The organism is Vineibacter terrae, assembly GCF_008039615.1.
GTDB lineage: Bacteria > Pseudomonadota > Alphaproteobacteria > Reyranellales > Reyranellaceae > Vineibacter > Vineibacter terrae.
In genome coordinates this window covers 113,965-155,845 of record NZ_VDUZ01000015.1, presented here as the reverse complement: position 1 = coordinate 155,845, position 41,881 = coordinate 113,965, and the positions used below count along the sequence as shown (strand labels likewise).

Annotated in this window: 34 protein-coding genes (1 of these 34 cut by a window edge); 22 read left to right on the top strand and 12 right to left on the bottom strand. The window is 68.6% G+C overall.

Going from position 1 to position 41,881, the window contains the following annotated elements:
• Positions 1–284 precede the first annotated feature (284 nt).
• Positions 285–1,388, bottom strand: coding sequence for a TRAP transporter substrate-binding protein (locus tag FHP25_RS15270; RefSeq protein WP_147847798.1), 1,104 nt, complete (start codon positions 1,386–1,388; stop codon positions 285–287).
• 181 nt (positions 1,389–1,569) lie between these two features.
• Here FHP25_RS15270 and FHP25_RS15265 point away from each other — a divergent pair, with 181 nt between their 5' ends.
• The 5 genes from FHP25_RS15265 (at position 1,570) to FHP25_RS15245 (ending at position 6,218) form a co-directional block, all read left to right on the top strand.
• Complete coding sequence (locus FHP25_RS15265; RefSeq protein ID WP_147847797.1) at positions 1,570–2,745, top strand: ABC transporter substrate-binding protein; 1,176 nt, start codon at positions 1,570–1,572, stop codon at positions 2,743–2,745.
• Between the two features lie 190 nt (positions 2,746–2,935).
• Positions 2,936–3,796: a branched-chain amino acid ABC transporter permease gene (locus tag FHP25_RS15260; RefSeq protein ID WP_147847796.1), complete on the top strand. Its 861-nt coding sequence runs from the start codon at positions 2,936–2,938 to the stop codon at positions 3,794–3,796.
• 7 nt (positions 3,797–3,803) lie between these two features.
• Positions 3,804–4,763 (top strand): branched-chain amino acid ABC transporter permease, encoded by a 960-nt coding sequence (locus FHP25_RS15255; protein WP_147847795.1) that lies wholly within the window; start codon positions 3,804–3,806, stop codon positions 4,761–4,763.
• Positions 4,760–5,512 (top strand): ABC transporter ATP-binding protein, encoded by a 753-nt coding sequence (locus FHP25_RS15250; RefSeq protein ID WP_147847794.1) that lies wholly within the window; start codon positions 4,760–4,762, stop codon positions 5,510–5,512. Before FHP25_RS15255 ends, FHP25_RS15250 begins: the two co-directional genes overlap by 4 nt.
• Complete coding sequence (locus tag FHP25_RS15245; protein WP_147847793.1) at positions 5,505–6,218, top strand: ABC transporter ATP-binding protein; 714 nt, start codon at positions 5,505–5,507, stop codon at positions 6,216–6,218. Before FHP25_RS15250 ends, FHP25_RS15245 begins: the two co-directional genes overlap by 8 nt.
• Before the next feature lie 13 nt (positions 6,219–6,231).
• Here FHP25_RS15245 and FHP25_RS15240 read toward each other — a convergent pair whose 3' ends face one another.
• The 4 genes from FHP25_RS15240 to FHP25_RS15225 all read right to left on the bottom strand — a co-directional run bounded on the left by FHP25_RS15240 (position 6,232) and on the right by FHP25_RS15225 (position 12,101).
• Positions 6,232–8,811, bottom strand: coding sequence for a TRAP transporter permease (locus FHP25_RS15240; protein ID WP_147847792.1), 2,580 nt, complete (start codon positions 8,809–8,811; stop codon positions 6,232–6,234).
• A gap of 65 nt (positions 8,812–8,876) precedes the next feature.
• Positions 8,877–9,854 carry a TAXI family TRAP transporter solute-binding subunit gene (locus FHP25_RS15235; RefSeq protein WP_147847791.1) on the bottom strand — a complete coding sequence of 326 codons (978 nt, stop codon included), beginning with the start codon at positions 9,852–9,854 and terminating at the stop codon, positions 8,877–8,879.
• 22 nt (positions 9,855–9,876) lie between these two features.
• Positions 9,877–11,211, bottom strand: a complete 1,335-nt coding sequence (locus FHP25_RS15230; protein WP_147847790.1) for an aspartate aminotransferase family protein — start codon at positions 11,209–11,211, stop codon at positions 9,877–9,879.
• Complete coding sequence (locus FHP25_RS15225; protein WP_147847789.1) at positions 11,208–12,101, bottom strand: MurR/RpiR family transcriptional regulator; 894 nt, start codon at positions 12,099–12,101, stop codon at positions 11,208–11,210. The genes FHP25_RS15230 and FHP25_RS15225 overlap by 4 nt, the downstream gene beginning before the upstream one ends.
• A gap of 262 nt (positions 12,102–12,363) precedes the next feature.
• On the opposite strand from FHP25_RS15225, the gene FHP25_RS15220 reads away from it, so the two are divergent.
• From FHP25_RS15220 to FHP25_RS15180, 9 genes are all read left to right on the top strand, one after another.
• Positions 12,364–13,983, top strand: coding sequence for an ABC transporter substrate-binding protein (locus FHP25_RS15220; protein WP_147847788.1), 1,620 nt, complete (start codon positions 12,364–12,366; stop codon positions 13,981–13,983).
• Between the two features lie 2 nt (positions 13,984–13,985).
• Positions 13,986–15,017 carry an ABC transporter permease gene (locus tag FHP25_RS15215; protein WP_147847787.1) on the top strand — a complete coding sequence of 344 codons (1,032 nt, stop codon included), beginning with the start codon at positions 13,986–13,988 and terminating at the stop codon, positions 15,015–15,017.
• Positions 15,014–15,859, top strand: a complete 846-nt coding sequence (locus FHP25_RS15210) for an ABC transporter permease (RefSeq protein WP_147847786.1) — start codon at positions 15,014–15,016, stop codon at positions 15,857–15,859. Before FHP25_RS15215 ends, FHP25_RS15210 begins: the two co-directional genes overlap by 4 nt.
• Complete coding sequence (locus tag FHP25_RS15205) at positions 15,856–17,601, top strand: dipeptide ABC transporter ATP-binding protein (protein WP_147847785.1); 1,746 nt, start codon at positions 15,856–15,858, stop codon at positions 17,599–17,601. Before FHP25_RS15210 ends, FHP25_RS15205 begins: the two co-directional genes overlap by 4 nt.
• Positions 17,570–19,627 (top strand): hydantoinase/oxoprolinase family protein, encoded by a 2,058-nt coding sequence (locus FHP25_RS15200; protein ID WP_147847784.1) that lies wholly within the window; start codon positions 17,570–17,572, stop codon positions 19,625–19,627. The genes FHP25_RS15205 and FHP25_RS15200 overlap by 32 nt, the downstream gene beginning before the upstream one ends.
• Entirely contained in the window at positions 19,624–21,204 is a 1,581-nt protein-coding gene (locus tag FHP25_RS15195) for a hydantoinase B/oxoprolinase family protein (protein WP_147847783.1), read from the top strand. Before FHP25_RS15200 ends, FHP25_RS15195 begins: the two co-directional genes overlap by 4 nt.
• Positions 21,205–21,360: 156 nt before the next feature.
• Positions 21,361–22,857 carry a MocR-like pyridoxine biosynthesis transcription factor PdxR gene (pdxR, locus tag FHP25_RS15190; protein WP_231712333.1) on the top strand — a complete coding sequence of 499 codons (1,497 nt, stop codon included), beginning with the start codon at positions 21,361–21,363 and terminating at the stop codon, positions 22,855–22,857.
• Between the two features lie 234 nt (positions 22,858–23,091).
• Entirely contained in the window at positions 23,092–24,420 is a 1,329-nt protein-coding gene (locus FHP25_RS15185; protein ID WP_147847782.1) for an aminotransferase class III-fold pyridoxal phosphate-dependent enzyme, read from the top strand.
• Positions 24,420–24,797 carry a nuclear transport factor 2 family protein gene (locus tag FHP25_RS15180; RefSeq protein ID WP_147847781.1) on the top strand — a complete coding sequence of 126 codons (378 nt, stop codon included), beginning with the start codon at positions 24,420–24,422 and terminating at the stop codon, positions 24,795–24,797. Before FHP25_RS15185 ends, FHP25_RS15180 begins: the two co-directional genes overlap by 1 nt.
• Positions 24,798–24,831: 34 nt before the next feature.
• Here FHP25_RS15180 and FHP25_RS15175 read toward each other — a convergent pair whose 3' ends face one another.
• From FHP25_RS15175 to FHP25_RS15155, 5 genes are all read right to left on the bottom strand, one after another.
• Positions 24,832–25,275, bottom strand: coding sequence for a cupin domain-containing protein (locus FHP25_RS15175; protein ID WP_147847780.1), 444 nt, complete (start codon positions 25,273–25,275; stop codon positions 24,832–24,834).
• Positions 25,276–25,437: 162 nt separating this feature from the next.
• Positions 25,438–26,163 carry a hypothetical protein gene (locus tag FHP25_RS15170; RefSeq protein WP_147847779.1) on the bottom strand — a complete coding sequence of 242 codons (726 nt, stop codon included), beginning with the start codon at positions 26,161–26,163 and terminating at the stop codon, positions 25,438–25,440.
• A gap of 102 nt (positions 26,164–26,265) precedes the next feature.
• The gene (locus FHP25_RS15165; protein ID WP_147847778.1) at positions 26,266–27,300 is read right to left on the bottom strand and encodes a 5-oxoprolinase subunit C family protein; all 1,035 of its coding nucleotides are present in this window, start codon (positions 27,298–27,300) and stop codon (positions 26,266–26,268) included.
• On the bottom strand, positions 27,297–28,037 hold the full coding sequence (pxpB, locus tag FHP25_RS15160) for a 5-oxoprolinase subunit PxpB (protein WP_147847777.1): 741 nt from the start codon (positions 28,035–28,037) through the stop codon (positions 27,297–27,299). The genes FHP25_RS15165 and pxpB overlap by 4 nt, the downstream gene beginning before the upstream one ends.
• 78 nt (positions 28,038–28,115) lie before the next feature.
• On the bottom strand, positions 28,116–29,528 hold the full coding sequence (locus FHP25_RS15155; protein WP_147847776.1) for an MFS transporter: 1,413 nt from the start codon (positions 29,526–29,528) through the stop codon (positions 28,116–28,118).
• A 267-nt stretch (positions 29,529–29,795) separates the two neighbouring features.
• Between FHP25_RS15155 and FHP25_RS15150 the strand changes: the two genes are divergently transcribed.
• The 3 genes from FHP25_RS15150 (at position 29,796) to FHP25_RS15140 (ending at position 31,581) form a co-directional block, all read left to right on the top strand.
• Positions 29,796–30,185: a cupin domain-containing protein gene (locus FHP25_RS15150; protein ID WP_178133548.1), complete on the top strand. Its 390-nt coding sequence runs from the start codon at positions 29,796–29,798 to the stop codon at positions 30,183–30,185.
• 84 nt (positions 30,186–30,269) lie between these two features.
• The gene (locus FHP25_RS15145) at positions 30,270–31,049 is read left to right on the top strand and encodes a LamB/YcsF family protein (protein WP_147847774.1); all 780 of its coding nucleotides are present in this window, start codon (positions 30,270–30,272) and stop codon (positions 31,047–31,049) included.
• Positions 31,050–31,131: 82 nt separating this feature from the next.
• Positions 31,132–31,581, top strand: coding sequence for a hypothetical protein (locus FHP25_RS15140; protein ID WP_147847773.1), 450 nt, complete (start codon positions 31,132–31,134; stop codon positions 31,579–31,581).
• Between the two features lie 433 nt (positions 31,582–32,014).
• Here the strand turns inward: FHP25_RS15140 and FHP25_RS42620 are convergent, their stop codons facing one another.
• Both FHP25_RS42620 and FHP25_RS42615 read right to left on the bottom strand, forming a co-directional pair.
• Positions 32,015–32,143 (bottom strand): hypothetical protein, encoded by a 129-nt coding sequence (locus FHP25_RS42620; protein WP_408068528.1) that lies wholly within the window; start codon positions 32,141–32,143, stop codon positions 32,015–32,017.
• Positions 32,140–32,337 (bottom strand): 2OG-Fe(II) oxygenase family protein, encoded by a 198-nt coding sequence (locus tag FHP25_RS42615; RefSeq protein ID WP_147847772.1) that lies wholly within the window; start codon positions 32,335–32,337, stop codon positions 32,140–32,142. Before FHP25_RS42615 ends, FHP25_RS42620 begins: the two co-directional genes overlap by 4 nt.
• A gap of 431 nt (positions 32,338–32,768) precedes the next feature.
• Here FHP25_RS42615 and FHP25_RS15130 point away from each other — a divergent pair, with 431 nt between their 5' ends.
• The 5 genes from FHP25_RS15130 to treS form a co-directional block, all read left to right on the top strand.
• Entirely contained in the window at positions 32,769–34,313 is a 1,545-nt protein-coding gene (locus FHP25_RS15130) for an acyl-CoA carboxylase subunit beta (protein WP_147847771.1), read from the top strand.
• A gap of 74 nt (positions 34,314–34,387) precedes the next feature.
• Positions 34,388–34,840 (top strand): hypothetical protein, encoded by a 453-nt coding sequence (locus FHP25_RS15125; protein ID WP_218578391.1) that lies wholly within the window; start codon positions 34,388–34,390, stop codon positions 34,838–34,840.
• 171 nt (positions 34,841–35,011) lie between these two features.
• Positions 35,012–36,733, top strand: a complete 1,722-nt coding sequence (gene glgP / locus FHP25_RS15120; RefSeq protein ID WP_147847770.1) for an alpha-glucan family phosphorylase — start codon at positions 35,012–35,014, stop codon at positions 36,731–36,733.
• 192 nt (positions 36,734–36,925) lie between these two features.
• Positions 36,926–40,219 carry a maltotransferase domain-containing protein gene (locus FHP25_RS15115; RefSeq protein WP_231712331.1) on the top strand — a complete coding sequence of 1,098 codons (3,294 nt, stop codon included), beginning with the start codon at positions 36,926–36,928 and terminating at the stop codon, positions 40,217–40,219.
• Between the two features lie 3 nt (positions 40,220–40,222).
• Positions 40,223–41,881 carry the 5' portion of a maltose alpha-D-glucosyltransferase gene (gene treS / locus FHP25_RS15110; protein WP_147847769.1) on the top strand. 1,647 nt of this gene lie beyond the right edge of the window, so only the first 1,659 of its 3,306 coding nucleotides appear in the window; its start codon is at positions 40,223–40,225; its stop codon lies off the right edge, out of view.

Below are 41,881 nucleotides of genomic sequence, written 5' to 3'. Positions count from 1 at the left end.
GAGCCGCTGCCGGGGGCGCGCCCCCGGCAGCGGCCAGCGGCGGCACCGAAAGTGTAACCGATGTATCCGGTCCAAAGTGTTACCTATGTATCCGGTCTAAAGTGTTACCGATGTATCCGGTCGTACAGAGGGGCCCGCGCGCAGCGCGGGAGGGTGAGGGATACGAACGGGCAGGCTCGGCTTTGCGGCGCATGGCCTGATCGTGCCTACCCCTCACCTTCCCATGCCTTCGGCATGGGCCCCTTCCTCTCCCCGCTCGCGCGGGGAGAGGAAGAATACGCCCATCAGCGCTTCTTGCTGGCCTGCTGGGAGAACACGAAATTGTCGAACGTGTTCTCGGCGACGCGGAACCACAGATACTGCTCGTCGCGGAACGGCTTCCACGACTCGTAGATCTTCTTGAACTTGGGATTCTTGGACGCCATCTCGTCGTACAGCTCGAGCGCGATGTCGTAGGCGGCGGCCATCATGTCGCGCGGGAACGGCCGCAGCTCGGCCCCGGCCGCAACCAGGCGGCGCAGCGCGCCCGGGCTGCCGGCATCATACTTGGCCAGGGCCCAGTTCATCTGCTCGCTGGCGACGGCCTGGATCGCCGTGCGGTAGCTCGCGGGCAGCTTCTCCCATTCCTTCAGGCTGCAGAAGACGCCGGTCTGGGTGCAGCCCTCCCACCAGCCGGGGTAGTAGTAGTACTTCGCGACCTTGGCGAAGCCGAGCCGCTCGTCGTCGTACGGGCCGACCCACTCGGCGGCGTCGATCGTGCCCTTCTCGAGCGCCGGATAGATGTCGCCGCCCGCGATCTGCTGCGGCACGACGCCCAGCCGGCTCAGCACCTGGCCCGCGAAGCCGGCGATGCGGAACTTCAGGCCCTTCAGGTCGTCGAGCGACTTGATCTCGCGACGGAACCAGCCGCCCATCTGCGCGCCGGTATGGGCGATGGGCACGTAGACGCAGTTGTAGTCCTTGAGGAAGTCGTTGATCAGCTCCAGGCCGCCGCCGGCGATGATCCACGCATTGTGCTGGCGCGTGTTCATGCCGAAGGGCAGCGTGGTCGCGAACGAGAATGTCGGATCCTTGCCGACATAGTAGTAGCCGGCGGTGAAGCCGGACTCGACGGTGCCGTTCTGCACGGCATCGATCACCTGCAGGGCCGGCACCACCTCGCCGGGCGCGAACCACTTGATCTGGAACTTGCCGCCGGTCAGCTCGCCGACACGCTTCACGAACTCGTCGCTGACCGTGGTGGCGATGTCCAGGTTCTTCGGGAAGCTGGACGTCAGGCGCCAGCGCACCTCCGGCATATCCTGCGCGATGGCCGGCGCGGCAACGGCGTGCGTCGCGACCGCTGCCGAGCCGATACCGGCCGTCTTCATCAAACCCCGTCTTTTCATCGTCGTTGCCCATGCTGCGCACGATCATGATTGACGTGCGCGCCGAGCGTAGCCTTCGCGTCGCGCCGCGGACAGCATGGCGGCACTGCAGTGCTGCCGTGCGGCGATTGCGTGCCGGCCTTCCCTCCGCCGGCGCACCGGACTACGCTGCGCCGGATAGCGAATGAACGGGGAGGATTGCATGCGCAGGCGTATGCTCATCGGCGCCATCGGCGGTGCCGCGGTGGCACTGGCGGCGAGCGGCGCGATGGCCCAGGAGGTCGTGAAGGTCGGCCTCATCCTGCCGATGACCGGCCCCTTCGCCTCGACCGGCAGGCAGATCGAGGCGGCGGTCCGGCTCTACATGGCCCAGAACGGCACCACGGTGGCGGGCAAGAAGATCGAGCTCATCGTCAAGGACGACACCGGCGTCGCCGACGTCACCAAGCGCCTGGCGCAGGAGCTGGTGGTCAACGACAAGGTCGCCTTCCTGGCCGGCTTCGGGCTCACGCCACTGGCGCTGGCCACGGCGCCGGTCGCCACCGAGGCCAAGGTGCCGCAGATCGTGATGGCGGCCGGCACGTCCATCATCACCGAGCGCTCGCCCTTCATCGTGCGCACCAGCTTCACGCTGCCGCAGAACACGCTGCCGATCGCCGACTGGGCGGCCAAGAACGGGATCAGGAAGGTCGTGACCCTGGTCAGCGATTTCGGCCCCGGCCTGGATGCCGAGAAGACCTTCGAGGAGCTGTTCACCAAGGCCGGCGGCACGGTGCCGGAGAAGCTGCGCGTGCCGCTGCGCAATCCCGATTTCGCGCCCTTCCTGCAGCGCGCGGCCGACGCCAAGCCGGATGCGCTGTTCGTGTTCGTGCCGTCCGGGGCGGGCTCGGCGGTGATGAAGCAGTTCGCCGAGCGCGGCCTGGACAAGGCCGGCATCAAGCTGATCGGCCCCGGCGACGTCACCGACGACGACATCCTCAACGACATGGGCGATGTCGCGCTGGGCGCGATCACCAGCCACCACTATTCGGCGGCGCATGATTCGCCTGAGAACAAGGTGTTCGTCGAGGCCTTCCGCAAGGCGACCAACGGCATGCGGCCCAACTTCATGGCGGTCGGGGGTTGGGACGGCATGCACCTGATCTACCAGGCGCTGGCCAGGACCGGCGGCAAGACCGACGGCGAGGCGCTGGTGGCGGCGATGAAGGGCATGCATTGGGTCAGCCCGCGCGGCCCGATCTCAATCGACCCTGCCACGCGCGAGATCGTGCAGAACGTCTACGTGCGCAAGGTCGAGCGCGTCGACGGCCAGCTCTACAACATCGAGTTCGCCACCTTCGAGGCCGTGAAGGATCCGGCCAAGGCGGCGAAGCAATAGCCCCTCTCCGCCCGCGCAGTGGGGAGAGAGGGAGGGGCCCACGCGAAGCGTGGGAGGGTGAGGTGGGTGCTCGATACAGACATGATCTCTCCTGAAGCATCTCGTTCGGCTTTGGCACCCACCTCACCCTCCCATGCCTTCGGCATGGGCCCCTCCCTCTCCCCCCGCTGCGCGGGCGGAGAGGTGTGACATGCTCACCATCCTCTTCGACGGCCTCGCCTACGGGATGATCCTGTTCGTGCTGGCGTGCGGGCTGGCGGTGACGCTGGGGCTGATGAACTTCATCAACCTGGCGCATGGCGCCTTCGCCATGGCCGGCGGCTACATCACCGTGCTGCTGATGGGCCGGCTCGGCGTGCCGTTCCTGTGGTGCCTGCCGATCGCCTTCCTGGCCACGGCGCTGGCCGGCGCCGCGCTGGAGCGCACGCTGTACGTCCATCTCTACAGCCGCCCGCACCTGGACCACGTGCTGTTCACCATCGGGCTGGTGCTCATGGCGGTGGCCGCCGTCGACTATTTCCTCGGCGCCCAGCAGCAGATCATCCGTCTGCCGGCAGCGCTGCAGGGCCGCATCGAGGTGCTGGGGATCAGCATCGGCATCTACCGCCTGTTCGTCATCGCCGTGTGCGGCGCGCTGGTGGTGGTCCTGCAGTCGATCCTCGCCTTCACCCGCTTCGGCAGCCGGCTGCGCGCCGCGGTCGACGACCCGCGCGTGGCGCGCGGGCTGGGCATCGACGTCAACACCGTGTTCGCGCTCACCTTCGCCGTCGGCTCGGGCCTGGCGGGCCTGGGCGGGGCGCTGGGGGCCGAGATCCTCGGCCTCGACCCGACCTTCCCGCTGAAGTTCATGATCTACTTCCTGATCGTGGTCACCGTCGGCGGCACCACCAGCATCACCGGCCCGTTCCTGGCCTCGATCCTGCTGGGCGTCGCCGACGTCGCCGGCAAGTACTACCTGCCCAAGCTCGGCGCCTTCGTGATCTATGCCCTGATGGTCGGCGTGCTGCTGTGGCGGCCGCACGGCCTCTTCACCCACCGCGGCGCGCGGTGAGGACGCCATGACGGCGCGACGCTGGGAATGGGCGTTCTGGATCGCGGCGATCGCCGTGCCGTTCCTGTTTCCCGGCAAGAGGCTGCTGATCAACGAGATCGCGATCCTGGCCCTCTTCGCCCTGTCACTCGACCTGCTGCTGGGCTATGCCGGCATCGTGTCGCTGGGCCATGCCGCCTTCTTCGGTGTCGGCGCCTATGCCGCCGGCCTGCTGGCCAAGCACGGCCTGACGGAGCCCGTGGCCGGCCTGCTGCTGGCATCGGGCGCCGCGGCCGTCGTCGGGTTCCTCAGCAGCTTCCTGGTGCTGCGCGGCTCGGACCTCACGCGGCTGATGGTGACGATGGGCGTGGCGCTGATGCTGCTGGAGGTCGCCAACCGCTTCGATGGCGTCACCGGCGGCGCCGACGGCCTGCAGGGCGTCACCATGGGGCCGGTCCTGGGCCTGTTCCGCTTCGACCTCTTCGGCCGCACCGCCTGCGCCTACAGCCTCGCGACGCTGCTGGTGCTGTTCCTGATCGCCCGCCGCATCGTGCGCTCGCCGTTCGGCCTGTCGCTGCGCGCCGTCAAGGGCAACCGGCTGCGCGCCGCGGCGGTCGGCGTGCCGGCCGACGCGCGACTGGTGGCCATCTACACCATCGCCGCCGCCTATGCCGGCGCCGCCGGCGCCCTGCTGGCGCAGACGACGCAGTTCGTGTCGCTCGACGTGCTCGACTTCCATCGCTCGGCCGACGTGCTGCTGGTCCTGGTGCTGGGCGGCTCGGGCTATCTCTATGGCGGCCTGATCGGGGCGGCGATCTTCAAGCTGATGCAGGACTGGCTGGCGGCGCTGACGCCGCAATACTGGCAGTTCTGGATCGGCCTGGTGCTGGTGCTGGTCGTGCTGGCCGGGCGCGAGCGCCTGTCGGCCACGGCCGCGCGCCTGTGGGCGCGGCTGGCGCGACGTCCCGCGCGCGAGCCGCCGGCATGATCGCGGCGCTCGAGACCGTCGGCCTGCGCAAGAGCTTCGGGGCGCTGGCCGCCACGCGCGACGTGTCGCTGCGCATCGAGGCCGGCGCCCGCCACGCGCTGATCGGGCCCAACGGCGCCGGCAAGACGACGCTGATCAACCTGCTCAGCGGCGTGCTGCGGCCCGATGCCGGCCGCATCCTGCTCGACGGCGCCGACATCACGTTCCTGCCGCCGCACCGCCGCGCCCGGCGCGGCATGACCCGCACCTTCCAGATCAACCAGCTGTTTGCCGAGATGACGCCGCTGGAGACGGTGGCGCTCGCCCTGTCGGAGCGGCGCGGCCTGGGCCGGCGATGGTGGCGCACCCTGGCAGCGCATGCCGACATGCTCGACGAGGCGGCGGCGCTGCTGGCGCGCTTCGGCCTGGGCGACGCCATGCGCCTGCGCGCTTCGGTCCTGCCCTACGGCAAGCAGCGCCTGCTGGAGATCGCGATCGCGATCGCCGGCGGCCCGCGCGTGCTGCTGCTGGACGAGCCGGCGGCCGGCGTGCCCGAGGACGAGCGCCACGAGATCCTGTCGATCGTGGCGGCGCTGCCCGACGATGTCGCCGTAGTGCTGATCGAGCACGACATGGACCTCGTCTTCAGCTTCGCGCGCCGCATCTCGGTGCTGGTCGACGGGGCACTGTTCGTCGAGGGCTCGCCCGAGGAGGTGGCGCGCGATCCCGGCGTGCGCCAGGTCTATCTCGGCGAGGCGCGCCATGGCTGAGCTGCTGGCCGTCGAGCGCCTGCGCGCCGGCTACGCCGAGGCCGTGGTGCTGGACGGCGTCTCGCTGTCGCTGCGCGAGGGCGAGGCGCTGGCGCTGCTGGGGCGCAACGGCGCCGGCAAGACGACGCTGATCACCAGCCTGCTGGGGCTGACCACCTGGCGCGCCGGCAGCATCCGCCTGGCCGGCCGCGACATCACGCGGCTGGCGCCGGAGCGGCGGGCGCGCGCCGGCATCGGCTGGGTGCCGCAGGAGCGCAACATCTTCCGCTCGCTGTCGGTCGAGGAGAACCTGACCGCGATCCTGCGGCCGGGGCCGTGGAGCGTGCCGCGCGTCTTCGAGCTGTTCCCGCGGCTGGCCGAGCGGCGGCGCAATCTCGGCGACCAGCTCTCCGGCGGCGAGCAGCAGATGCTGGCGATCGCGCGGGCGCTGGTGCTCAACCCGCGCCTGGTGCTGCTCGACGAGCCGCTCGAGGGCCTGGCGCCGATCATCGTCGAGGAGGTGCTGGCCGCCCTGGGCCGCATCCTGCGCGACGAAGGCCTGGCGGCGATCGTGGTCGAGCAGAAGGCGCGCCAGGTGCTGGCCGTGACCGACCGCGCCGTCATCCTCGACCGCGGCACGGTCGTGCACGACGGGCCGAGCGCCGCGCTGCTGGCCGATCCGCGCCTGCTGGAAGCCCGGCTCGCGGTCGGCGACAAGGGCGCGTGAGGCCGGCTCGTGCTTACGCCGCCGCCCGCCGGCGGCGCTGGTTGAGCAGGATCAGGATATAGAGAAGAATGGCCGGGATCGCGAACCAGTAGGGCGACATCCGCTCGGCCGGGACCGTGACGGCCAGGATCGTGTCGCCCGGCAGGATGCCGTTCTTGGCCACGGTGCTGCCCAGCCGGACATTGGCGACGGATACCTTGTCGCCCAGCGTGCTGAGAGTGAGGCCGGCGGCCTTGAGCCGGTCGGCCCCGGTCTCGCCCCTGCCCATGTCGACCCGGATCAGCTTCTGGATATCCTCGCCGTCGATGTTCTGCGTCTCGATGCGCAGCCGCAGCGCATGCCCGGCAGACGTCTGGTCGGCCACCGCCATCAGGCTGCCGGCCGGCCGGTCGACGAAGGGCTCGCTGATCTGGTCGAGCCAGAAGCCCGGCCGGAACAGCGTGAAGCAGATCAGCAGCAAGGCGACGGTCTCGTACCAGCGGTTGCGGACCAGCAGCCAGTTCTGCGTCGCCGCGACGAAGGTGAACATCGCCAGCACCGAAGCGGCCAGCACGAAGACCAGCTCGAGCGGCCCGGGGATATCGATCATCAGCAACGCATTGTTGAAGATGAAGATGAAGGGCAGCAGGCCGGTACGGATCTCGTACATGAAGCCCTGGAACCCGGTCTTCACCGGGTCGGCGCCGGAGATCGCGGCGGCGGCATAGGCCGCGAGCCCGACCGGCGGCGTCACATCGGCCATCAGCCCGAAATAGAAAACGAAGAGATGCACCGCGACCAGCGGCACGGCGAGGTCGTTCTGCGCCGCGAGGTTGACGACCACCGGCGCCATGAGGGTGGCGACGACCACGTAGCTGGCGGTGGTCGGCATCCCCATGCCGAGCACGATGCAGATGGCCGCCGTCAGGACCAGCATCGCGATCAGGTTGCCGCTGGAGACGAACTCGACGATCTCGGTCATCACCAGGCCGATGCCGGTCAGCAGCACGACGCCGACGACGATGCCGGCGGTCGCGGTGGCGATGCCGACCGTGGTCATGTTGCGGCCGGCCGCGTCCAGGCCCTCGATCAGCTCGCGCCAGCCCTGCCGCCAGGGCGCGCCCAGATCGCGCTGGCCGCGCAGCAGCGCCGTCAGCGGCCGCTGCGTGAGCAGCAGCAGGATCAAGGCGGCGGTGCCCCAGAAGCCCGACAGGCCGGGCGACAGCTCCTCGACCATCAGGCACCAGATCAGGACGCCGACGGGCAGCAGGAAGTGCAGGCCGGTGCGCGCCGTCTCGCCGAAGTCGGGCACCTGGACGAAGCCCCGCTCGGGATCGTCGAGCGGCAGGTCCGGATGCCGGGCGCGATAGGCGACGAGGCCGACATAGGCGCCAGCCAGCAGCACGGCGGCGATCGGCGAGGCCAGGCCGCCGAACACGTCCTTCATCCAGCCCAGCCCGTAGTAGACGATGCCGCACAGGACGATGAAGCCGGCGATGCCCATCAGCGTGCGGATCAGCGACGTCATCAGCGGATGCCGGCGGTGGACCGGCAGGCCCCGCATGCCCTGCTTCATCGCCTCGATGTCGACGATGTAGAACAGCGAGCCGTAGGTCAGGATGGCCGGAAAGAAAGCGTGCTTCACGACGTCGGAATACGGGATGCCGACATACTCGGCGATCAGGAAGGCGGCCGCGCCCATCACCGGCGGCATGATCTGGCCGTTGACGCCGGCAGCGCACTCGATGGCGCCGGCCTTGGTGGCGCTGTAGCCGACCCGTTTCATCAAGGGGATCGTGAAGGTGCCGGTGGTCACCACGTTGGCGATCGACGACCCCGAGATCATGCCGGTCAGCCCGGAGGCGACCACGCCGGCCTTGGCCGGCCCGCCGCGATAGCGGCCCAGCAGGGAGAAGGCGAGCTGGATGAAGTAGCCACCCGCCCCCGCCTTCTCGAGCAGCGTGCCGAACAGCACGAACATGAAGACGACGTTGGTCGAGACGCCGAGCGCGACGCCGAAGATGCCCTCGGACGTCAGCCACATCTGCGAGGCGGCACGCGACAGGCTGGCGCCCTTGTGCGACAGCAGGCCCGGCAGCCAGGGGCCGGCGAACATGTAGGCGATCATCAGCGCGGCGATGACGGTGATCGCCGGGCCGACGGCGCGCCGCGCGGCCTCCAGCAGGACCAGCACGCCGATCACGGTGATGACGATGTCGGCGGTCGTCGGCAGGCCGGGCCGTTGGATCAGGTCGCGATAGAAGACGATGAGATAGAGCGATGCGATGACCCCGCCGGCGGCAAGCGCCCAGTCGGCAAGAGGAATGCGATCGCGTGGCGAACTCTTGAAGGCGGGGAAGGTCGTGGCGGCGAGGAACAGCGCAAAGGCGAGATGGATGGCGCGCGCGAAATTATCGCTGATGATGCCGAAGCCCAGCATGTACGGCAGCGGCGAGGCGTACCACAGCTGGAAGATGGACCAGGTGACCGCGACGACGAAGATGAGGCGCGCCACGGCGCCGGTCGGCTTGCGGCCGCCGGTGTCGGCTTCCGCCACCATCGTCTCGAGCTCCTCGCGGCTCAGCGTGCGATCGGAAGCGCTCTTGCCGTTCATGCGTCCCTGCTCTTTCTTGATTGGCAAAAGGCCGGCCCGTGATCCGGGCCGGCCCTTTGGAGGGGCTACATCCAGCCCTTTTCCTTGTAGTACTTGATGGCGCCCGGATGCAGCGGCGCCGACAGGCCGTCCTTGATCATGCGCTTGGGATCAAGCGTGGCGAAGGCGGGGTGCAGCTTCTTGAAGTCGTCGAAGTTCTCGAACACCGCCTTCACGAGCTGGTAGACGACCTCGTCGTCGGACTTGGCCGAGGTGACGAGCGTCGCCAGCACGCCGTAGGTCTTGGTCGGATTCGGGTTGTTGGCATACATGCCGCCCGGAATGACGGCATCCGCGTAGTAGGAATGCGCCTTCACCAGCTTCTCGATCGCCGGCCCCTCGAGCGCGATCAGCCTGGCGCCGCAGGCCGTGGTCGGATCCTGGATGTTCGCCGACGGATGGCCGACGCCATAGAAGAAGCCGTCGATCTTGTTGTCGCACAGCGCCGGGCCGTGCTCGTCGGCCTTGAGCTCGGAGGCCAGCGCGAAATCCGACAGCTTCCAGCCCAGGGCGGCCAGCAGCTCCTCCAGCGAGTTGCGGGTGCCCGAGCCCGGATTGCCGACATTGAAGCGCTTGCCCTTGAAGTCCTCGAACTTGCTCACGCCGGCATCCTTGCGCGCCAGGACGGTGAACGGCTCGGGGTGGATCGAGAAGACCGAGCGCAGATCGCCGAAGGCGCCGGCGCCCTTGAACGGGCCTTCGCCCTTCAGCGCCTGGTACTGCACGTCCGACTGCGTCATGCCGAAGTCGAGCTCGCCCGCCTTGATGGTGTTGACGTTGTACGCCGAGCCGCCGGTCGATTCGACCGAGCAGCGGATGCCGTGCGCCTTGCGGTCCTTGTTCAGCAGCCGGCAGATCGCGCCGCCCGCCGCGTAGTAGACGCCGGTGACGCCGCCGGTGCCGATGGTCACGAACTTCTGCTGCGCCTGCGCCATGCCGGGAAATGCCAGCCCCAGCGCCACGGCGCCGGCGGCCAGCGCCGCAATACCAAATGTTCTCGTCATTTCACCCCTCCTTCACCAAATGCTACGTCGCAACGCCGGCGATGGCGGCATCGACAGCGCCGCCCAGCCGCTCGACGATGGTCTCAATATCCTGTGGCTGGACGATGAACGGCGGCGCCAGCAGCACGTGATCGCCGTGCACGCCGTCGATGGTGCCGCCCATGGGATAGACCAGCAGCCCGCGCGCCATCGCCTCGGCCTTGATGCGCGCGTTGAGCTTGAGTGCCGGATCGAACGGCCGCTTCTCGGCGCGATCGGCCACCAGCTCGATCGCCTGGAACAGGCCGCGGCCGCGGATGTCGCCGACATGATGGTGGTTGGCGAAGCGCTCCTGCAGGCGCCGCCGCAGCAGGGCGCCCTGCTGCACGACATTGTCCAGCAGCTTGTCGCGGCGGATCACGCGCTGCACCGCCAGCGCCGCGGCGCACGACACGGGATGGCCGATATAGGTGTGACCGTGCTGGAACAGGCCGGAGCCGGCGCTGATGGCGTCGATGACCTTGCCGCCCACCAGCACCGCGCCGATCGCGGCGTAGCCGCCGCCCAGGCCCTTGGCGATGGTCATCAGGTCGGGGCTCACGCCGTCCTGCGTGCACGCATGCAGCGTGCCGGTGCGGCCCATGCCGCTCATCACCTCGTCGAGGATCAGCAGCACGCCATGGCGGTCGCAGACCTCGCGCACCTTGCGGAAATAGCCCGGCACCGGCGGCACCGCGCCCGCCGTGGCGCCGACCACGGTTTCCGCAACGAAGGCGATCACGGTGTCCGGCCCGAGCGCGCGGATCTTGGCGTCGAGCTCGTCGGCCAGGCGCTGGCCGTACTGCTCGGCCGTCTCGTCGTCGCGCTTGCCGCGGTATTCGAAGCAGGGCGAGACGTGGTGTGTCTCGATCAGGAGCGGCGCGAACTGCTTGCGCCGCCACTCGTTGCCGCCGACGGCCAGCGCGCCCAGCGTGTTGCCGTGGTAGCTCTGGCGCCGGGCGATGAAATGGCGCCGCTGCTTCTCGCCCTTCTCGACGAAGTACTGGCGCGCCAGCTTGAGCGCCGCCTCGATGGCCTCGGAACCGCCCGACACGAGATAGACATGCGACATGCCCGGCGGCGCATGCGCGATCAGGTCATCGGCCAGCGCTTCGGCGACATCGGTCGTGAAGAAGCTGGTGTGCGCATAGGCCAGGGTGTCGAGCTGCGCGTGCATGGCCGCCAGCACGTCGGGATGGCCATGGCCGAGGCAGGACACGGCGGCGCCGCCGCTGGCGTCGAGATAGGCCTTGCCGTCGCGGTCGTGGATGTAAAGTCCGCGCGCCGTGGCCGCACGCGGATAGTCGTGCCGGATCAGGCGGTGCAGGATATGTGTCATGTCGGTACCCGTCGTCGCTCGCTGCCCAGGGCATAGATATCCAGCGCCGCCAGCTCGGCTTCGGTCGCGGCGATGGCATCGAGCGCCGCCTCGCCGCGCTGCGTCGCCAGCAGGGCGGCCAGGAGCTCGACGACCGCGAAGGCCGGCAGCATGGTGTGGAAGAACGACGGCGAGTCCGTCGGCACGACGATCACCGCCTGCGCCTGGCGCGCCAGGGGCGAGGCCGTGCTGTCGGTCAGCGCCACAACCTGCAGGCCATGTGTCACGGCATGGCGCACGAGGTCGAGCGTGGCACGCACATAGGGCTTCACGCTGACCGCCAGCAGCGCGTCGCTTGCGCCGCCGCCGCGCAGCGCGTCCGAGCCGGTGCTGCCGGCACCGTCGATCAGACGGCAGTCGGTGCCGATGAACGACGCCACATAGTGGAAGTGGAACGCCACGCTGAAGCTCGAGCGCAGGCCCAGCGCGAACAGCCGCCGGGCGCCGCCCAGCGCCCGGGCCGCCGCCCGCACCTGCGCCAGCACCTCGCCATCCCCCAGGCGCTGCACATTGCCGGCGGCCATCGCCAGCATGTCACCGAGCAGGCCGCCCTCGCCGTCCGCCTTGCCGCGTGCCACCAGGGCGCCGCCCTTGTCGGCAAAGCCGATGGCGCGCCGCCGCACCGCCTGGGCATAGAGGTCGCGCACGTTCTCATAGCCATCGAAGCCCAGGCGCTGCGCCAGGCGCGTCATGGTCGCCGGCGGCACGCCGGCGCGCTCGGCCTGGCCGCGCATGCTCAGCAGCGCCACGTCGTCAGGGTGGTCGAGCATCCAGAGCGCCGCCGAGCGCAACTGCGGCGGCAGCGTGTCGAGGGTGTCCAGCAACTGGTGGTGCAGCGGCGCTGCGGGCATCGGGGCAGCCTAGGACGGCACACGCGTGATTGCAACATATGTTTCACTTCATGATTTAATGATCCGTATGTTTCATCCACAGTCGAAACTGGCATTTTTCCTGCTTCGGGCCGTTCGCCCGTCCGTCGCCGCTCCTTCTGGCTCAGCCCTTTGAGCCGAATCTGGATCTTCCACAATGGGCACTTGCTACGGTTCGATGAGCCAGAATAAAACTTGCACGCCAGTGTGTAAGCCGGCGCGCCAGAAGCGGGGTATCGGAAACATGGGAATCACGCGCCGGCAGGGCCTCAAGGCCATTCTCGGATCCGCCGTGGGCGTCGTCGGCACGACGCTGCCAGGCGCCGCCGGCGCGCAATCGCGCGCCGAGACGCTGCGCCAAGTCATGGGCGGCACGATCAACACGCTCGACGCCACCACCCCCGGCGCCACCCGCGAGGCCTTCGGCGCCGGCATGGCGATCTACGACCGGCTGGGCTCCTTCGGCCGCAAGCAGGTCGATGGCGTCTGGGTCTTCGACTTCGACAATATCCGTGGCGAGCTGGCCGAGAAGATCGACCGGTCGGCGGACGGCCGCACCTTCACCTTCCACCTGCGCCAGGGCGCCACGTGGCACGACGGCACCCCGGTCACGGCCGCCGACGTGAAATGGTCGCTCGACCGCGCCGTGTCGGCCAAGTCGCTGTCGGCGGCCCAGGTCGGCACCGGCTCGCTGACCAAGCCCGATCAGTTCCGCATCGCCGGCGACCGCACGGTCGAGGTGACGCTGGAAAAGCCCGATCGCCTGGCGCTGGCCAATCTCAGCGTGGCGCTCTCGCCCATGATCAACAGCACGCTCGCCAGGAAGCACGCGACGGCGGACGATCCCTGGGCGCAGGCCTGGATGAAGGAGAACACGGCCGCCGGCGGCGCCTACATGGTCGAGAGCCATCGCCCGGGTCAGCAGACCGTGCTGAAGCGCCACGATGCGTGGAAGGGCGGCGCCGATGGCAAGCTGCCGTTCTTCCGCCGCATCATCGCGCAGACCGTGCCCGAGGCCGCGACCCGCGCCAACCTGCTGGAGCGTGGCGACGCGGACGTGTCGATCGACCTGCAGGCCAGCGACATCGCCGCGCTGCAGAGCCGTGGCAAGGTCAAGCTGGTGGCCATCCCGCAGACCAACGGCTTCACCGGCATCGTGTTCAACGCCCGCATGGCGCCATTCGACAACGGCAAGGTGCGCCAGGCGATCGCCGCGGCGCTGCCCTACGAGGACATGTTCAAGGCGGCGCTGTTCGGCCGCGGCCGGCCGCTGTTCGGCGCCGACTGGCGCGAGGCGCCGAGCGCGGCGTTCCCGCAGAAGCTGCCGCTGCGCACCGATCTGGCGCGCGCCAAGGCGCTGCTGGCCGAGGCCGGCATGGCCAGCGGCTTCGCGACCACCTTCGCGTTCGCCGCCGGCGCGGCGGCCACGGCCGAGCCGGCCGCGGCGCTGATCAAGGAGGCGCTGGCCAAGATCGGCATCGAGGTATCGATCCAGAAGATGCCGGACGCGCAGATGACCACCATGGAGGTCGAGCGGCGCCTGCCGTTCTTCATGGAGTCGGGCACGGCCTGGCTGCCGGCGCCCGACTATTTCGTGCGCACCTATTTCAGCGGCGACCAGCGCTGGAACTTCAGCGGCTACAAGAATGCCGAGCTCGACGCGCTGGTCCAGGCGGCCCGGTTCGAGACCGATGCCGCCAAGTACGACGCCGCCTGCAAGCGCATGATCACGATCATCGCCCAGGAGATGCCGACCCTGCTGCTGTGGCAACCCAACCAGGACGCGGTGATGGCGCCGGGCATCGAGGGCTTCACCTATTGGTTCCACCGCCAGGTCGACTACCGCGACCTGCGGCGGGCGTAGGCATGGCGCTGCTGCATAGCATCGGCCGGCGGGTCGGGAAGCGTCTTGTCGCCTCCCTGCCCGCGCTGCTGGGCGTGGTCGTCTTCACCTTCCTGCTGATGCGGGTGCTGCCGGGCGACCCGGCCGCCTTCTTCGCCTCCGGCCCCAACGCCGGGCAGGAGGAGATCGACGAGCTGCGGCGCCAGCTCGGACTGGACCGCCCGATCCCGGAGCAACTCGTTCGCTATCTCTACGACATCGCCACCGGCCATCTCGGCCGCTCGATCACGACCGGCCAGCCCGTGGTGCGCGACCTCGCCGACCGGCTGCCGGCGTCCCTGGAGCTGAGTCTGTGCGGCCTGGCGCTGGCGCTCGTGCTGGCGCTGCCGCTGGGGATCGCGGCGGCGCTGCGGCCGGGCTCGCCGGTCGACCACGGCGTGCGCTTCCTCTGCACCCTGGGTGTCTGCGTGCCGACCTTCGTGTCGGGCCTGCTGCTGATCTATGCCTTCTATGTCGTGGCCGGCATCGCGCCCGACCCGACCGGCCGCATCGACATCTTCGCGGCGCCGCCGCCGGACATCACCGGCTTCCTGCTGATCGATTTCTTGCTGGTCGGCGACCTCGCCGGCTGGCGCGCCGCGGCCGCGCAGCTGCTGCTGCCGGCGATCACCATGGCGCTGTTCGTGCTGGCGCCGCTGGCGCGCATGACGCGCGCCTCGCTGATGGCGGTCCTGGGCAGCGACTTCATCCGCACCGCGCGCTCGATCGGCCTGGCGTCATGGCGCGTGGTCATGGTCTACGCTCTGCGCAACGCGCTGCTGCCGGTGCTGACCATCGTCGGCATCGTGTTCTCCACCATGCTGGGCGCCAACGTGCTGGTCGAGAAGGTGTTCTCCTGGCCGGGCATCGGCTCGTACGCGCTCGACGCCCTGGTCGCCTCGGACTATGCGCCGGTGCAGGGCTTCGTGCTGCTGATCGCGGCGATCTTCGTGGTCGTGAACCTGACGATCGACGTCCTCTACGGCATCGCCGATCCACGGGTCTCGATCGAATGAACGCCACGCTGCGCCATGCTGCCTGGGTGCTGCGCGGCAACCCGGTCACGACGCTCGCCGCCGCCGGCGCGCTGGCAATGATCGTGGTCGCGCTGCTGTCGCCCTGGATCACGCCGTTCGATCCCGTCGCCTCGAACGTGTCCAATGCGCTGCAGCCGCCGTCATGGACCCACTGGGCCGGCACCGACCAGCTCGGACGCGACATCTTCAGCCGGCTGATCGCCGCGGCGCGGCTGGACCTCGCGATCGCGGCGTCCGCGGTCGGCCTGTCCTTCGCGGCCGGCGCCGTGATCGGCAGCTTCTGCGGCTATCGCGGCGGGCGGCTCGACCGCGCCGTGGGCCGCATGGTCGACGTGCTGATGGCCTTCCCGCTCTTCGTGCTGGCCATGGCGCTGGTGGCGGCGCTGGGCAACCGCGTCGAGAACATCATCATCGCCACCGCGATCATCAACCTGCCGTTCTACATCCGCTTCGCGCGCGCCGAGGTGAACGTGCGCCGCAACGCCGGCTGGGTCGAGGCGGCCCGGGCCGGCGGCGACGGGCACGCATCGATCGTGCTGCGCTTCCTGCTGCCCAACATCCTGCCCAACATGGCGGTGCAGATCTCGCTCAACCTCGGCTGGGCCATCCTCAACGCGGCAGGCCTCTCGTTCCTTGGCCTGGGCGTGCAGGCGCCGACGCCCGAGTGGGGCATCATGGTCGCCGAGGGCGCGCGCTTCATCAGCACGGGCCAATGGTGGCTGGTCACCTTCCCCGGCCTGGCGCTGATGCTGGCGGTGCTGTGCTTCAACCTGCTGGGCGACGGGCTGCGCGACATCCTCGATCCCAGGATGCGCACATGAGCGGCGCCCTGCTCCAGGTCGAGGACCTGCACGTCTCGTTCAGCACCCGCGGCGGCATGGTGCAGGCCGTGCGCGGCCTGTCGCTCGACATCGCGCCCGGCGGCACGCTCGCCATCGTGGGCGAGAGCGGCTCGGGCAAGTCGGTGACGGCCTACGCCGTGACACAGCTGCTGGACAAGGCGGGGCGCATCGTGCGCGGGCGCATCCGGTTCCGCGGCCAGGACATCACGCGCGCCGGCGCGGCGCAGATGAAGGCGCTGCGCGGCGCCGCCATCTCGATGGTGTTCCAGAGCCCGCGCACGGCGCTGAACCCGATCCGCAGCATCGGCCGGCAGATCATGGACGCCGTGGGCGCGCACCAGGCGCTGCCCAGGGCGGCGCTGCGGGCGCGGGCTCTGGAGCTGCTCGAGGCGGTGCGCATCCCGGCCGCGCGCTTCGATGCCTATCCCGAGGAATTGTCGGGCGGCATGTGCCAGCGGGTCATGATCGCCATGGCGATCGCCTGCGATCCGGCGCTGCTGATCGCCGACGAGCCGACCACCGGCCTGGACGTCACCACGCAGAAGGCGGTGATGGATCTGCTCACGCGCCTCATCGCCGAGCGCAGGATGTCGCTGATCCTGATCACGCACGACCTCGGCCTCGCCGCCCGGTATTGCCGCGAGGTGGCGGTGATGCAGCAGGGCGTGGTGGTCGAGCGCGCGCCGGCCGGGACGCTGTTCGCGCGTCCACAGCATCCCTACACCTGCAAGCTGGTCGCGGCCTCGCCGACACTCACGTCGACGGTGGCGGACCTGGTGGGCGGGGCGGCAGCCAGCCTTCCCCCGGAGGGGGAAGGTGGCGCGAAGCGCCGGAAGGGAGATGTTGCAATGGATTCGGTGCCGGTTTTATCGACCGAATCCGTTCGAGCATCCCCCTTCCGCCCCTGCGGGGCACCTTCCCCCTCCGGGGGAAGGAATGAGGGCCCGCTGCTGGAGGCGCACAACCTCGTCAAGCGCTATGCCGGCGCCACGGCCGTGGGCGATGTCTCGCTCGACCTCAGGCGCGGCGAAAGCCTGGGCGTCGTGGGCGAGTCGGGCTCGGGCAAGAGCACGCTCTCGCGCCTGGTCTGCCGCCTGATCGACCCCGACGGCGGGCGGATCCTGTTCGACGGCCACGATATCGGCGCCGTCGCGGCCCGCGATTTCCATGCCGCGCCGCAGCGCCGCGACATCCAGATCGTGTTCCAGGACCCGCATGACAGCCTCAACCCGCGGTTCAGCGCCTTCGACTGCATCGCCCACCCGCTGCGGCGCCTGCTGAAGCCGGCCGAGAACGACATGCGCCGGCGGGTGCAGGAAAGCGCCGAGCGCTGCGGCCTGTCGCCCGACCTGCTGTCGCGCTTCCCGCACCAGCTCTCCGGCGGACAGAAGGCGCGCGTCGGCATCGCCCGCGCCATCGCCGTGGCGCCGCGGCTGCTGGTGCTCGACGAGCCGACCGCGGCGCTCGACGTTTCGGTGCAGGCGGTCGTGCTGAAGCTGCTGGACGATCTGCGCCGCGACGAGGGCCTGGCCTTCCTGTTCGTCAGCCACGACCTGAACGTGGTACGCATGATGTGCGACCGCATCATCGTGATGCGCCAGGGCTGCGTCGTCGAGGAAGGCCCGGGCCAGGAGATTTTTGCCGCGCCCAAGGCCGCGTATACGCGCGAGCTGCTGGCGGCCATTCCCCATGTCGAACCCGAGCCGGCACTGGCCGGCTGACCGGATCGAGGAGATCACGACCTTGCAGCAGAGGACCTGGGACATCGGCACGGATATCGGCGGCACGTTCACCGACATCATCGCCGTGCACGCCGGCACCAACGAGACCCGCATCGCCAAGGTGCCGTCGCGCCCGGACGCGCCGGTGCGCGCCATGCTGGAGGCGCTGGCCGCCGTCGGGCTGGCCGCACCCGACGTGCGCCGCTTCGTGCACGGCACCACGCGGGTCACCAATGCCCTGGTCGAGGAACGGCTGCCGCGGGTGGCGCTGGTGGCTACGGCCGGCTTCGAGGACGTGCTGGAGATCGGGCGCTATCGCCGCCAGGAGCTGTACCGCCTGGACGTGCCGCCCAAGCTGCCGCCCCTGGTGCCGCCGGCCTACTGCTTCGGCGTCAAGGAGCGGCTTGACCACACCGGCGCCGTGCTGGAGCCGCTGGCGGAAAGCGAGATCCAGCGCCTGCTGGCGTGGCTCGGCGCCAACGACATCCAGAGCGTCGCGATCTGCCTGCTGCACGCCTACGCCAATCCCGCCCACGAGAAGCTGCTGGCCGAGCGGCTGGCGGCAATCGTGCCGCATGTCTGCGTGTCGCACGAGATCAACCCGGAGGCGCGCGAGTACGAGCGCGCCTCGTCGACGGTGTTCAACGCGGCCGCCATGCCGATCGCGGTCGAGTACCTCTCCGAGCTGGAGAAGGCGCTGCCCCTGGGCGCCGGCCTGCAGGTGTTCCATTCGGCCGGCGCCATGGTGCCGGTGCCGGTGGTGATGCGCCGGCCGCTGGTGATGGCGATGTCGGGCCCGGCCGCGGGCGTGTCGGCCTCGGCGCGCATTGCGCGCGACCTCGGCCGGCCGCGGGTGCTGACCTTCGACATGGGCGGCACCACGACCGATGTCTGCCTGATCATCGACGGCGCCGCCGAGATGACCGACACGCGCATGATCGGCGGTCGCCCGCTGCGCCAGCCCATGCTGGCGGTGCATTCGATCGGCGCCGGCGGCGGCTCGATCGTGCGCCTCGGCCCCGGCGGGCTGACCGTCGGCCCGCAGAGCGCCGGCTCCGTGCCCGGCCCTGCCTGCTACGGCCGCGGCGGTGAACAGCCCACCATCACCGACGCCAACGCCGTGCTGGGCTATCTCGACCCCGAGGCGCGGCTGGGCGACACGATCCAGCTCGACGTCGACGCCGCGCGCCGCGCCATCGCGCCGATCGCCGCGGCGCTGAAGCTGGGTGTCGAGGAAACGGCGCTGGGCATCCTCAAGGTCGCCAACGCCGCCATGGCCCGGGCGCTGCGCCGCGTCACCGTCGAGCGCGGTGTCGACGGCCGCGACTGCACGCTGCTGGCCTTCGGCGGCGGCGGCCCGATGCACGCCACGGGGCTTGCCGACATGTACGGCCTGAACGAGATCATCGTGCCGGCGGCGTCGAGCGCCTTCTCGGCGCTGGGCTGCCTCACTGCCGACTTCAGCTTCCTGCAGCAGCGTACAGTGCGCATGCCGTTGCACGGCTTCCCAGCAAGCGTGTTCGCGGAACGGATCGACGAGCTGGTGCAGGAAGCCACCACGCCGCTGATCGCCAACGGCGTTGCGCGCCAGGACATCGTCGTCGAGCATGTCGCGCTGATGCGCTATGCCGCGCAGAGCGACGCGCTGCCCGTGCCGTTCGCCATGCCGCTCGACACCGGCATGCTGGAGACCGACTTCCACGCCCGCCACCACGAGCTGTTCGGCTACGCCACCGGCGAGCCCTGCGTCATCGAGGCGCTGCGGGTGCAGGCCGTGAAGGCATCCTCGACGCCGTTCTCGCGCCCGGATGTCGGCCGCCCGCCGGTGGCGTCCCGGCGCCGCAGCTGCATCTTCGCCGGCGCCACGGCGGTGCCGACCGCGATCCTGCCGCGCGAGACCCTCGCGGGGGTCGTCACCGGCCCCGCCATCATCGAGGATGCCTGGTCGACCGTGGTCGTCGCGCCGGGATGGCAGGCGCGGGCCGACGACATGGGCAACCTCTACCTGACCAGGAGCGCGGCATGAGCTCGCTTGACCCCTTCGTCGTCGAAGTCATCCGCCACGGCCTGTCCGCCGCCGCCGAGGAGATGAGCCTGGTGATGACGCGCTCGGCGCGCTCGCCGCTGCTGCGCGAGGGCGGCGACCTGTCGTCGGCGATCACCGATGCCGAGGGCGGGCTGGTCGGCCAGGGCCGCGACATCCCGATCCATCTCGGCGCCATGGCCTTCACGGTGCGCGAGCTGCTCAAGGCGTGCCCGGCCGCCGACATGCGCGAGGGCGATGCGATCATCTACAATGTCGGCGCCCTGGGCGGAAACCATCTCAACGACGTCAAGGTGGTGCGGCCGGTGTTCGTCGACGGCCGTCTCGTCGCCTTCGCGCTGAGCCTGGCCCACTGGCCGGATGTCGGCGGCACGTGGCCGGGCAGCTATCTCGCCCAGGCCGTGGACACGTTCCAGGAGGCCATGCGCATCCCGCCGGTGCCGATCGCCAGCGCATCAGGCGTGAACCGGCCGGTGCTCGATTTCATCCTGGCCAATGTGCGCGACCCGGTCGCCTGCGAAGGCGATCTCATGGCGCAGCTTGCCGCGACGCGGGCCGCGGAACGGCGCATCCGCGAGCTCTGCGCCCAGCACGGCACGCAGCTCTTCGTCGATACGCTGTCGCGCCTGCACGACCTGTCCGAAGCCGAGATGCGCGCCGCCATCCAGGAGCTGCCCGACGGCGTCTACGAGGGCGAGGATTTCCTCGACGACGGCGGCCCGGACGGGGCGCCCGCCCGCATCCATGTGCGCATCGAGATCCGCGGCGACGAGGCCCTCTTCGATCTCTCGGGCAGCAGCGACCGCGTGCCCAACTTCTGCAACACCACGCCCTTCATCGCCCGCTCCGCCGTCGCCTACGCGGCGCGCATCATGAGCGGCCGCGAGATGCAGCAGAACGCCGGCGCGCTGCGGCCGCTCACCATCATCACGCGGCCTGGCTCGATCCTCGAGCCGGGCTGGAACGCCGCGGTGGCGGCCGGCAACCACGAGACGTCCATGCGGGTGGTGGACGCGATCTTCCGCGCCATGGAGCCCGTGATCCCCGAGCGCCTGTCGGCGGGCGGACCGGCGACCTCCGGCCTCATGGCCTTCGCCGAGCCGCGGCCGGACCAGTCCTGGCGCATGCTCTATGAGGTCCATGGCGGCGGCGAAGGCGCCCGTCACGACCGCGACGGCGTGCCGGCGACGCGCGTGCACCTGACCAACACCTCCAACACGCCGGCCGAGGTCATCGAGGCCAACTACGCCATCCGCATCGAGCGCCAGGCGATCCGCCGCGACGCCGGCGGCCGCGGCCAGTTCCGGGGCGGCGACGGCGTCATCCGCAGCTACCGCGTGCTGGCGCCCAGCATGTGGCTGACGACCTGCGTCGAGCGCACGCGGGTCTCGCCCTTCGGGCTGCAGGGCGGCGAGCCGGGCAAGCCCTACGTCATCACCCTGCAGCGCAACGGCGCGACGGAGCAGCTCAGCGGCAAGGCGAACCTGCTGCTGCAGCAGGACGACGTGGTGACGCTGGAAAGCTGCGGCGGCGGGGGCTATGGACCGTATGGTGGCTAGACGCCTCCATACTTCGCGTCATCCCGAGCGCAGCGAGGGATCTCCCGCGGCAAGGCGCACGGTGCGCCATTCGCAGGAGATCCCTCGCTGCGCTCGGGATGACTGGAGGGGCCACATGCGCTCGCCCTTCCCGGCCAGGCTGGTGAAGAAGCAACCGTGACGGAACCGCTGGCGGCACGACCGGGACGGACGCGGCGGCGCATGTCGATGGCCGGCATGCACCTTGACCGTCATTCGGACATGCCGCTCTACCAGCAGGTGGCGGCGCAGCTGCGCAACCAGATCCTCGACGGCCGCCTGCCGGCCGGTGCACGGCTTGTGGGATCGCGCCTGCTGGCCGCCGAGCTGGGTTGCTCCCGCGCCATCGTCCTGACCGCCTTCGACCTGCTCTACTCGGAAGGCTACCTGCAATCGGTGCCGCGCGGCGGCGTGGTGGTGGCCGCGGTCGCGCGCCCGTCGGTGCCGGCCACGCCCCTGCCCGACGCCGGGTCTGCCGACACGTGGCTGTCGACGCGGTGGCGGTCGGTGCTCGACACACGCTACGACTTCGATCTCGGCTCGCCCTTCAGCACCGGCACGCCCGATATCGCCGATTTTCCTTTCGACGTGTGGTCGCGGCTTCTGCGCCAGGCATGGCACAACCCGACGCGATCGACCTGCATCGACATGTCGCCGCTGGGCTGGCCGCCGCTGCGCGAGGCCACGGCGGAATTCCTCGGCGCCGTGCGCGGCCTGCTGTGCCGCCCCGAGGAAGTGGCGATCACGGCCGCGAGCTCGGGCGCGCTCGACCTGTGCTGCCGCATGCTGCTCGATCCCGGCGATGAGGTCTGGGTCGAGGAGCCCGGCTTCATCGAGGCACGCTGGGCGCTGAAAGCCGCCGGCGCACGGCTCGTGCCGGTGCCGGTTGACGACAAGGGGCTATGCGTCGCCGAGGGCATGCGCCGCGCGCCCAATGCCAAGCTCGTGGTGGTCACGCCCTCGCACCAGTTCCCGCTGGGTGTCGCCATGGGCCTCGAACGGCGGCAGGCGCTGCTGGAGTGGGCCAACCAGCGCGGCAGCTGGATCATCGAGGACGACTACAACTCCGAGTTCCGGCATCGCGACAACATGCCGGCCTCCCTGAAGTCGCTCGATCGCTCCGGCCGCGTGATCTATCTCGGCACGTTCTCCAAGGTGATGCTGCCCAGCCTGCGCATCGGCTATCTCGTCGCCAACCCGCGCTTCATCGAAGCGTTCGGCCGCGGCCGCGCGCGCATCGACGTGCATACCGCGGGCACGGCGCAGCCGGCCCTGGTCGAGTTCCTGCGGCAAGGCCACCTGCTGCGCTACCTGAGGCGCATGCGCAAGGTCTACGCCGACCGGCAGCGCGCGGTGCTGCAGGCCCTGGCCACGCTGGCACCGGGCGAGCTGGAAGTGCCGCCAACACCGGCCGGGCTGCACCTGACCGCGCTGTTCACGCCCCGCCTGGCCGCCCGGGTCAGCGATCGCGACATCTCGCGCCGCAGCCGCGCCACCGGCAATTTCATCCAACCGCTCTCGCAATGCTATCTCGGCGAACCAGACCGGCAGGGGCTCCTGGTCGGCTACGGCCGCCTGCGCGCCGACGAAGCGCACGCGCGGCTCAGCAGCATCGCGGCGCTGCTGCGTGCATAGGAACCGGCTATCGCTGAAGGTGAAGCACGACTGTCATCCCGAGCGTAGCGAGGGATCTCCCGCGAATGGCGCACCGTGCGTCCCTCGCAGGAGATCCCTCGCTACGCTCGGGATGACGGGTGATGATCGGCCCGACCGTTCGCTCTGGCCCATCAAACAACGCCGCAACTGGCGCTGTTGCAAACCAGCGGCGCCACCTACCTTTCGCCGCCACACAGCATCAGGGAACGGGCAATGGGCAGACTTCTGCGGACGGGGCTGAATGCCGGCACGGACGCGCCGCGCGTCGTGGGCGGAAAGGGCGCGTATTTCCATCTCAGCGACGGCCGCCGCGTCCTTGACGGCAGCAACACCGGCGGTCCGCTCGGTCATGGCCATCCACGCATGGCCGAAGCCCTGCGCAAGGCGGCCGACCTGCCGATGGTCAGCGAGGGATGGAACTGGGAGGGTCGCGACCAGGCGGCCGAGGATCTGTTCGACATCGCGCTGGCCGGCGAGGAGAGCTGGGCCGGCGCCGTGCGCTTCTGCCTGAGCGGCAGCGAGGCGAACGACATCGCGCTGTCGCTGTCGCAGGCGCTCACCGGCCGCAAGGCGATCGCGACCCGCGAGCGCGCCTATCATGGCCTGGTGGGGCTCAGCCGCGACGTCACCGTGCAGCCGCACTGGCATGGCGGGCTCGCCGCCCCGGACGGCGGCACAAAGCGGCCGCCCGCCGGCGCGCCGGTGCACGTGCTGCCGGCACCGGAGGGCGCCCTCTACCGCAGCCACGCGGAAGCCGCAGGCTGCCCTGCCGCGCCGTTGGCGCAGCGCCTCGACGGCGCCGCCGCCATGCTGCGCGACTCGGCGGCCGTCATCGTCGACTACACGCAGGGCGGCTTCTATCACGACGGCGCTTATCAGGACGCGGTGGCGGCGATCGCCCGCCGCGAGGGCGCCTTCTGGATCGCCGACGAGGTGGTGACCGGCATCGGCCGTGCCGGCCGCGGCTTTGCATTCCAGGGCGGCAGCAGCCGCCCCGACCTCGTGACGCTGGGCAAGGGCCTGGGCGGCGGCACGACCCCCGTCGCCGCGATCGTGCTGTCGAAGGACCTGGCCAAGGCGCTCGACGGCAAGAGCTGGCAGAACTACGGCACGCTGCGCGGCCATCCCGTCAGCATGGCCGCCGTCAGCGCCTATCTGCGCATCGTGCGCGACGAAGCGCTCCTGCCGCGGGTCCAGGCGCTGGAAGGACTCTACGCCCGCCGGCTCGTCGAGATCGCGCGGCGGCATCCCAGCGTCTCGCGCGTCGCCGGCCAGGGCCTGCACTGGACGATCGAGCTGCACGGGCCCGATTGGCGCCAGTGGCTGGCCGACACGCAAGAGGCCCCGATCGCCTCGCGTGTCGCCGGTCGGGCGCTGGAGGCGGGTGCCGTGATCGGCACCAGCGGCGAGCAGACCTCCCTGTTCCTGGCGCCGCCGCTGATCATCTCGGACGCGGAGTCGGAGCAGCTGCTCGACATCCTGGACCACAGCCTCGAGCTGGCCGACCGGGAGCACAACGCAATGATGGAAAGGGTGAACTGATGGACGACAGGCAGCAGATCCTCGCGACGGTCCAGGGCTACTTCGATGCGCTCTACGACGGCAGCGTCGAGGGCTTCAGGAAGGTGTTCCACCCGCAGGCGCAGCTCTTCTCCGCCGAGGGCGGCAACAGCGATGCGCTCGACCTGGACAGCTACATGACGCGCGTCGCCAACCGTCCGGCGCCCGCTTCGCGCCGGGACCCACGCCACGACGAGGTCGTCGGCATCACCATTGCAAGCCCGAGCACGGCGCATGTGCGGGTGCGCGATGCGCTGCTGCCCAATCGCTATGTCGATGAGCTGCTGCTTGTGAAGTTCGCCGACGGCTGGAAGATCGTGTGCAAGGCCTGGGCCTTCGACACGACAGCCACTGCTTGAGAAACCAGGCAGGTCACGCTCGCGCGTGACCTGATCAAGCGTTCGCAGCACGCCCCATCAAACGCCCGGCGATGTTGCGAACGCGGTTCCTGGCCCGCAGCAACGTCGTGATCGACGACGGCAATGGCTCGCTGCAGAAGGCGACCTTGCGCACATAGCTCGGGATCCGCCAGTGCGCCTTGGTGCCCACCAGGAAGCGGATCACATCGCCCGGCTTGAGGTCCCACACCACGCCGTCGCGGTCGGTCACGATCGCGCCCCCGTCCAGGACATGGATCGTCTCGTTGATCTCATAGTGCCAGTGGAACTCGCCGGCCGTGCACTCCCAGAGGTCGGTCCAGGCGCTGCCGTCGGCGCTGGCCGAGAGCGACGCGATGCGCGCCACAGGGTCGCCATCGATGATCCATGCCGGATTGATCGGGGCCGGCTTCAGCGTCGCCGCAGCCAGGACAGCCTGCACAACCGGAGGATGGGCCATGTGGAAGCCACACTATTTATAAAAAATAGATGAGTAACGAAACCGTGATCACTGCTGATATCTCAGCCGCTATCTGACGTCAAGATGACTGATATAAAACTGACAAAATGCTGCATCGCAGCATATATGTCCGTTTTGGGGCGAGCTGAGGTCAACCGCAGATCAATCGCCTTCGGACGTCACGCAGCGATCAGACTCAAGCGGGGCACGTTCCGGCTGGCGCCCCGTCTTTGTGGAACCGCGGGTATAATATTGGAATTCGAACCGCGCGTTGTCGGTGCGAAACCCCGGTGGTCCTGACAGCGATGACGCTTCGTTTCCAAGAGCCCCCTGCCACGCCACCTTGCCGTCAGCAGTCACGGTCAGATCATTGCCGTGGAGCTCTGCACGTAGCGTGTGGGGCTCGCCCGGCCGTATCGGCGGCGCATCGAGGCGCCTTTGCGCCGTGATGTTCAGGTACCCGCGGGCGTCGCACTGCGCATGGGCATGCATGCCGACGTTGCGCTTGATCGACACTGCAACCTTGGTGTCCGGCTCAATGTGCCACATGGCATAGATCAAGTTGCACGTGTTTTCGGCCTGCAGCTTCAGTCCGATCTGACGCCGCATTTCGCCCGACGCCAGGGGTCTGCTCGCCCGCGTGGGACCAAGATAGCGGAAGCGAATTTCGGCCACCTGATCCGCCATGCGCTTGGGGGCCGTGCTCACGACCGCCCTCGAGCTTGGTGTGTCGATCGCGAGCCAGCCGCCGGACAGCGTTGAAACCGTTCCATTGGTCACGCAGAGCTCGCTGCGATCCATCGACTGCAGCGCAAGGCCGGACTCGCTCTGCGCCAATGCGCAAGGAGAGCAGCTGACGAGCATCAGGATCGTCCATGCGCGCTTCATCGATGACTGCCTCGCTTTCAGCAGGAGCGCGGATGTCGGCAGGGCCGTCAGCCCTCGACAGAGGCTTCACCGATCGACTTTCGCATGCTGACCTGACGGCAGTCAGGCCCAGACCACGCCGTCGATCAGGTTGCGTTCATAAAGCGCCGACAGGTCGATACCGCCTTCGGGCATGGCTGGCTGCAGCCCGGCGATCGCCTGCGCCAGGCGCCGGTCCTGCTCCCGACGCAGTGCTTCGGCCTCGGCGACCGTCACGGCCATGAACCGCACCTTGTGACCCGGCAGCATGCGGCCCAGCCGCGGCAGGTCGGCTGAGATCACCGTGGCGATCTTGGCGTAACCGCCCACCGTCTGCCGGTCGGCCAGCAGCACGATCGGCAGGCCGGCGCCGGGCACCTGGATGGCGCCTGGCGCGATGCCATCGGAGACGATATCGGGCCCCTTCTCGGAATGCGCGATCGCGGGCCCCTCGAACCGGATGCCCATGCGATCGGCCTCCTTGGACACGACATAGTCGCTGCCCAGGAACGCGGCATGGCCGGCATCGCTGAAATGATCGGCCTGCGGTCCCGGCACCACCCGGATCGGGCCGCTGCCATAGTCGAACGGCGCACCGAGCTTGCGCTCCTCGCGCTCGCGGGCCGCAGCCTGCGCCAGCGGCAGCATGTCGCCGTCCTGCAGCTTGCGCCCCTCGACACCGCCGATGCCGGCGCGTGTGTATGTCGCAAGGCTGCCCATGAACGGCGCCACCGCGAAGCCGCCCTCGACCGCGAGATACGCCGTCCTGGCGCCTTCGACCATGCCGACCCGCAGGCGCTGGCCGCGCCGCAGCAGGTGTGAGCGATTGGCTTCCAACGGCTTGGGTGGGGCTTCCGGCGCGCCCATCAGCTCGAGCGCCACGAGCCCCACGACCGCCAGCCGCACGCCGTCGGCCTCGACCCGCAAGGTCGGCCCCATGACACCGATCTCGATCGCCGCCAGATCCTCGGTATTGCCGGCGAGCGCATTGACCAGCCGCAGCGCGATGCGGTCCATCGCGCCGGCGGTCGGCATGCCCAGCGCCTGGAACCCGATCCGACCGCGGTCCTGGAGCGTGTCGAGCAGCCCCGCCCGCTCGACGATGAGGTGCGCGGTCATGACGGGCGAACCTCCAGCGTCGACCAGTCCATCGTGCCGTCATCGACCTGGGCAGCGATGGCGTCATATTCGGCCCGGCTGACGCGGCGGAAGCGCACCGCGTCGCCCGGCGCCAGCAGCACCGGCTGGGCCCGGCGCTGATCGAACATGCGCAGCGGCGTGCGTCCCAGCAGGTGCCAGCCGCCGGGGCTGTCGAACGGATAGATGGTGGTCATGTTCATGGCGATGCCGACCGAAGAGCGCGGCACACGCACACGCGGCTGGCTGCGGCGCGGCAGCTCCAGGCTCGCTTCGAGGCCCACGATGTAGGCCAGGCCGGGCATGAAGCCCAGCACGTAGACGTGGAAATCCGACGCCAGGTGGCGCGCGATCACGTCCTCGCCCGACAAGCCGGTGCGCTGCGCGACCTCGGCCAGATCAGGCGCGAACTCGGGATCGTCATAGCAGCACGGGATCGCCATGGCGCGGGTCGGCGCTGCGGCCTCCAGTCCGCCGGACACCAGCGCCTCGATCGCGGGCTGCAGCTCGGCACGCGTCGCTGCCGCGGGGTCGTAGCAGACCATCAGCGCCCGCATGCTCGGAATGGTCTCGACCACCCCTGCGAGGCGGCCGGCGGCCCGCTCAGCCGCGATGCGCGCATGCAGGCCCATCACCCGCGCGTTGATCTCGGGCGCGATCGTCGTCCCGAATTCGACGCTGAAGGCGGTGTCGCCGCAATCGAGATACCGGATGCTCACACCCCTGCTCCGACGGCTGCCGCGGACCGGCCGCGGCGACACCGGTGCGTACGACAACGCCCCGGAGGAGGCAAGACGTCAGCGCCGGCCGATCTCCCGCGCGATGCGGGCCGCCGTGAGCAGGCACAGCAGCGGCGTGAGCGCGAAGCCCGCGAACAGCCAGCGCGCGGCGCCGGCGGTGCCGGCAATGCCGCCGGGCTCGGTCAAGCCGGCGATATTGGCCACCATGCCCGCCACCGATGCGCCCAGCGCGCTGGCGAAGAGCTGCACCAGGGTGATCGAGGCCGAGGCAAGATCCTGCTCGTCGCGCGGCGCCGTGCGCAGCACGCGGGTGAGCAGATGCGGCCAGCCCAGCCCGACACCGAAGCCGACACAGAACAGCGCGACACAGATCGGCCCCAGCGCCGCCCACTCGCCGCCGCTGGGGGTCGGGATCAGCAGGGCAAGCGTCGCCATGCCCAGCAGCGCCAGGGCCGGCGCCGCCAGGATGGCGCGCCCGACGCGCCTTTCGTCCGCGCCCGAACTCATGATCGACCCGACCGTCCAGCCGGCCGCCATCAGGGCGGCGAGATAGCCGGCGAGCAAGGGCGACTGGCCGTGCAGGACCTGCAGGAACAAGGGCACGAAGATCTCGGTCGACGTCACCGCCACGGCGAGCAGCGACATGGTGGCGTAGAGCGCCCCCAGCGGCGTCGTGACCACGAACGAGCGCCGCGGCAGCAGCCGCTGGCGCGCGCCCGTCTCGACCCAGACAAGCAGCCCGGTCAGCAGTGCCGCCGCCGCGACGCCGGCGACATTCCAGGCCAGGCCGGACGGGACGCTGCCTGCCGAGACGGTAAGCACGGCCAGGGTCAGCAGCACGAGCTGGGCCAAAGGCAGCGGCTGGGGCGCGGCGTCGGTGGCGCCGCGCCGGGGCAGCACGATTGTGGCGAGCAGCGCGAAGAGCGCCGTGACCGGGATCAGCGACCAGAACGCGGCGCGCCAGGCATCGAGCTCGGCGAAAATCCCGCCCACGGCCGGGCCGACCAGGGTCGCGATGCCCCACATGCCCGAGACCAGCGCCATGGCGCGCGGCCACAGCGCCTCGTCGAAGATCAGCCGGATCATGGCGTAGGACAGCGCGAACAGGAGCCCGCCGCCGAAGCCCTGGACAAGCCGGCCGGCGAGCATCACCGGCATCGACGGCGCCGCGGCGCAGACAAGCGTGCCCAGCCCGAACAGGGCAGCGGCGACGACATAGGCGCCGCGCGGGCCGCTGCGCCGCAGAAGACGTGCCGACAACGCCGAGGCGACGATCGAGGCGACCACGAACAGCGTCGTGTTCCAGGCGTAGTAGTCCAGGCCGCCGATATCGGCGACGACCGACGGCAGAATGGTGGTGGCGATGTAGATGTTGATGGCCTGCAGCGCCACGCCGCCAGCCAGCGCCAGCGCGCGAACGGCATTGGTGCCGGAGAACAGCGAGGTCCAGCCGGGGAAAGTCGTGGACATGTCATCCTCGCGCCGGACGGCCCGCACCTTCCCGGCTCATTTGCAAAGTTGGCTCTTGGTTTATCGAACGTGCGGCGAATATGTCAAGCTTGAGCTTGGAGAATAACCTGTTGATCGCCGGAGCCGGCGCTCTAGAATCTGCAATCCTCGTCATCCCGAGCGCAGCGAGGGATCTCCTGCGAGGACGCACGGTGCGCGATCCGCGGGAGATCCCTCGCTGCGCTCGGGATGACGGCGGTGTATCGCGGCCCTTGCGCGGAGGCAGCCATGCCCGTCATCCCCAACACTCAGGCGCAGGAGATTCCCTGGCGGCCGGGCTATCGCAATTTCGTGCTCGCCGGCAGCGAGCAGGGCCTGGCATGCATCGCCGGCTACAGCGTGATCGAGCCCGGCGCCGGCGCACCGCTGCACGTGCATGAGGGCGTCGACGAGATCTTCATCGTGCTGGAGGGCACGCTCGATCTGCGGCTGGGCGAGCAGCAGCTGCGCGTCAGCGCCGATCATACCATCGCGATCCCCGCCGGCGTGCCGCACGCCTTCGTCGCCGTCGGTCCGACGCCCGTGCGCATGTTCACCTTCATGCCGCGCAACCGTGCCATCGCCGAGGCCACCACCTATCTCGAAGGCGGCCCGCCGGCGGGCGCGCAGCAGCATTGAGCGCATCGCGATCCGGTGGGATCATGCCATCGGGCGCACGGGCCTCGCGCCGGCGTGCCCGGCGTTCGACAAGGAGCAACGATCATGGCCACCGAAATCAACATCAACTCCGACCTCGGCGAGAGCTTCGGGCCATGGAACATGGGCAATGACGTCGAGGTGCTGAAGATCGTGCGCTCCGCCAACATCGCCTGCGGCTTCCACGCCGGCGATCCCATGGTGATGGCCAGGACCGTCAGGCTCAGTGTCGAGAACGGCGTCAGCATCGGCGCCCATCCCGGCTTCCCCGACCTGCAGGGCTTCGGCCGCCGGGTGATGCGCTTCACCAATGCCGAGATCGAGATGATCATCGCCTACCAGGTGGGCGCCCTGATGGCGATCGCGGCCGCCAACGGCGGCAAGGTCACGCACGTGAAGCCGCACGGCATGATGGCCAACATGTCGGCCGAGGACGAGGACTTGGCGATGGCCATGGCGCGCGCCATCAAGGCGGTCGACCCGAGCCTGATCTTCCTCGCCCAGGCGGTCACGCCGCAGGTGACGGCGGCCCGCAAGGTCGGCCTGCGCGCCGCCGAGGAGGTGTTCGCCGACCGCACCTACACCGACAAGGGCATCCTGACACCGCGCAAGGAGCCCAACGCCATGATCCATGACGCGCAGGAATCGCTGCGCGCGGTCAAGCGCATGATCGAGGAGCAGGCCATCTTCTCGACCAGCGGCAAGAAGATCCCGTGCCAGGTCGACTCCGTCTGCGTGCACGGCGACGAGCCGACGGCCGTGACCACCGCCCGCACAGTGCGCGACGGCCTGCAGGCCAGCCAGATCCGCATCGTGTCGCTGCCGGAGCTGCAGCGGATGCAGTGAAAGGACTGCACTGATCCACAGACAAAACCAAAAGTTGCTTTAAGGTCGTACAATCAACAAGATTATTGGGGAGCGGGAAGAAATGAAGGGGACGGTCAAGCGCTTGCCGACAAAACCTTCAGCATCGCCGACGAGAAAGCACGCCCAACTCAACGTTACGGCAAGGCGAACTCCGGAGCTTGTGATGGCATTTGTCGGTGCCGCTGGTTCTGGCGTAACGCCGGTCGCAAATGCGTTCGCATCAGAATTAAAAGAGCAATTCGGATATGAGATTCACCATATTAAGGTAAGCACCTTATTACGTAATGTAGCAGATTCAGTTGGCGAAAAATCGATCACGACCGGGTCTAAGGCTGATAAGATCGAAAATCTCCAGAATATTGGCAACAAGCTTCGCCAATTAAAATCAGCCGATTACTTGATGAAGATATGCGTGCAAGAGATCGCCAAGAAACGACACAATGCTGGAGGCTACCAAAGGGCAGCTGACGCCTTAGTCGCTATCCCGAAGAGATGGGTTGCCTTCTACTGATGACAAGCCTGCTGCAACGCTAGTATGATCAATGCCTACATGAGATTTTGCAGGCAGGTGCTCCGATGTCGCGATCGCCTCGATCTTCGGACGAGCAGTTGTCGTTAATGCTCCCGATTTCAGGCGGGCAGAGTGCGAAATCAGGTGTCCGCCTTAAGACTAAAACTGACCTTGAGCAGCTGCCCTCATCTACACAAACGCCCACCGACGATGAATGGCGGCGCGCTAATTGAACAGCTTGAACGGACGGGGCTTACTCAGTTGGATGAGTGAATAGCGTGGCAGACGTTCTTTGCGTTCGTGAAGTGTGCTTGGAATGCGTCGCAGCATCGGGCGTGGACCGATTTCATCGACGAACGCGATGATGCTACATCCGCTGTAGACGGACAGGCAGTGGCGCCGCGGATCAACGGCGGCACCACACCACCGAGGTTCACACTATCGCCGACGGCCAGATGCGCCGGTAGGTCGCGACCATTTCCTTGCCGACGTGGAATGTCGGCGCGGCCGGATCGTTCTCGGATCCCAGCGGCCGCACGACGGTGTCGTAGCTGGGCGTCATGAAGAACGGGATCGAGAAGCGCGGCACGCCACCACGGTTGGCGACGCGATGGTTGGTCGAGGAGAGAGCCGGCCGCCGGTCCAGAACTGCAGCGTGTTGCCGATGTTGATGATGCAGGAGCCCTTCACCGGCGGCGCGGCGATCCACTGCCCCGCCTTGCTCAGCACCTGCAGCCCGCCGGTGTGGTCCTGCATCAGGCCAGGCCGAGGCCGCCGCAGTCGGCCGCAGCCGTGGCGTGGCCATCGACTTCGCCGCTGGGGGACCTATGCCGAGTCTGAATTCGCAGCGGCGCCGTCAGCGCGGTCGCGACAAGGCACGCGCTATCACCGAGCGTCCCAGGAAAGTACACGACACTAAAGCTCACAGCTTGATGCCGTGACGTTTGGCAATTCGTCCAGAAGCTTCGCGTTCATGTTCCTAACGTAACCCTCCGCCGGTGTGTCGCAAGCCTTTCGGCTACGGGTGCATGCATCGATGCCGCGCTCCCTCGGGCGTGCTCCTCGCCGCTCGCCCGTGAGCGAAACGCGTAGCCGCGATGCAATGGATACAAATGAGCACCGGCTCGTCAGGCTCCGGAAAACAGTATAGGTAGGTGGACGTCAGGAACGAGCGAGGATCTACCGCGATGAGCTGGCAGCCGGAACTGGATGAGCTGAAGCGCCGTCAGGCGCTGGTGGCCCGCATGGGCGGGCCCGACAAGGTGAAGCGCCAGCATGATGGTGGCCGGCTGACCGTGCGCGAGCGCATCGAGCGGCTCCTCGATCCCGGATCGTTCCGCGAGCTCGGCAGCATCGCCGGCAAGGCCGCCTATGACGGCAAGAACGATCTCACCGACCTCATGGCATCCAATTCGGTGACCGGCCGCGGCACCATCGACGGCCGCCCGGTGGCGATCTCGGGCGACGACTTCACGGTGCGCGGCGGCTCGGCCGACGCCACCATCAAGGAGAAGAACCTGCTGATCGAGCAGATGGCCAACGAATACCGGATACCGCTCATCCGGTTGATCGAGGGCTCGGGCGGCGGCGGCTCCGTGAAGACCATCGAGACCGAGGGCCGCGCCAACGTCCCGGGCGTGGCCGGCTTCGATGTCGTGACTGCCAACATGGCCACGATCCCCGTCGTCGCGCTGGGGCTGGGCTCGGTGGCCGGCCTGGGCGCGGCGCGGCTGGCGGCGGCGCACTACTCGGTGATGGTCAAGGGCCTGTCGGCGATGTTCGTGGCCGGGCCGCCGGTCGTGGCTCGGCTGGGCCAGACGCTCTCCAAGGAGGAGCTGGGCGGCTGGGAGATCCAGCTGCGCGCCGGCGCCGTCGACGAGGCCGTCGACAGCGAGGACGATGCTTTCGCCGTCGCGAAAAAGTTCCTGTCGTACATGCCGCAATCGGCGTTCGAGCTGGCGGCGCGCGGCCCGCAGCAGGACGATCCCAAGCGGCGCGAGGAGAAGCTGCTGTCGGTGATCCCGCGTGATACGCGCAAGGTCTACGCCATGCGCCAGATCGTGAATGCGGTGGTCGACAAGGGCAGCTTCTTCGAGATGGGCAAGCTCTACGGCCGCGCCGTGATCACCGGCCTGGCACGGCTCGACGGCTGGCCGGTCGCCTTCATGGCCAGCGACCCGATGCACTATGGCGGCGCCTGGACATCGGACACCTGCCAGAAGGTGACACGGTTCATGGACCTGGCCGAGACCTTCCGCCTGCCCATGGTCTATCTCGAGGATTGCCCCGGCTTCCTCATCGGCCTGGAGGCCGAGAAGAGCGGCGTCATCCGCCAGGGCGTGCGCGCCATGGCGGCGATGCACCAGATCACGATCCCCTGGTGCACCATGATCGTGCGCAACAATTTCGGCGTCGCCGGCGCCGCGCACCGGAACACCGGCCGCATGGCCTTCCGCTACGCCTGGCCTTCGGGCCGCTGGGGATCGCTGCCGCTGGAAGGCGGCATCGAGGCCGCCTACCGCGCCGACATCGAGGCCGCGTCCGATCCCAAGGCCAAGCTGGCCGAGATCGAGGACCGCCTCAACAAGCTGCGCTCGCCCTTCCGCAGCGCCGAGAGCTTCTGGATCGAGGAGATCATCGATCCGCGCGACACCCGCACGCTGCTGTGCGAATTCGCCAACCTCGCCGCTCCCGTGCGTCAGGGCAAGGCGAGCTTCTGGATGCGGCCGTGATGTTGTCATGACGGTTCGCCGTTGGCGCGGCGCCGTCGTCGGTCCATGATCATGCCGACAACGGGAGGAGCGACATGGCTAACGCCTCCATGCGGACGGTGCTGTTCGCCTTCATCGCCGGCGCCGTCGGGTTCCTGGTCTTTCACCAGGGCGGGTTCTGGGCATTGACCCAGGCCGGCGTCCTGAAAGCCAACACCTGGTCGATGGCGACGACCAGGCCGCTGGGCGTGCCGGCGGTGATCTCCTATGTGTTCTGGACCGGGTTGTGGGGCGTCGTGGCGGCGCTCGTGGTGCCCCGCCTGCCGGGCGCGCTGCGTGGCCCCTGGGGCTGGATCCTGTTCGCCGCCATCGTGCCGACGCTGGTCAACTGGTTCATCGTGCTGCCGCTGAAGGGCGCGCCGATGGGTGGCGGCTTCAACATGCCCGGCGTCGCGCTCGCGCCGCTGGTCTATGGCTTCTGGGGCTTGGGCATGTGGCTGGTGATGCAGCTGCTGCAACAGACGACGAGCAGCGGCGCCAGAGCCTGAGACGGGTTTTTGCTTTCTGGATTTCGCGCGCGCACGTGCTGAAACACGGCGCTTCGTGCCGCCGCCACAGAGTTTACATCTTTCCGAGCTCCAATCCGGCTGCATTGTCGCGATGAGGATGAAGCTCATCATCGGTTTCGCATAGCATCCATCATCATTGGGGCTCCTGGCATGAAAGCACCGCAGGGCGCAACGATCGGCCGTTATCTGGTGCGCACCCGCATCGCCTACTTCTCCATGGAGATCGCGCTACGCGCCGAGATGCACACCTACAGCGGCGGCCTGGGGGTGCTTGCCGGCGACACGGCGCGTTCGGCTGCCGATCTCGAGCTGCCCATGGTGTTCGTGACGCTGATCAGCCGCCGCGGCTATCTGCGCCAGGAGATCGGGCGCGACGGACGGCAGATCGCGCACGACGACCCGTGGGATCCGACGGCGTTCGCGGTTCCGCTGCGCGTCAAGGTGGCGCTGCCGATCGGCGGCCGCGAAGTCTGGATACGGCCGTGGCTCTACGAGCTGCATGGCGCGCTGCAGCACCGCGTGCCGGTGCTGCTGCTCGACACCGACCTTGCCGAGAACGATCCCGCCGACCGCAGCATCACCGACAATCTGTACGGCCAGGGTGACTCCTACCGCCTGCAGCAGGAGATCGTGCTCGGAATCGGCGGCATCCGCGTCCTTCAGGCGCTGGGCTTCACCATCCAGACGTATCACATGAACGAAGGGCATGCCGCCCTGCTGTCGCTGGACCTGCTGCGCCGGAACGCGCTGCCGACAGACGAGACGCAAGCCGGCGGCCTCAGATACGCGGTCGGCCCGGTGCGCGACCGCTGCGTCTTCACCACCCATACGCCGGTCGAGGCCGGCCATGACCGCTTCTCCTATGATCTCGTGTCGAAGCTGCTGGGCGACTACATCGACATCGACCAGCTCAAGCTGCTGGCCGGCCCCGACCATATGAACATGACGCACGTGGCGCTGAAGCTCAGCGGCTACGTCAACGGCGTCGCGAACCGGCACGCCGAGACGACGACGCGGATGTTCCCCGGCTACCGCGTGCGCTCGATCACCAACGGCATCCATCTGCCGACCTGGGCCCATCTGTCGTTCGCCAAGCTCTTCAGCCGGCACTTTCCCTCATGGGGCTTCGATCCGGAGATGATGGTGCGGGCCGATCAGCTGCCCGACGAGGACGTGTGGCAGGCGCACCAGAGCGCCAAATCAGACCTGATCACCACGGTGATGGCGCGAACCCACGTCAAGCTGTCGCCGGATCTGCCGATCCTGGGCTTCGCGCGCCGCATGACATCCTACAAGCGGCCGGACCTGCTGTTCTCCGACCTGGCGCGGCTGGCATCCGTCAGCGAGCAGCACCCGTTCCAGGTCGTCTTCGCCGGCAAGGCCCATCCCGCCGACGGCCCCGGACGACAGATCATCCAGGACATCCACCGCTCCATCGAGCAGCTCAAGGGCAGGATCAACGTCGTCTTCCTGCCCGGCTACAACATGGACCTGGCGAAGGTGCTCGTGTCCGGCATCGATGTGTGGCTCAACACACCGGTTCCGCCCATGGAAGCATCCGGCACCAGCGGCATGAAAGCCGCCCTCAATGGCGGGCTCAATCTCAGCGTGCTGGATGGCTGGTGGGTCGAGGCCTGGATCGAGGGCGTCACGGGCTGGGCCATCGGCGACGACCACGCCGACCACGTGCCCACCGCGGCCGCCTTGTACGACAAGCTCGGCACCACGGTCCTGCCGCTCTACTACCGCGATCGCGCGCGATGGATCTGGATGATGAAGCAATCCATCAGCAAGGTCGCCACCTATTTCAACACGCAGCGGATGATGCGTCGCTATGTCGTTGATGCCTACGTCGCTGCCGGCCTGAAGTAGTCCGTGCCGGCGGCAGGCCGGCCGAAGCCCATCCCGGCGTTATCCTCGACGTGCCGCTCATGGAACCCGTTGCGGGGTCCCGGCGTTGAAGGGCAACGACCCGAAAGGGTTCGGGACCGGCGAATCGAGCGGGCAGCATCACATCTGCCCCTGCGCTCCAGCAACGCCGCCCCATGGGAGAGGACAATCGGCGTGCATGGACTGAAGCCACGCATCTACTATCTGCATCCGCTGCTGGCCGGCCCCCTGCAGGGCTGGCCACAGCATATCGATCGCTGCGCGCAGCTCGGCTTCGACCACCTCCTGGTCGCGCCGATCTTCCTGCCCGGGCGATCCGGCAGCATTTTCGCGACCGCCGACCACGACAAGTGCCATCCGGCGCTGAAATGGAGCGATGCCGCCGATGATGCCGTGGCGGCCATCGCCGCCATGTGCCGGGACCGCGGCCTGGCGCTCCTGCTCGACCTGGTGATCGACAAGCTGGCGGACGACGCCGGCCTGGTGCAGGCGCATCCCGATTGGTTCTCGACCGCCGCCGACCCGGACGCGATGCCACCGGATCCGCGCCTGCCGCAGGCGGAGCGGTTCGTCGTCCATCCGCGTGCCGAAGCCTGGTCGCCCGGCGGCCCCCTGGGCACATGGTGGGAGGGCCGGCTGCGGCGCTGGATCGACGCCGGAGCCACGGGCTTTCGCTGCGAGTCGCCGCATCGCGCGCCGGCGGACGCCCTGCGAACGCTCATTGCGGCGGCACGCCACCATCGGCAGCAAACCCTCTTCATCGCATGGACCCCGGGCCTGGCACGACAGGACCAGGCGGCGCTTGCAGGAAGCGGCTTCGATCTCACCGTGGCGTCGACGGCATGGTGGGACTATCGCGCCGAGTGGCTGCTGGACGAGGACGCGACCTTGCGGTCCATCGCGCCACCGCTAGGGCTGGCGGAGCCGCCCTTCGGCACGCGGCTGGCCGAAGGCTGCAGCGATGCTGTTCTCCTTCACCGGCGCTACAAGCGCGCCGTCATGTTCGCGGCCGCCTACGGCACCGGCTGGATCGCGCCGATGGGGATCGAGTTCGCATCGCCACGACGCCTGGACTGCACCCACGACCAGGCTGACGATTTCCAGGCGCTGCGCGAGGCACCCCTTCTCGATTGCACCGCCGACATCAAGGCAGCCAACACGCTGAGCGCATCGACACCGCCGGTCGTGGCACCCGCCGCCAGCCAGCTCGTGTCATCGCCACGTGCCGCCGTCGCCGCCGTGCTGCAGTCCTCGCGCGCCGACAATCCCGGATCGACACGCCTGATCCTGGCGAATGCCGATCTCGGCCAGGCCAACCGCATCGACGCCGCGTCGCTGCTGATGCGCAGCGCCGACCACGGCGTGCGCTATCGCAGCCTGCTGCCGCCTCAGGGCGAGGCGCTGTCGCCGGACAAGGAGACCAGCCTGGCAGCCGGCGAGGTCCGGCTGCTCGCGGCGGAAACGGTCACAGCTCTATTGTCCAAGCGACGGTCCGGCAGGGCCGCGGTCGACAAGGCTTGCAGCGCGCCACGCGTCGTCCTCGAGCAGATCAGCCCGGCTGTCGACGGCGGACGCTTCCCGGTCAAGCGCCTGATCGGCGATCTGGTGACGGTCGAGGCCGACATCTTCAGCGACGGGCACGGCATCCTCCGCGCCGTGCTGCGGTGGCGCCACGACGATGAAAGCGACTGGCGTGAGCAGCGCATGGAGCCGGTGATCAATGATCGTTGGCGCGCCGCGTTTCCCCTCGAGCGGCTCGGCCGCTACGTGTTCACCATCGAAGCCTGGTGCGACGCGTTCGCCACCTACCGCGACGAGCTGACCAAGAAATACGCCGCCGGCCGGACGGTCGACCTCGAGATCGAGGAAGGCCGCGTGCTGATCGCCCAGGCGGCGCAGCGCATGTCGGGCGAGGCCGCGGGTGCCCTGGAACAGATCGCCGCCGCGATCCCCGGACAGGCGCCGGCGCAGCAGATCGCGCTCCTGCTCGCCGAAGCGACGGCCGACCTGATGGCGCAGGCCGACGATCGGCCCTTCAAATACCGGCATGAACCGGCGCTGGCCGTGGAAGTCGACCGCCGCGCCGCCGCATTCGCGAGCTGGTACGAGATCTTCCCACGCTCGCAAAGCGGCGATCCGGCGCGGCACGGCACCTTCGACGACGTCATCCGCAATCTGCCGCGCATACGGGCGATGGGGTTCGACGTCCTTTATTTCCCGCCGATCCATCCCATCGGCCGCACCAATCGCAAAGGTCGCAACAACAGCCTGCAGGCCGGCCCCACCGATCCCGGCAGCCCCTACGCTATCGGCGCCTCTGAAGGCGGCCATGATGCCATCCATTCCGAGCTGGGCTCGATCGACGATTTCCGGCGGCTGCGCGAGGCTGCCGCCGCGCACGGGCTCGAGCTGGCGCTGGACTTCGCCATCCAATGCGCGCCCGACCATCCCTGGCTGAAGCAGCATCCCGGGTGGTTCGACTGGCGCCCCGACGGCTCGCTGCGCTATGCCGAAAACCCACCGAAGAAATACGAGGATATCGTCAACGTCGACTTCTACACGCAGGGGGCGAAGCCGGGGCTCTGGCTCGCGCTGCGGGACGTGGTGCTGTTCTGGGCCGACCAGGGCGTCCGGCTGTTCCGTGTCGACAATCCCCATACCAAGCCGCTGCCCTTCTGGGAGTGGCTGATCGCCGATATCCGCGCCCGCTATCCCGACGCGATCTTCCTGTCCGAGGCCTTCACACGACCGAAGATGATGTATCGCCTGGCCAAGATCGGCTTCTCGCAGTCGTACACTTACTTCACGTGGCGCAACACCAAGCATGAGCTGCAGGAGTACCTGACCGAGCTCACCACCACGGCGCCGCGCGATTTCTTCCGGCCGCACTTCTTCGTCAACACGCCGGACATCAACCCCGTCTTCCTGCAGACCTCCGGCCGGCCCGGCTTCCTGATCCGCGCCGCCCTGGCCACCATGCTCTCCGGCCTGTGGGGCCTCTACAACGGCTTCGAGCTGTGCGAGGGCACGCCGCTGCCCGGCCGCGAGGAGTATGCCAACTCCGAGAAGTACGAGCTGCGCGCATGGGACTGGGACCGGCCGGGCAACATCGTCGCCGAGGTCACCCGGCTCAACGACATAAGGCGGCGCAATCCGGCGCTGCAGAGCCATCTCGGCATCCGCTTCTACAACGCCTTCAACGACAACATCCTCTATTTCGGCAAGGCGACGACGAACCGCGACAATACCGTCCTGGTCGCCGTCAACCTCGATCCGCACCACGCCCATGAGGCGGATTTCGAAGTGCCGCTCTGGGAATGGAGCCTGCCGGACCACGGCACTGTCTGGGCAGAAGACCTGATGCGCGGCGGTCGCACGACATGGACCGGCAAGGTCCAGCACATGCGCCTCGATCCCGCGGACCTCCCCTTCGCGATCTGGCGCGTCGCACCGCTGGAGAACACGTGATCCATGCGAGCCCAGCCGCGCCCCTCGAGCGAGAACGCCCATGACTGGTACAAGGACGCCGTCATCTACCAGCTTCATGTGAAGTCGTTCTTCGACTCCAACAACGACGGCATCGGCGACTTCCGGGGCCTCATCGCCAAGCTTGACTACATCGTCGAGCTGGGCGTCGATACGATATGGCTGCTTCCCTTCTATCCCTCGCCGCGACGCGACGACGGCTACGATATCGCCGACTACCGCTCGGTGCATTCCGACTACGGCACGATGGCCGACGTGCGGCGCTTCATCGGCATGGCCCATGAGCGCGGCCTGCGGGTCATCGCCGAGCTCGTGATCAACCACACGTCCGACCAGCATGCCTGGTTCCAGCGTGCGCGCCAGGCCAAGTCCGGCTCGGTGGCGCGGAACTACTACGTGTGGTCGGACAACGACCAGCGCTACGCCGGCACGCGCATCATCTTCATCGACACGGAAAAATCCAACTGGACCTGGGATCCGGTCGCCGGCGCCTATTTCTGGCACCGCTTCTATTCGCATCAGCCCGACCTCAACTTCGACAACCCGCACGTCGTGGACGAGGTGCTGCGCGTGATGCGCTTCTGGTGCGACCTGGGAGTCGACGGGCTGCGCCTGGACGCGGTGCCCTACCTCGTCGAGCGCGAGGGCACGTCCAACGAGAACTTGCCCGAGACCCACTCGGTCCTGAAACGCATCCGTGCCGAGCTCGACCGGCACTCCAATGGACGCATGCTGCTGGCCGAGGCCAATCAGTGGCCCGAGGATGCCCAGCAGTATTTCGGCGACGGCGACGAATGCCACATGGCGTTCCACTTCCCGTTGATGCCGCGCATGTACATGGCAATCGCGCAGGAGGATCGCTTTCCCATCACCGACATCATGCGGCAGACGCCGACCATTCCGACCGACTGCCAGTGGGCGATCTTCCTGCGCAACCACGACGAGCTGACGCTGGAGATGGTGACGGACCGCGAGCGCGACTATCTGTGGCAGGCCTATGCCGCCGACCAGCGCGCGCGGCTCAACCTCGGCATCCGCCGCCGCCTGGCGCCGCTGATGGAGCATGACCGCCGCCGCGTCGAGCTGATGAACGCCCTGCTGCTCTCCATGCCGGGCACGCCCATCATCTACTACGGCGATGAGATCGGGATGGGCGACAACATCCATCTCGGCGACCGCGACGGCGTGCGCACGCCGATGCAATGGTCGCCCGACCGCAACGGCGGCTTTTCCCGCGCCAATCCGGCGCGGCTGGTGCTGCCGACCAACATGGACCCGATCTACGGCTTCGAGGCGCTCAACGTGGAGGCGCAGAGCGCCGACCCCCATTCGCTGCTGAACTGGACCAGGCGCATGCTCGCCGTGCGCAAGGGGCGCCGCGTGTTCGGCCGCGGCTCGCTGCGGTTCCTCTACCCGCTCAATCGCAAGATCCTGGCGTATCTGCGTGAGTACCAGGATGAAAGCGTGCTCTGCGTCACCAACCTGTCGCGGACGGCGCAGGCGGTCGAGCTCGACCTGTCGGCATTCGCCGGCCGGGTGCCGATCGACATCGTCGGCGGCTCGCACTTCCCGCCGATCGGCCAGCTGACCTACCTGCTGACACTGCCGCCCTACGGCGTCTACTGGTTCCTGCTGGCGGCCGAA

Bases quoted from the DNA above. Each gene is read 5' to 3' on its own strand.
- FHP25_RS15175 (WP_147847780.1), bottom strand. From the start codon at position 25,275: ATGGCCCATCCTCCGGTTGTGCAGGCTGTCCTGGCTGCGGCGACGCTG.
- FHP25_RS42615 (WP_147847772.1), bottom strand. From the start codon at position 32,337: ATGCAGGACCACACCGGCGGGCTGCAGGTGCTGAGCAAGGCGGGGCAG.
- FHP25_RS15165 (WP_147847778.1), bottom strand. From the start codon at position 27,300: ATGACCGCGCACCTCATCGTCGAGCGGGCGGGGCTGCTCGACACGCTC.
- FHP25_RS15140 (WP_147847773.1), top strand. From the start codon at position 31,132: ATGAAGGGGACGGTCAAGCGCTTGCCGACAAAACCTTCAGCATCGCCG.
- FHP25_RS15180 (WP_147847781.1), top strand. From the start codon at position 24,420: ATGGACGACAGGCAGCAGATCCTCGCGACGGTCCAGGGCTACTTCGAT.
- FHP25_RS15200 (WP_147847784.1), top strand. From the start codon at position 17,570: ATGTCGAACCCGAGCCGGCACTGGCCGGCTGACCGGATCGAGGAGATC.
- FHP25_RS15220 (WP_147847788.1), top strand. From the start codon at position 12,364: ATGGGAATCACGCGCCGGCAGGGCCTCAAGGCCATTCTCGGATCCGCC.
- FHP25_RS15185 (WP_147847782.1), top strand. From the start codon at position 23,092: ATGGGCAGACTTCTGCGGACGGGGCTGAATGCCGGCACGGACGCGCCG.
- FHP25_RS15230 (WP_147847790.1), bottom strand. From the start codon at position 11,211: ATGACACATATCCTGCACCGCCTGATCCGGCACGACTATCCGCGTGCG.
- FHP25_RS15265 (WP_147847797.1), top strand. From the start codon at position 1,570: ATGCGCAGGCGTATGCTCATCGGCGCCATCGGCGGTGCCGCGGTGGCA.
- FHP25_RS15215 (WP_147847787.1), top strand. From the start codon at position 13,986: ATGGCGCTGCTGCATAGCATCGGCCGGCGGGTCGGGAAGCGTCTTGTC.
- FHP25_RS42620 (WP_408068528.1), bottom strand. From the start codon at position 32,143: ATGACGCCCAGCTACGACACCGTCGTGCGGCCGCTGGGATCCGAGAAC.
- FHP25_RS15240 (WP_147847792.1), bottom strand. From the start codon at position 8,811: ATGAACGGCAAGAGCGCTTCCGATCGCACGCTGAGCCGCGAGGAGCTC.
- FHP25_RS15245 (WP_147847793.1), top strand. From the start codon at position 5,505: ATGGCTGAGCTGCTGGCCGTCGAGCGCCTGCGCGCCGGCTACGCCGAG.
- FHP25_RS15130 (WP_147847771.1), top strand. From the start codon at position 32,769: ATGAGCTGGCAGCCGGAACTGGATGAGCTGAAGCGCCGTCAGGCGCTG.
- FHP25_RS15205 (WP_147847785.1), top strand. From the start codon at position 15,856: ATGAGCGGCGCCCTGCTCCAGGTCGAGGACCTGCACGTCTCGTTCAGC.
- FHP25_RS15170 (WP_147847779.1), bottom strand. From the start codon at position 26,163: ATGAAGCGCGCATGGACGATCCTGATGCTCGTCAGCTGCTCTCCTTGC.
- FHP25_RS15255 (WP_147847795.1), top strand. From the start codon at position 3,804: ATGACGGCGCGACGCTGGGAATGGGCGTTCTGGATCGCGGCGATCGCC.
- FHP25_RS15195 (WP_147847783.1), top strand. From the start codon at position 19,624: ATGAGCTCGCTTGACCCCTTCGTCGTCGAAGTCATCCGCCACGGCCTG.
- FHP25_RS15270 (WP_147847798.1), bottom strand. From the start codon at position 1,388: ATGAAAAGACGGGGTTTGATGAAGACGGCCGGTATCGGCTCGGCAGCG.
- FHP25_RS15145 (WP_147847774.1), top strand. From the start codon at position 30,270: ATGGCCACCGAAATCAACATCAACTCCGACCTCGGCGAGAGCTTCGGG.
- FHP25_RS15125 (WP_218578391.1), top strand. From the start codon at position 34,388: ATGGCTAACGCCTCCATGCGGACGGTGCTGTTCGCCTTCATCGCCGGC.
- glgP (WP_147847770.1), top strand. From the start codon at position 35,012: ATGAAAGCACCGCAGGGCGCAACGATCGGCCGTTATCTGGTGCGCACC.
- FHP25_RS15155 (WP_147847776.1), bottom strand. From the start codon at position 29,528: ATGTCCACGACTTTCCCCGGCTGGACCTCGCTGTTCTCCGGCACCAAT.
- FHP25_RS15210 (WP_147847786.1), top strand. From the start codon at position 15,014: ATGAACGCCACGCTGCGCCATGCTGCCTGGGTGCTGCGCGGCAACCCG.
- FHP25_RS15225 (WP_147847789.1), bottom strand. From the start codon at position 12,101: ATGCCCGCAGCGCCGCTGCACCACCAGTTGCTGGACACCCTCGACACG.
- FHP25_RS15150 (WP_178133548.1), top strand. From the start codon at position 29,796: ATGCCCGTCATCCCCAACACTCAGGCGCAGGAGATTCCCTGGCGGCCG.
- FHP25_RS15250 (WP_147847794.1), top strand. From the start codon at position 4,760: ATGATCGCGGCGCTCGAGACCGTCGGCCTGCGCAAGAGCTTCGGGGCG.
- FHP25_RS15235 (WP_147847791.1), bottom strand. From the start codon at position 9,854: ATGACGAGAACATTTGGTATTGCGGCGCTGGCCGCCGGCGCCGTGGCG.
- FHP25_RS15260 (WP_147847796.1), top strand. From the start codon at position 2,936: ATGCTCACCATCCTCTTCGACGGCCTCGCCTACGGGATGATCCTGTTC.